The 57,671-nt window shown below is 44.8% G+C and carries 47 protein-coding genes and 3 pseudogenes (2 of these 50 cut by a window edge); 35 read left to right on the plus strand and 15 right to left on the minus strand.

What is annotated here, in order from left to right; translation table 11 throughout:
* A protein-coding gene (gene metG / locus AK965_RS10270) for a methionine--tRNA ligase (RefSeq protein WP_099079522.1) crosses the window boundary here: on the minus strand, positions 1 to 696 show its 5' portion. The gene continues 1,356 nt to the left of window position 1, outside the view; only the first 696 of its 2,052 coding nucleotides appear in the window; the start codon lies at positions 694 to 696; the stop codon falls past the left edge of the window.
* 190 nt (positions 697 to 886) lie between these two features.
* Between metG and apbC the strand changes: the two genes are divergently transcribed.
* The 3 genes from apbC to AK965_RS10285 all read left to right on the plus strand — a co-directional run bounded on the left by apbC (position 887) and on the right by AK965_RS10285 (position 5,057).
* Positions 887 to 1,963 (plus strand): iron-sulfur cluster carrier protein ApbC, encoded by a 1,077-nt coding sequence (gene apbC, locus AK965_RS10275; RefSeq protein ID WP_099079523.1) that lies wholly within the window; start codon positions 887 to 889, stop codon positions 1,961 to 1,963.
* 181 nt (positions 1,964 to 2,144) lie between these two features.
* The gene (gene udk / locus AK965_RS10280; protein WP_099079524.1) at positions 2,145 to 2,786 is read left to right on the plus strand and encodes a uridine kinase; all 642 of its coding nucleotides are present in this window, start codon (positions 2,145 to 2,147) and stop codon (positions 2,784 to 2,786) included.
* A 183-nt stretch (positions 2,787 to 2,969) separates the two neighbouring features.
* Positions 2,970 to 5,057 (plus strand): AsmA family protein, encoded by a 2,088-nt coding sequence (locus AK965_RS10285; protein ID WP_099079525.1) that lies wholly within the window; start codon positions 2,970 to 2,972, stop codon positions 5,055 to 5,057.
* Between the two features lie 99 nt (positions 5,058 to 5,156).
* On the opposite strand, the gene cobO is transcribed toward AK965_RS10285, so the two are convergent.
* Entirely contained in the window at positions 5,157 to 5,762 is a 606-nt protein-coding gene (gene cobO / locus AK965_RS10290; RefSeq protein ID WP_099079526.1) for a cob(I)yrinic acid a,c-diamide adenosyltransferase, read from the minus strand.
* A 115-nt stretch (positions 5,763 to 5,877) separates the two neighbouring features.
* Here cobO and AK965_RS10295 point away from each other — a divergent pair, with 115 nt between their 5' ends.
* Positions 5,878 to 6,330 (plus strand): low molecular weight protein-tyrosine-phosphatase, encoded by a 453-nt coding sequence (locus tag AK965_RS10295; protein ID WP_099079527.1) that lies wholly within the window; start codon positions 5,878 to 5,880, stop codon positions 6,328 to 6,330.
* Positions 6,331 to 6,400: 70 nt separating this feature from the next.
* Here AK965_RS10295 and AK965_RS10300 read toward each other — a convergent pair whose 3' ends face one another.
* Together AK965_RS10300 and rne are read right to left on the minus strand one after the other, a co-directional pair.
* Positions 6,401 to 7,960 (minus strand): SulP family inorganic anion transporter, encoded by a 1,560-nt coding sequence (locus tag AK965_RS10300; protein WP_099079528.1) that lies wholly within the window; start codon positions 7,958 to 7,960, stop codon positions 6,401 to 6,403.
* A gap of 314 nt (positions 7,961 to 8,274) precedes the next feature.
* The gene (gene rne, locus AK965_RS10305) at positions 8,275 to 11,334 is read right to left on the minus strand and encodes a ribonuclease E (RefSeq protein WP_099079529.1); all 3,060 of its coding nucleotides are present in this window, start codon (positions 11,332 to 11,334) and stop codon (positions 8,275 to 8,277) included.
* 634 nt (positions 11,335 to 11,968) lie between these two features.
* Here rne and rluC point away from each other — a divergent pair.
* Complete coding sequence (gene rluC, locus AK965_RS10310) at positions 11,969 to 12,913, plus strand: 23S rRNA pseudouridine(955/2504/2580) synthase RluC (protein WP_099079585.1); 945 nt, start codon at positions 11,969 to 11,971, stop codon at positions 12,911 to 12,913.
* A 152-nt stretch (positions 12,914 to 13,065) separates the two neighbouring features.
* On the opposite strand, the gene AK965_RS10315 is transcribed toward rluC, so the two are convergent.
* Complete coding sequence (locus tag AK965_RS10315; protein ID WP_099079530.1) at positions 13,066 to 13,647, minus strand: nucleoside triphosphate pyrophosphatase; 582 nt, start codon at positions 13,645 to 13,647, stop codon at positions 13,066 to 13,068.
* 149 nt (positions 13,648 to 13,796) lie between these two features.
* On the opposite strand from AK965_RS10315, the gene yceD reads away from it, so the two are divergent.
* From yceD to AK965_RS10395, 15 genes are all read left to right on the plus strand, one after another.
* Positions 13,797 to 14,321 carry a 23S rRNA accumulation protein YceD gene (yceD, locus tag AK965_RS10320; protein ID WP_099079531.1) on the plus strand — a complete coding sequence of 175 codons (525 nt, stop codon included), beginning with the start codon at positions 13,797 to 13,799 and terminating at the stop codon, positions 14,319 to 14,321.
* Positions 14,322 to 14,379: 58 nt separating this feature from the next.
* Positions 14,380 to 14,550 (plus strand): 50S ribosomal protein L32, encoded by a 171-nt coding sequence (gene rpmF / locus AK965_RS10325; RefSeq protein ID WP_004414666.1) that lies wholly within the window; start codon positions 14,380 to 14,382, stop codon positions 14,548 to 14,550.
* 9 nt (positions 14,551 to 14,559) lie between these two features.
* Complete coding sequence (plsX, locus tag AK965_RS10330; RefSeq protein ID WP_099079532.1) at positions 14,560 to 15,585, plus strand: phosphate acyltransferase PlsX; 1,026 nt, start codon at positions 14,560 to 14,562, stop codon at positions 15,583 to 15,585.
* Positions 15,586 to 15,590: 5 nt separating this feature from the next.
* Positions 15,591 to 16,541: a beta-ketoacyl-ACP synthase III gene (locus tag AK965_RS10335; RefSeq protein WP_099079533.1), complete on the plus strand. Its 951-nt coding sequence runs from the start codon at positions 15,591 to 15,593 to the stop codon at positions 16,539 to 16,541.
* Positions 16,542 to 16,617: 76 nt separating this feature from the next.
* Positions 16,618 to 17,541 carry an ACP S-malonyltransferase gene (gene fabD / locus AK965_RS10340; RefSeq protein WP_099079534.1) on the plus strand — a complete coding sequence of 308 codons (924 nt, stop codon included), beginning with the start codon at positions 16,618 to 16,620 and terminating at the stop codon, positions 17,539 to 17,541.
* 34 nt (positions 17,542 to 17,575) lie between these two features.
* On the plus strand, positions 17,576 to 18,310 hold the full coding sequence (gene fabG / locus AK965_RS10345) for a 3-oxoacyl-ACP reductase FabG (RefSeq protein ID WP_172438126.1): 735 nt from the start codon (positions 17,576 to 17,578) through the stop codon (positions 18,308 to 18,310).
* A gap of 244 nt (positions 18,311 to 18,554) precedes the next feature.
* Positions 18,555 to 18,788, plus strand: coding sequence for an acyl carrier protein (acpP, locus tag AK965_RS10350; protein WP_004406112.1), 234 nt, complete (start codon positions 18,555 to 18,557; stop codon positions 18,786 to 18,788).
* Between the two features lie 93 nt (positions 18,789 to 18,881).
* Entirely contained in the window at positions 18,882 to 20,129 is a 1,248-nt protein-coding gene (fabF, locus tag AK965_RS10355) for a beta-ketoacyl-ACP synthase II (RefSeq protein WP_099079536.1), read from the plus strand.
* Positions 20,130 to 20,237: 108 nt separating this feature from the next.
* Complete coding sequence (pabC, locus tag AK965_RS10360) at positions 20,238 to 21,053, plus strand: aminodeoxychorismate lyase (protein ID WP_099079537.1); 816 nt, start codon at positions 20,238 to 20,240, stop codon at positions 21,051 to 21,053.
* Positions 21,050 to 22,066: an endolytic transglycosylase MltG gene (gene mltG, locus AK965_RS10365; protein WP_099079538.1), complete on the plus strand. Its 1,017-nt coding sequence runs from the start codon at positions 21,050 to 21,052 to the stop codon at positions 22,064 to 22,066. The genes pabC and mltG overlap by 4 nt, the downstream gene beginning before the upstream one ends.
* A complete protein-coding gene (gene tmk / locus AK965_RS10370; protein WP_099079539.1) occupies positions 22,063 to 22,695 on the plus strand; it encodes a dTMP kinase in 633 nt (210 codons plus the stop codon). The genes mltG and tmk overlap by 4 nt, the downstream gene beginning before the upstream one ends.
* Positions 22,696 to 22,719: 24 nt before the next feature.
* Positions 22,720 to 23,682 carry a DNA polymerase III subunit delta' gene (locus AK965_RS10375; RefSeq protein ID WP_099079540.1) on the plus strand — a complete coding sequence of 321 codons (963 nt, stop codon included), beginning with the start codon at positions 22,720 to 22,722 and terminating at the stop codon, positions 23,680 to 23,682.
* A complete protein-coding gene (locus tag AK965_RS10380; RefSeq protein ID WP_099079541.1) occupies positions 23,673 to 24,440 on the plus strand; it encodes a TatD family hydrolase in 768 nt (255 codons plus the stop codon). Before AK965_RS10375 ends, AK965_RS10380 begins: the two co-directional genes overlap by 10 nt.
* Before the next feature lie 442 nt (positions 24,441 to 24,882).
* The gene (gene ptsG, locus AK965_RS10390; protein ID WP_099079543.1) at positions 24,883 to 26,313 is read left to right on the plus strand and encodes a PTS glucose transporter subunit IIBC; all 1,431 of its coding nucleotides are present in this window, start codon (positions 24,883 to 24,885) and stop codon (positions 26,311 to 26,313) included.
* Positions 26,314 to 26,550: 237 nt separating this feature from the next.
* Complete coding sequence (locus AK965_RS10395; protein ID WP_099079544.1) at positions 26,551 to 26,952, plus strand: hypothetical protein; 402 nt, start codon at positions 26,551 to 26,553, stop codon at positions 26,950 to 26,952.
* Between the two features lie 105 nt (positions 26,953 to 27,057).
* On the opposite strand, the gene AK965_RS10400 is transcribed toward AK965_RS10395, so the two are convergent.
* On the minus strand, positions 27,058 to 27,648 hold the full coding sequence (locus tag AK965_RS10400; protein ID WP_099079545.1) for an outer membrane beta-barrel protein: 591 nt from the start codon (positions 27,646 to 27,648) through the stop codon (positions 27,058 to 27,060).
* A 126-nt stretch (positions 27,649 to 27,774) separates the two neighbouring features.
* On the opposite strand from AK965_RS10400, the gene AK965_RS10405 reads away from it, so the two are divergent.
* Positions 27,775 to 27,867: a YnhF family membrane protein gene (locus AK965_RS10405; protein ID WP_099079546.1), complete on the plus strand. Its 93-nt coding sequence runs from the start codon at positions 27,775 to 27,777 to the stop codon at positions 27,865 to 27,867.
* Between the two features lie 18 nt (positions 27,868 to 27,885).
* Entirely contained in the window at positions 27,886 to 29,019 is a 1,134-nt protein-coding gene (locus AK965_RS10410) for a patatin family protein (protein WP_099079547.1), read from the plus strand.
* A gap of 148 nt (positions 29,020 to 29,167) precedes the next feature.
* Here AK965_RS10410 and pyk read toward each other — a convergent pair whose 3' ends face one another.
* Positions 29,168 to 30,610: a pyruvate kinase gene (gene pyk, locus AK965_RS10415; protein ID WP_099079548.1), complete on the minus strand. Its 1,443-nt coding sequence runs from the start codon at positions 30,608 to 30,610 to the stop codon at positions 29,168 to 29,170.
* A 318-nt stretch (positions 30,611 to 30,928) separates the two neighbouring features.
* Between pyk and AK965_RS10420 the strand changes: the two genes are divergently transcribed.
* Positions 30,929 to 32,146 (plus strand): ROK family protein, encoded by a 1,218-nt coding sequence (locus AK965_RS10420; protein ID WP_099079549.1) that lies wholly within the window; start codon positions 30,929 to 30,931, stop codon positions 32,144 to 32,146.
* 255 nt (positions 32,147 to 32,401) lie between these two features.
* A complete protein-coding gene (locus tag AK965_RS10425; protein WP_099079550.1) occupies positions 32,402 to 33,343 on the plus strand; it encodes a chemotaxis protein CheV in 942 nt (313 codons plus the stop codon).
* A 249-nt stretch (positions 33,344 to 33,592) separates the two neighbouring features.
* Here the strand turns inward: AK965_RS10425 and AK965_RS20680 are convergent.
* The 3 genes and pseudogenes from AK965_RS20680 to AK965_RS10440 form a co-directional block, all read right to left on the minus strand.
* A pseudogene (locus AK965_RS20680) lies at positions 33,593 to 33,764 on the minus strand (OB-fold nucleic acid binding domain-containing protein); the annotation flags it as partial.
* 141 nt (positions 33,765 to 33,905) lie between these two features.
* Positions 33,906 to 34,073 (minus strand): annotated as a pseudogene (locus AK965_RS10435) (recombinase RecA); the annotation flags it as partial.
* 131 nt (positions 34,074 to 34,204) lie between these two features.
* Positions 34,205 to 34,945: a YciK family oxidoreductase gene (locus tag AK965_RS10440; RefSeq protein ID WP_099079551.1), complete on the minus strand. Its 741-nt coding sequence runs from the start codon at positions 34,943 to 34,945 to the stop codon at positions 34,205 to 34,207.
* Between the two features lie 312 nt (positions 34,946 to 35,257).
* Here AK965_RS10440 and sohB point away from each other — a divergent pair, with 312 nt between their 5' ends.
* From sohB to AK965_RS10480, 8 genes are all read left to right on the plus strand, one after another.
* Positions 35,258 to 36,319, plus strand: coding sequence for a protease SohB (gene sohB, locus AK965_RS10445; protein WP_099079552.1), 1,062 nt, complete (start codon positions 35,258 to 35,260; stop codon positions 36,317 to 36,319).
* Positions 36,320 to 36,530: 211 nt separating this feature from the next.
* Positions 36,531 to 37,211, plus strand: coding sequence for a (d)CMP kinase (cmk, locus tag AK965_RS10450; RefSeq protein ID WP_099079553.1), 681 nt, complete (start codon positions 36,531 to 36,533; stop codon positions 37,209 to 37,211).
* A gap of 110 nt (positions 37,212 to 37,321) precedes the next feature.
* A complete protein-coding gene (gene rpsA, locus AK965_RS10455) occupies positions 37,322 to 38,992 on the plus strand; it encodes a 30S ribosomal protein S1 (protein WP_099079554.1) in 1,671 nt (556 codons plus the stop codon).
* A gap of 213 nt (positions 38,993 to 39,205) precedes the next feature.
* Positions 39,206 to 39,490 (plus strand): integration host factor subunit beta, encoded by a 285-nt coding sequence (gene ihfB / locus AK965_RS10460; RefSeq protein ID WP_099079555.1) that lies wholly within the window; start codon positions 39,206 to 39,208, stop codon positions 39,488 to 39,490.
* Positions 39,491 to 39,630: 140 nt separating this feature from the next.
* A complete protein-coding gene (locus AK965_RS10465; RefSeq protein WP_099079556.1) occupies positions 39,631 to 39,924 on the plus strand; it encodes a LapA family protein in 294 nt (97 codons plus the stop codon).
* Positions 39,925 to 39,942: 18 nt separating this feature from the next.
* Positions 39,943 to 41,118 (plus strand): lipopolysaccharide assembly protein LapB, encoded by a 1,176-nt coding sequence (lapB, locus tag AK965_RS10470; RefSeq protein ID WP_099079557.1) that lies wholly within the window; start codon positions 39,943 to 39,945, stop codon positions 41,116 to 41,118.
* Between the two features lie 73 nt (positions 41,119 to 41,191).
* Entirely contained in the window at positions 41,192 to 41,893 is a 702-nt protein-coding gene (pyrF, locus tag AK965_RS10475; RefSeq protein WP_099079558.1) for an orotidine-5'-phosphate decarboxylase, read from the plus strand.
* 420 nt (positions 41,894 to 42,313) lie between these two features.
* Positions 42,314 to 44,152: an extracellular solute-binding protein gene (locus AK965_RS10480; RefSeq protein ID WP_099079559.1), complete on the plus strand. Its 1,839-nt coding sequence runs from the start codon at positions 42,314 to 42,316 to the stop codon at positions 44,150 to 44,152.
* Between the two features lie 87 nt (positions 44,153 to 44,239).
* On the opposite strand, the gene AK965_RS10485 is transcribed toward AK965_RS10480, so the two are convergent.
* The 4 genes from AK965_RS10485 to AK965_RS10500 all read right to left on the minus strand — a co-directional run bounded on the left by AK965_RS10485 (position 44,240) and on the right by AK965_RS10500 (position 51,358).
* On the minus strand, positions 44,240 to 44,809 hold the full coding sequence (locus AK965_RS10485; RefSeq protein ID WP_099079560.1) for a membrane integrity-associated transporter subunit PqiC: 570 nt from the start codon (positions 44,807 to 44,809) through the stop codon (positions 44,240 to 44,242).
* Positions 44,809 to 46,455, minus strand: coding sequence for an intermembrane transport protein PqiB (pqiB, locus tag AK965_RS10490; protein ID WP_099079561.1), 1,647 nt, complete (start codon positions 46,453 to 46,455; stop codon positions 44,809 to 44,811). Before pqiB ends, AK965_RS10485 begins: the two co-directional genes overlap by 1 nt.
* On the minus strand, positions 46,448 to 47,779 hold the full coding sequence (locus AK965_RS10495; RefSeq protein WP_099079562.1) for a paraquat-inducible protein A: 1,332 nt from the start codon (positions 47,777 to 47,779) through the stop codon (positions 46,448 to 46,450). The genes pqiB and AK965_RS10495 overlap by 8 nt, the downstream gene beginning before the upstream one ends.
* 486 nt (positions 47,780 to 48,265) lie before the next feature.
* Positions 48,266 to 51,358, minus strand: a complete 3,093-nt coding sequence (locus tag AK965_RS10500) for a beta-galactosidase (protein WP_099079563.1) — start codon at positions 51,356 to 51,358, stop codon at positions 48,266 to 48,268.
* A gap of 1,062 nt (positions 51,359 to 52,420) precedes the next feature.
* On the opposite strand from AK965_RS10500, the gene AK965_RS10505 reads away from it, so the two are divergent.
* Positions 52,421 to 54,538, plus strand: a complete 2,118-nt coding sequence (locus tag AK965_RS10505; protein WP_099079564.1) for an alpha-galactosidase — start codon at positions 52,421 to 52,423, stop codon at positions 54,536 to 54,538.
* 373 nt (positions 54,539 to 54,911) lie between these two features.
* Complete coding sequence (gene melB / locus AK965_RS10510) at positions 54,912 to 56,285, plus strand: melibiose:sodium transporter MelB (protein ID WP_099079565.1); 1,374 nt, start codon at positions 54,912 to 54,914, stop codon at positions 56,283 to 56,285.
* Between the two features lie 92 nt (positions 56,286 to 56,377).
* Here melB and AK965_RS20255 read toward each other — a convergent pair.
* Positions 56,378 to 56,455 (minus strand): annotated as a pseudogene (locus AK965_RS20255) (LysR family transcriptional regulator); the annotation flags it as partial.
* A 156-nt stretch (positions 56,456 to 56,611) separates the two neighbouring features.
* Between AK965_RS20255 and AK965_RS10515 the strand changes: the two are divergent.
* Positions 56,612 to 57,671: the 5' portion of a protein-disulfide reductase DsbD gene (locus AK965_RS10515; RefSeq protein WP_099079566.1), read on the plus strand. Its footprint extends 1,049 nt past the window's final position; 1,060 of the gene's 2,109 nt are visible here — the first part of the coding sequence; its start codon is at positions 56,612 to 56,614; the stop codon falls past the right edge of the window.

Here is a 57,671-nt window from a genome sequence, read left to right on the forward strand (position 1 = left end):
GATATCCCATTGCTGCAGACCAGACTCGAACCACTCTTGCATTTTGTTCGCTGTCTCAGATTGAAGAGAACCAGAACGTGTCCACTCTTTTAGCATGCTTTCGAACTGAGGTAGGTCGAAGAAGAAGTGCTCAGAGTCTTTCATGATTGGCGTTGCGCCAGAAACCGCTGATTTCGGGTTGATCAGTTCGGTTGGGCTGTACGTTTCACCACAGTTATCACAGTTGTCACCGTATTGGTCTTCTGACTTACACTTAGGACAAGTACCTTTTACGAAACGGTCTGGTAGGAACATTTCTTTCTCAGGATCGAACAGCTGAGAAATTGTACGGCTAGAGATAAAGCCGTTCTTCTTCAGCTCAAGATAGATGTGAGAAGCTAGCTCACGGTTCTCATCTGAGTGTGTGCTGTGGTAGTTATCAAAGCTAATATCAAAGCCAGCGAAGTCTTTTTGATGCTCTTCACTAACTGCAGCGATCATCTCTTCTGGTGTAATACCCATCTGTTGTGCTTTTAGCATGATTGGTGTGCCGTGAGCATCGTCAGCACAGATGAAGTTTACAGTGTTGCCACGTAGGCGTTGGTAGCGAACCCAGATGTCAGCTTGAATGTGCTCAAGCATGTGACCTAAGTGAATCGAACCATTAGCGTACGGAAGGGCACAAGTTACCAGCAGTTTTCTTGGATCGTTTGCCATACTTAATAATCGCTTTTTGATAGGTATAAAAAATAGAGAGTAATACTACCCCATGAGCCTCCTAACGCCAAGGTATCAAACCATGGATTGCCTTAGTTTTTTTGGGGTTCTGAATCTTGCTTCAGGGTGCTACGATTAGAGGCACTGTACCCAAGCGCATTTAGGTGACTTGAGTATATAAGGAGACCTTATGCATCAGTTCACTTCAAAACAAGATTTTTGTCATTGGCTTAACCAATTCCAGCATCCACAGTTGGTGGAAAACTGGGCAGATATTCACGGCATTGTCGCGATTCCAGCGCAAGGTGGCATTCAAATTACGTTGCCATTTGCGAGTAATGAACTCCAAGCAGTACTCAGTGATTGGATTAAGGAGCAGCAAGCGTCAGGCACGGTTCCTGAGTTTGCGTTCCATATCGAACTTGGTGTGAAAGCACTGGAAACTCAAGTCGAAAACGCAGTTAAGGGAGTGAAAAACATCATCGCAGTTAGCTCAGCGAAAGGTGGAGTAGGAAAATCAACCACGGCGGTCAATCTCGCTCTTGCAATCGCGCAGTCTGGCGCGAAAGTCGGTCTGTTGGATGCAGACATCTATGGGCCGTCTGTACCGATGATGCTTGGACAAGAAGATACGAAGCCAGAAGTTCGTGATGCTAAGTGGATGAAACCCATTTTTGCCCATGGCATCTATACTCATTCTATTGGCTATTTGGTGGATAAATCCGAAGCGGCGATTTGGCGTGGTCCAATGGCATCAAAGGCGTTGGCCCAATTATTAACCGAAACAGAATGGCCAGATTTGGATTATTTGGTTATTGATATGCCACCAGGTACAGGGGATATTCAACTGACCTTGTCACAACAGATTCCGGTGACAGGCACGGTATTAGTGACAACGCCACAAGATCTAGCACTCGCCGATGCTCGTAAAGGGGCGGCGATGTTCCATAAAGTTAATGTGCCAGTGGTGGGCGTCGTTGAGAACATGAGCTATCACATTTGTAGCCAATGTGGTGCCGTAGAGCACATTTTTGGTACGGGTGGTGCAGAGAAAATATCGCAAGAATTTGGGTTAGCGTTACTTGGACAGATCCCACTTCATATCGCCATGCGAGAAGATATCGACGCCGGAATACCAACAGTGGCGAGACGTCCAGATAGTGAGCATGCAGGTTACTACAAACAGATCGCCGATCGTGTTTGTGGCACGATGTATTGGCAAGGCAAAGCCAAATCAGACACAATCAGTTTCACAATGGTGAACTGAGTGCATACTCTGGTTTGGTTAAAAATCATACACGCCAACGTTTGCTTTAGGGTTCATTCTCTACGCAGAAAGAAACTTATAACTAAACCCTAATTCCAGCTAGTATCTAAGGGGTGAACTCCCTATAATCAGGCAGTTTATCTATTTATGTGACTAGAAAATCATCATCGGGTGCAAACTAATGTCTGATAATAATCAATGCGTCATCGTAGGTATTGCTGGCGCTTCTGCTTCTGGAAAAAGTCTGATCGCGAGCACGATTTACAATGAGCTTCGCGAGAAAGTGGGCGATCATCAAATCGGTGTTATCACGGAAGATTGCTACTACAACGACCAAAGCCACCTAAGCATGGAAGATCGAGTAAAGACTAACTACGACCACCCGAGCGCGTTAGACCACGACCTACTTTGTGAACACTTAGAGAAATTGGTACGTGGCGAAGCGGTAGAAGTACCAGAGTACAGCTACACTGAGCATACTCGTACAAGCAATACCACAGCAATGACACCTAAAAAGGTCATCATTCTTGAAGGTATTTTGCTTTTAACGGACCCACGTTTACGTGATCTAATGCACGCGACAGTATTTATGGATACGCCTTTGGATATCTGTCTGCTTCGCCGTGTTAAACGTGATGTTGAAGAGCGTGGTCGAACAATGGAATCAGTTCTTAAGCAATACCAACAGACTGTTCGTCCGATGTTCATGCAATTTATTGAACCTTCTAAGCAATACGCGGATATTATTGTTCCTCGTGGTGGAAAAAACCGTATCGCGATTGACGTTTTGAAAGCTCACATTGCAAGACTTTTGAAAGCTTAAGCCTTTAGATGGCTATATTGCTTTATTTTTGTGAAAAGAAGTGGCACTTTAAGTGCCACTTCTTTTTTTTGTTTTTAAATTAGCCAGTTGCAAAGTAAAGCCGGACAATTTTCATGCTGTTGTGAAATGATCAGTGCGAGCTTAGCTATATAATTTAAAAACTCACGAGCAAGGAAAAAGCACATGAAGAAACTGCTCTTAGTTATAGCCATACCTGTTGTAGTTATTTTAGCTGCGGTGCTAGCGCTAACCGTCTTCGTCAATCCGAATCAATTTAAGCCGTTAATTGTGGAACAAGTACAGAAGCAAACGGGTTTAGAGTTGGTGATTGAAGGGGACATCAGTTGGCAGTTCTTTCCATCGATTGGCTTCGAACTGGGTCGCACTGAACTGAGAAACCCGCAAGGCTTTAGTCAACCAAATCTATTCAAAGTTGACACGGTCGGTGTTGATGTCTCGGTCATGCCTCTGCTTAGCAAGCAACTCGAAATTGGCAACGTCACATTAGATGGTGCTGAGTTCTACCTTGAAACGCTGAAAGATGGTAGCAAGAACATTGATGCGCTGACCAAAGCACAATCTCAACAAGCTGAGCAATTTACTGAGCCAACTTCAGTACAAACGGAAGGTACGCAAAGCTCAGCTTCTGATTGGACGATCAACCTTGCAGGAGTGACTATTTCTAACGGTTATGTTGAAATCCAAGATCAGCAAACCGGCAGCGACACCAAGCTTTCTGATATCTCCTTAAACCTATCACAGTTTGCTTTTGATCACTGGACGACAGCTGACTTCGGTGTGAAAGGTGAAATGAACGATCAAACGTTCACCGCGCAAGGCAAAGCGGACTTTAAATTGGCAAAAGGTCTTGTAAGCTACGCGTTGAAAAACATCAACTTTGATGCAACCTACGCTGACGAAGCAAACAAAATTGAATCTGCGACCATTGGTTTAGACACGTTTGAGTTTGATAAAGTAAACCGCCTAAGCTATGCGTTGAAAGGCGACGCGGGCGGCATGAAGCTAGACATGCAAGGCGGTGGTGAACTGATTGTTGATAAAGCGATCAGCAAGGTTCAATTGAACAAACTGACGTTAAAATCGACTTTTGAAGGTGCTGCACTTCCACAATCACCAATGAAAGTGGATATGGCCTCTGACCTATCGTTCGACTTAACGAAGAGTCACTTGAGTTTTGTGCTGGAAAATCTCACCGCAAATGCGATTGTGTTAGACGGGAAAGCGGATGTGACATTAGGTGATATCCCTAAAATTCGTTTCGCACTGCACAGCCCTAACATCGATGCAGATGAATTTTTGGGCTTGAATAAGCAAGCGCCTTCAAGTGATAAGTCAGCATCAGGTGGCGAAAGTGCGCCAGTTGGTCAAGAGGGTGAGCCAGACTTATCAGCTTTAAAAGTACTGGATGTGAAAGGTGATATCAAGATCGATAAGTTCAAAGCCGCGAATGCGAAGATGGAAGCAGTCAAAGCAGACTTCTCCATCAATCGTGGTGTGTTTGACCTAACGTCATTCAGCTCTAAACTTTATCAGGGCACAATCACCGCAACGGCGAAGTTAGATGCTCGTAAATCGCCAGCAACTTATAGCGCGAAGCAGTCGATTAAAGGTGTCCATGTTCAGCCACTGCTAATTGATGTCGCTAACAGTGATAAGTTGGAAGGGACCGGTAATATCGATGTGAACGTTAGCGGTAAGAGCTTAACGCCAACAGGCATGAAGAAGAACCTAGTGGGTACGGTCGCGATTAACTTTACAGACGGTGCAGTTAATGGCATCAATGTCGCTCAATTGATTCGTGAAAACTATGCGCGATTTAAAGGCCAAAGCTTAGAAGGCACAGATGAAGTCAAGAAAACTGACTTTAGCGCAATGACGGCAACAATGAGATTAAACAAAGGCGTTGTTTATACGGATAATCTTCAAGCTCAATCCCCATTATTGCGTTTGCGTGGTAAAGGCAGTGCAAACTACCTCAATGAAACGGTCGATTTTACTATCAGTACGTCTATTGTTGGTTCACTGGAAGGGCAGGGCGGAAAAAATATCGATGAGCTGAAAGATATTACGATTCCAATCAATGTTTCCGGCAAGTGGGCGGAGCCAAAATTTAAGCTAGTATTTGATGATGTTCTGAAACAGAAAGCACAGAAAGAAATAGACCGAGGCGTTGAAAAGCTAACGGACAAAATTAAAGATGAGAAAACGAAAGAAGCGGTAGACAGTTTGTTGAAGAACTTGTTTAACTAATTTTAGAGTTCGCTTTATTTTTACAAAGCAAAGGGTTGGCACTGAACCAACCCTTTTTTATACCCAAGTAACCTAGGGATGCTTGGTTCAGTGAGAAGATTACCAATCCACCCCTTTCAGCGCTTTTACGCCGGATTCAAAGGCGTGCTTTACATTCTTCACTTCCGAGACGGTGTCTGCCATTTCAATCAATGAACGATGAGCAGCACGACCGGTGATCACGACTGATTGCATTTTCGGGCGGTTATTCAGTGCTTCAACGACTTCCTCTAAGTCGATGTACCCATAGCTCACCATATACGTCAGCTCATCAAACAGAATCACATCAATCGATTCGTCTTTCAGCATGCGCTTACATTCTTGCCACACAAGTTGAGCGGCTTCTGTATCGGCGGTTTTATTTTGCGTTTCCCAAGTAAAACCCGTTGCCATGACTTGGAATTCCACGCCGAGGTTTTCTAGCAGGTTACGCTCTCCATTATCCCACGTGCCCTTGATGAACTGAGCAACAGAACATTTTAAGCCATGACCAAGTGCGCGAGCGATGGTGCCAAAACCGGAGGTCGATTTACCTTTACCGTTGCCAGTAATGATGAGTAATAAACCCTTTTCTTCTTGAGCGGCGGCGATCTTTGCGTCTACTTGTTCTTTTACTTTTTGCTGGCGAGCCTTATGGCGTGCCTCTTTGTTCTCTTCGATAGACATTCTCTTTCCTTAATTCTATCTACAAGCCAGTGTGCTGACTTGGGTAAAGCAAATTATCTCGCTATGATAGTTCAACAGCAGGTAAAGAAAAACCATCGAGAATACAGGGAATAAAATGAAGAAAGTACTCGTTGTTTGTATGGGCAACATTTGTCGCTCACCTACGGGAGAGGCCGTATTAAAATCGAAAGCACAGGCGCTAGGAGTGCCACTACAGGTAGAATCTGCAGGTACCATTGGTTATCACGTAGGAAGCCGTCCGGATGCGCGTGCCATGCAAGCAGGTCAGTTACGTGGTTATTCATTCAAAGGTATGAAAGCACGTAAGGTGGTTGTTGGGGACTTTTCCGCGTTTGATATGGTGTTGGCGGCGGATAAAGCCAATTTAGCGGATTTATTGGATCTCTGTCCGGATGAGTATCGACATAAAGTGTCTTTGTTTCTGAGTCATGGAGATTCTCGCTACGACGAAATCCCTGATCCATACTACGGGGGGGAGAACGGTTTCGAACTGGTATTGGACCTTATTGAAGAGGCATCAGACGCCATTCTAAAAAAGCTGATATAAAACAGCGAGTCGTTTTCACGACACAATTGAAGAACAAAAGGGATGAGCTCAGCTCATCCCTTTTGGTGTGTTAGCCAGCTAGGATGTCGGTGGCAACTTTATAGCTTGGGTCTTCTTTCACATTAATTTCTACCAAGCTACCCGCTTTATCGAGAAGCTTACGGCAGTCAGGGCTTAGGTGACGTAGGTGAAGTGTTTTGTCTAACGTTGCGTAGCGTTCTGCAAGCGTTTCTATCGCTTCAATAGCAGAGTGGTCGGTTACGCGTGAATCAGCGAAGTCAACAATGATATCTTTAGGATCATCTTGCGCATTGAACAACTCAAGGAAGTTCGCTGCCGAGCCGAAGAAAATAGGGCCGTGAATCTTGTACTCTTTTGAGCCTTCTTCGTTTAGGCGGGTATCCGCATAGATGTGCTTAGCATGCTGCCATGCAAACATTAGAGCAGAGGCAATGACACCAACCGCTACGGCTACGGCAAGGTCAGTCAGAACCGTCACTACTGTAACGAGAACGATAACAAAGAAATCTTGCTTTGGTACACGGCGCGCCAATTTAAACGTTGCCCATTCAAATGTTCCGATTACTACCATGAACATCACACCAACAAGCGCTGCAAGCGGGATCATTTCAATAAGTGATGATGCGAACAGGATGAAGATCAGTAGTGCGCTTGCGGCAACAATACCAGACAGACGGCCACGACCACCTGAGTTTACGTTGATCATAGATTGGCCAATCATCGCACAACCACCCATGGCACCGAATACCGAGCAGGTCATGTTTGCCATACCTTGACCGATACATTCACGGTTAGATTGACCACGAGTGTTGGTCATCTCATCAAGTACCGTTAGCGTCAGTAGCGATTCGATCAGACCGATGGCTGCAAGGATTATCGCGTAGGGCAGGATGATTTGAATGGTTTCCAGCGTAAATGGTACTACCGGAATTGAGAAAGTCGGCAGAGAACCAGCCAATGTCGCAGCCTCATCACCAGACATTGTGCGTAGGAAATCTACAACCGTACGTGTTTCAAGATCTAAGCCCACTACAAGTGCTGTTACGGTTACGATGGCAACAAGTGATGAAGGCACTGCGGTGGTTAGCTTTGGTAAGAAGTGGATGATTGCCATTGTTAGCGCAACGAGACCTAGCATAAGCAGCATTTGGTCTTGTGGTAGCCAAGTAAGCATACCGTTGACATCAGGTGCCTTAAATTGACCAAGCTGAGCTAAGAAGATAACAATTGCTAGGCCGTTCACGAAACCAATCATTACCGGATGTGGAACGATTCGAATGAACTTGCCTAGCTTGAATAGACCAGCTGCGATTTGCAGGATACCGGCTAGCATGATGGCAGCGAATAGGTACTGAACCCCATGAGTCGCCACCAGTGAGACCATAACAACGGCCATCGCACCAGTCGCGCCTGAAATCATACCAGGACGGCCACCGAAGATAGAAGTGATTAGGCCTACGATGAACGCAGCATACAGACCAACCATAGGGTCAACACCAGCAACAAATGCAAATGCTACGGCTTCAGGAACCAATGCTAGCGCAACGGTTAAACCTGATAGCACATCGTTTTTTACTGAGTGCTTAGAAAATTGAGGAAATTCGAACATGTGTAATATAGGGCTCTTTTGGCAATGAAATATCTCCCGACATATATTCGTGTTTGCATAAGCGCTAATAGGTGAAGTTATGTTCACGCCTATCAGTTCAAACTGTAGTGAAAAAGAGCTGCATCAGAATGGTGTCGAAAACTTGAGTCGGCGAATGCTACCGAAAAGTGTGATTAAGTTCAAGAATGATAAGGAGAATGAGCCACAAATGTGATCAGTCATTGATATTAATGTGAACAATAATATTCAACATTGCGTTACACAAAAAAGGCTGCCAAATGGCAGCCTTTCAATTACTTATAGTGACGACAAACTTAGTTGAAGTTTGGTTTTGTCATTCCTGCAGATGCACGGTTTATTGCTACTTGGCTGCCTGCGCCTTTCGGTGCGTAGCGCTCGGCTTTAAACGGTGCTGCTGAAATCGTAATTTCACGAAGCTCTTGAGGACCCGGTGCTTTCGTCATCGGTGCGCTAGCGCGTGGCTTAGTGGCAACGTTGATAACTTCAACTTCAGATACTGGTGCTGCTGCCGGTGATTTAACTGTAATTTCTTCTACAGTTTCTTCTACCGCTTCAGCCACTGGCTCTGGAGTAAGTGTAGTTTCTACAACTGTTTCAGTCATTTCCGCTACAGGTGCATCAACGATAAGCTCTACTGGTGCTGTTTCAACAACTGTAGACTCAGTTTTCTCAGCAACTGGTGCTTTAACGAATGGAGCTTCCATTTTAGCCTCTACAGGTTCTTGAACTTTTGATTCAACAACTGGCGCGTCAACGACGGCATGGTGCTCACAACGGATGATAATTTTACCCATCGCCATTTCTGGACAAGCAAAACCACCTTGGATTGCAGATACTGCCGTCGCTGCTGCTTCTTCTTGAACTCGCTCTTCCTTCTTCGGCGCTGGTTTTTGAATGTAGCGTGGCATCACTTTACCCATTGCCATCTCAGGAGAAGCTACGCCACCCTTACGTAGACGGAATGGGTTAGGGCGACGATCGCGACCACGACGACGGCGTTGACCACTTGCACGTAGGTGACGTGGAGAACGACGATTGCGACGCTGTTTAGATTCTGCTTGAAGGTTGTCTTGTTGTGCTTCTGCGATTGCCTCAACTGGCTTTTCAACAGGAGCTTCAACTGGCAACTCAACGAGTTGTTCAGCCGCTTGCTGGTCCTTAACGCGCACAGATTTGTTTAGTTTGCGACGTTGACGGCGCTCTTTCACTTTCTCTGCTTTGGCGTTTGTCTTCGCTTTGATTTCTTCTGGTTTAGCTTCAGAACGCGCTTCTGCGGCGAGCTGCAGACCTTTTTCCGCTACTTTTACGTTTGCTTTTTGCTCTTGTGATTTCTCAGCTTGTTGAGGTTTTGGCTTACGCTTTTGATTACGGTTTTGTGGTTTGCTTAACTGCTGAACATCGCTTTGTTCAGTCGCTTGTTCATCACGAGGCTTGCGACGACGCTTGTTATCGCGGTTATCACGGTTATCGCGGTTATCACGGTTATCGCGAGTCTCACGATTATCGCGTTGGTTACCACGACGACGGTCGTTACGATCACGTCGGTTGCGTTTGTTATCGCGGTTCGGTTTCTTTTCTTCTTGTTTCGGCGCTTCTTTTACTTCTTCAGAACCACCAAATAGGAAGCTACCTAAGGCTTTGAACAGACGGCTAAATAGCCCAGGTTTTTCTTCTTGTACGACTTCTTTCTTCTTCGCTGCTGGAGCCGGCTTAGATGCAGGAGTTGGCGCTGGTGCAGTTTGAGTCGGCGCAGCAAAACCTTTAAGAACAGGCTCTTCAATTCGCTTAGACTTAATTTCAACTTCTGTTGTTTCTTTGCCTTCCGCTTCTTTCATTGCTTCCAGTTTCTTAGGAAGTAAGTAAGAAAGTAGATCAAATTCTTCGCCTTCACGCACGCGGATTACTTCGAAGTGTGGTGTTTCCATATCTGAGTTTGGAACAACCGTGATTTTCACTTCTTGATTGCGTTCGATGTGGTTTACTGAGCGACGCTTTTCGTTCAATAGATAAGAAGCAATTGGAACAGGGACAACCGCCAAAACTTGAGCGGTGTTGTCTTTCAATGCTTCCTCTTCAATTAGACGAAGAACAGACAGTGCTAGAGATTCGTTGTCACGAACAACACCCGTGCCCGTACAACGAGGACAGATGTGGTGGCTTGCTTCTGCAAGAGAAGGGCTCAAGCGTTGACGAGACATCTCTAGTAGACCAAAGCGAGAAATACGGCCGATTTGGACGCGAGCACGATCTAAACGAACAGCTTCACGCAGACGGTTTTCTACTTCGCGTTGGTGGCGTACAGGTGTCATATCAATGAAGTCAATAACAACCAGACCACCTAGGTCACGTAGACGCAATTGACGAGCGATCTCATCAGCGGCTTCTAGATTTGTGTTCAGTGCCGTTTCTTCGATATCGCCACCCTTTGTTGCACGAGCTGAGTTGATATCGATAGAGGTTAGCGCTTCTGTTGGGTCGATAACGATAGAACCGCCAGAAGGTAAGCGCACTTCACGTTGGAATGCTGATTCAATTTGGCTTTCGATTTGGTAGTGGCTAAATAGCGGAACTTCGCCTTCGTATTTCTTAACACGGTTAATGAAATCAGGGCGAACCAAGCTGATGTGCTCTTTAGCACGTTCATAAATGGTGTTGCTATCAATTAGGATTTCACCAATGTCGCGACGTAGGTAATCACGGATTGCACGAACGATAACGTTACTTTCTTGGTGGATTAAGAATGGGGCAAGGTTAGAGTCTGCCGCGTCCTTAATCGCACTCCAGTGGTTAAGTAGTACGTTCAAATCCCATTCAAGCTCTTCAGCACTCTTTCCAACCCCAGCGGTACGAACGATTAGCCCCATGCCTTGTGGCAGTTCTAAAGTGCTTAGCGCTGCTTTTAGCTGAGTGCGCTCGTCACCTTCGATACGGCGTGAAATACCGCCAGCACGTGGGTTGTTAGGCATCAGGACTAGATAGCTACCTGCAAGAGAAATGAAAGTAGTCAGAGCTGCGCCCTTGCTACCACGTTCCTCTTTTTCCACTTGTACGATTACTTCTTGCCCTTCGCTTAGCACTTCTTTAATGCTTGGACGACCTTGGTAAGTGTAACCTTCAGGGAAGTATTCGCGGGCAATTTCTTTGAGAGGGAGGAAACCGTGACGCTCAGCACCGTAATCAACAAATGCGGCTTCTAGGCTTGGTTCGACACGTGTAATACGGCCTTTGTAGATATTCGCCTTCTTAGATTCATGTCCTGGACTCTCGATATCAAGATCGAAAAGTCGCTGGCCATCAACCAGAGCGACACGCAACTCTTCTTTTTGAGTTGCGTTAATTAACATTCTTTTCATTGAAAATTCTCGTTGTCTTCTCTTTTATCTTTCTCGTTTTCTTACCACTTTTTTTCGCTCTTTCACGGTGCCTGATCCCATGGCTTATATATTGCAGCCTCCCGGCTGGAAGGGGATGCTCTTGGGCACGTCAGTTATCACAAATCTCTTAGGGTTTCGGTTAGAAACGAAAAACTTGTGACCCGCTATTCGGGCGGTAGATACTCAACGTGAATATGCGAGGAGTAGAGTGGTAAGTGTTTTGAATTCAAAGAGTCTTACGCCAATGCTGCACCTGATCTTCAATAGTCTACTCACATTGCTTGGGATAGATGATTGGTAATGAACAAAATGTAACCAAACCTTCCTTAGCAGCTGTGAACTATAGCAGCGCGAGTGGATATCAGCAATCGGCTTTCACGCAAACGATAGAAAAATCGGCGCTAATTCAATTTTTCAAATTCATAACTGGCTGTTTAATAAGCACTTGGCTGTTGAAAATAACAAAGATGTAAAACAAACCGCCAACTTGGTGGTGGGTTTTAATAATTTAAACAAAAGCTTGGCGCATTTTGGCTCAATTTATGCCAACAAGTATTTCTTTCGTCGCAAGAATAATGTGAAGTCATACAGATTTGCGTTTACAATAGCGCACATGAGCGAAATAAGAACACAAGTCCAGTTTGTCGATATAGACGAAGATATGGCGGGTCAGCGTATTGATAATTTCTTACGCAACCAATTAAAAGATGTCCCAAAAAGCATGATTTATCGAATCGTGCGTAAGGGCGAAGTGCGCGTAAATAAAAAGCGAGTTAAGGCTGAGTATAAACTGAAAGCGGGTGACCTCGTTCGTATTCCACCAGTAACGGTAGAGAAGAAAGAAGACGACGTAGCGCCAAGCACTAAGTTGAATAAAGTAGCTGAGCTTGAAGATATGATCATTTTTGAAGATGATCATATGTTGATTCTTAATAAACCGTCCGGCACAGCGGTGCATGGTGGTAGTGGTTTGAAGTTTGGCGCTATCGAAGCACTACGTGCGTTACGACCACAAGCTCGTTTCCTTGAACTTGTACATCGTATTGACCGAGATACCTCAGGCATTTTATTGGTCGCAAAAAAACGTTCAGCGCTTCGTCATTTGCAAGCACAGTTCCGTGAAAAAACAGTGAAAAAGTTTTACTTCGCATTGGTGATGGGACAGTGGAAGAGCAGCTGTAAAGTGGTTAATGCACCATTACTGAAAAATGAAGTGAACAGCATCGTGCGCGTTAACCCGAATGGTAAGCCTTCTGAAACACGTTTTAAAATTCTGGAAAAGTTTGAGCAAGCGACGTTGATTCAAGCGAGCCCAATTACTGGCCGTACTCACCAAATTCGAGTGCATACTCAATACACCGGCCATCCTATTGCGTGGGATGACCGCTATGGTGACCGACGCTTTGATGCTTACACCGGACAGGTTGGCCTTGACCGTTTGTTTCTCCATGCGGCAAATATAAAGTTCCAACATCCATCAAACGATGAATGGATAGAAATTAATGCGCCGATGGGACCTAAACTAGAAAAAGTGTTAGTGGGTTTGAGAAAAAGCTAATCCAGCACATGAGTTTAAAGGTATCACCAAGGGAGCATAGCGCTCCCTTTTTAATGTTACCAATTCAACTATCCCTTAGACTGACAAAGAGAGGGGGAAGGAATCTTTACCGTAAAGGCTCATTTTGTCTTTACGATATATGCCATAGAACATTACAAAACGTCAAAACCTTGCGTTTGTAACATATCAATCAAGTCGATAAGTGGCAGCCCTACTAAGGTATTCGGGTCTTTGCCTACTAACTTATTAAACAGACAAATACCCATTCCTTCACTCTTAAAACTGCCCGCGCAGTAAAAGGGTTCTTCTCTATCGACGTAGCGTTCAATCTGCTCACGACTCAACACCCTGAAGTGAACTTCAAAAGTATCGAAGCCAACTTCAGTATGGTTTGTTGCGGTGTTGTGCACGGCGAGTCCAGTATAAAAAGTGATGACTTTGCCGCTTTGGGCAAGTAGTTGAGCAATGGCATTGTTACGGTCAAGTGGTTTACCAACAATTTTGCCATCAATGACACACACTTGGTCACTACCTATGACTAAACTAGGCTGCTCTGTATCGCAGGATGTCGCTTTATCGATGGCGAGCCTCTGTACTAAGTCCAACGGACGCTCATCAGGCTGTGGTGTTTCGTCGCAATCTGGCGACACGCAAATAAACGGTGTTGAAAGTTTTTCCAGCAATTGTTTACGAAAAGGGGAAGTTGAGGCTAAAACAAGTTGGTAATTTTTCATTTTGAATTACAATTCACAAAAGCATTTTAGATAGCATAATCGATCAAAATTGATTCTGGCTAATGCTCTGTATGTTAAGCGTAAAAAAGTACAACTTTTTTTCCTTTTTCTTTGACTAATTTTGATTTGGAAGATAATATTCGCGCCCTATGCAAAAGGTAAAATTACCGCGAACGGTTGATCCGGCTAAAGCGGCACAGAAACGACTAGATTTCGATGGCATCATCCAAGCTAGTCTTTTTAAGCGCTTAGCGGAAATGACTGATGGCGTAAAACGCGACGCAGAAGTCTCATTGTCATTTGAGATAGATGAACAGCGACTTGTTGTTATCTCTGGTAAAGCTAACATCGAAGTCGAATTAGAGTGTCAGCGTTGTAACGAGGTATTCACACATCTGTGTGAAGTTGAATTCCTTTACACTCCTTACTACGGTGAGAAGACGGAAGAGGAAGCACCAGAAATTTATGATTTGGTAGATCTAAATGAGTATGGTGAATTAGACCTTATACAACTGGTTGAAGACGAGTTCATCTTAGCATTACCTCAAATTGCGATGCATGATGAAGCGGATTGTAGCGTTGATTCAAATAACATGGTTTTTGGTGAGATTCCTGAAGAAATTGAGGAAAAGAAACCGAATCCATTCGACGTTTTGAAAAGTTTGAAAAAGTAATCAGTGTGGTAATTGATGCTTTCTCATCTTTGAACCCAATAGTATAGGAGTAGGGTCAATGGCCGTACAAAAGAGCAAGAAGTCACGTTCAATGCGTGGTATGCGTCGTTCACACGATGCACTAACTACAGCAGCACTTTCTGTAGATGCAACTTCAGGTGAAACTCACCTACGTCACAACGTAACTGCTGAAGGTTACTACCGTGGCAAAAAGGTTATCAACAAGTAAGGTTGACCTTTGCAAAATATTACCGTTGCACTTGATGCAATGGGCGGGGATTTCGGTCCACGCGTAACAGTGCCTGCCGCCGTGCAGGCACTGTCTCATTTCCCAGAGCTAAAAGTGATTCTTATAGGTGATCAATCTCTGATCACGTCTCAATTATCTCAACTAGGTACCTCAACCAGTTCTCGTTTGAGCATTGTTCATAGTGAGAAAGTGATTTCAAATTCAGAAAAACCTTCTTTAGCGCTGCGTAATAGTCAAAACAGTTCTATGCGTATGGCGCTCGATCTCGTTTCTGAAAGTGAGGCCGATGCTTGCGTGAGTGGTGGTAACACCGGCGCGCTAATGGCGCTGTCACGCTTTATTCTTAAGCTGCTTCCTGGTATTGAACGTCCTGCATTAGTTTCAGCTTTACCTACCATCAGTGGAAAACGTACTTGGATGTTAGATCTTGGGGCGAATGTGTCGTGTGATGCCGACAGCCTTTTCCAATTTGCTGTAATGGGTAGTGCACTAGCAGAAGAACATTTAGGTCGTCCCCCTCGTGTCGCTGTATTGAATATTGGTGCAGAAGAAATCAAAGGGAACGATTTAGTTAAACGCTGTGCAGAAATGCTTTCTCAAACCGACACGATTAACTTTGTTGGTTATATTGAAGGTAATCAAATTTTGCATGATGTTGCCGATGTTATTGTCTGTGATGGCTTTGTCGGCAATGTATGCTTAAAAGCCAGTGAGGGAACAGCGCATCTCTTTATCGAAAAGCTCAAAACGAGCATGATGGCATCAACGATAAAGGGGTGGATTGCTAGAAAGTTGTTTTCTCGGCTATTTAATGAACTAAAAACACTGAACCCCGACCAGTATAACGGCGCAAGTTTGCTAGGATTGCGCGGCATTGTCATAAAAAGCCATGGAAGTGCGGATGTATCTGCGATTGTCAATGCACTTGGCGAGGCAGTACACGAGGTCAAACGACAAGTACCAAGCCGTATTAGCGATCGTTTGGAAGCGGTTTTACTCGAGAGGCATTATTAGTCTTCATGTATAGCAAAATTTTAGGTACTGGCAGCTACCTGCCATCTCAAGTGCGTACGAACGCTGACTTAGAAAAAATGGTAGATACAAGTGATGAGTGGATCGTCGCTCGCACAGGTATTAAAGAGCGTCGAATTGCAGCAGAAGATGAAACTGTTGCGGACATGGCATTCTACGCAGCTGAAAATGCAATCGATATGGCCGGCATCGATAAAAATGATATCGACCTCATTATCGTTGCGACCACAAGCAGTAGCCATACTTTCCCTTCATCTGCGTGTCAGGTGCAGGCAAAGCTTGGTATTAAAGGTTGTCCTGCTTTTGACTTAGCCGCTGCTTGTTCCGGCTTTGTATACGCATTGTCTGTCGCTGACCAACACATTAAAACGGGTATGTGCAAAAACGTACTTGTGATTGGTGCAGACGCATTGTCAAAAACATGTGACCCGACTGACCGTTCAACCATCATTCTATTTGGTGACGCTGCGGGCGCTGTGGTTGTGGGTGCTAGCGAAGAGCCTGGTATCATCTCTACACACGTGTATTCAGATGGTCAATTTGGCGATCTACTGAGTCTTCCTGTGCCACAACGTGGCAAAGATGCCGACCAGTGGCTGCACATGGCGGGCAACGAAGTTTTTAAAGTGGCCGTAACTCAGCTCTCTAAGCTAGTAAAAGATACGCTTGAAGCGAACGATATGCACAAGTCTGAATTAGACTGGTTAGTGCCGCACCAAGCGAACTATCGTATTATTTCAGCGACAGCGAAGAAACTTTCGATGTCACTAGACCAAGTCGTGATTACATTAGATAAACACGGCAACACGTCTGCTGCAACAGTGCCAACTGCACTGGATGAAGCGGTTCGTGATGGTCGTATTAAACGTGGTCAAACCCTGCTTCTTGAAGCGTTTGGCGGGGGATTCACTTGGGGCTCTGCCCTAGTGAAATTCTAAGTTTCATAAGAATTAAAAATTTAAGATGCGCTAAGGTGCATCTTATTTCTTTTTACTTTGCTTAAAGGAAGACAACATGAGCAAGTTTGCTATCGTATTTCCAGGCCAAGGCTCACAAGCTGTAGGTATGCTTGCTGATCTAGGCGAACAATATGACGTAGTAAAACAAACATTTGCAGAAGCATCTGACGCACTAGGTTACGACCTATGGGCGCTTGTTCAAAATGGACCTGCAGAAGATCTAAACCAAACTTTCCGTACTCAACCTGCTTTGCTAGCGTCATCTGTTGCTATCTGGCGTGTATGGCAAGAGCTTGGTCTTGAGCAACCAGCAAACCTAGCGGGTCACAGCCTAGGTGAATACTCAGCATTGGTATGTGCTGGCGTGATTGACTTTAAAGAAGCAATCAAACTGGTTGAACTACGTGGTCAACTTATGCAAGAAGCAGTACCTGCTGGTACAGGTGCAATGTACGCGATTATCGGTCTAGATGATGAAGCGATTGCAAAAGCGTGTGAACAAGCAGCGCAAGGTGAAGTGGTTTCTCCAGTAAACTTCAACTCGCCTGGTCAAGTTGTTATCGCAGGTAGTAAAGACGCAGTAGAGCGTGCGGGCGCACTATGTAAAGAAGCAGGTGCAAAACGTGCACTTCCTCTTCCTGTTTCAGTGCCTTCACACTGTGCACTAATGAAACCTGCAGCAGTGAAGCTAGCTGTCGCGCTAGAGTCTATCGAATTCAATGCACCACAACTTCCAGTAATCAACAACGTTGATGTGGCGGCGGAAACGGATCCTGCAAAAATAAAAGATGCACTTGTTCGTCAGCTACACAGCCCAGTACGTTGGACTGAAAGCGTACAGCTAATGAGCGAGCAAGGTGTAGAAAACCTACTTGAGTTTGGCCCTGGCAAAGTACTGACAGGTCTAACGAAACGTATCGTGAAGACACTAAGCGCAGCAGCCGTTAATGACGTTGCTTCGCTAGAAGCTGCTAAGTAATTCGTTCACGATAAGAAAAGGAAAACACAACATGATGAATCTAGAAGGTAAGATCGCTCTTGTGACAGGCGCAAGCCGTGGCATTGGTCGTGCGATTGCGGAGCTTCTTGTTGAGCGCGGTGCGACAGTAATCGGTACGGCGACTTCTGAAGGCGGCGCAGCGGCGATCAGCGAATACCTAGGTGAAAATGGCAAAGGTCTAGCACTTAACGTGACGGACGTTGACTCTATCGAAGCAACACTAAAAACCATCAACGATGAATTTGGCGCGATCGATATTCTAGTCAACAACGCCGGTATTACTCGTGACAATCTACTAATGCGTATGAAAGACGATGAGTGGAACGACATCATCAATACGAACCTTACGCCAATCTACCGCATGTCTAAAGCCGTTCTACGTGGCATGATGAAAAAGCGTTCTGGCCGTATCATCAACGTAGGCTCAGTTGTAGGTACTATGGGTAATGCTGGTCAAACGAACTACGCAGCAGCAAAAGCTGGTGTGATCGGTTTTACTAAGTCGATGGCGCGTGAAGTCGCTTCTCGCGGCGTAACGGTTAACACGGTAGCGCCAGGGTTCATCGAAACTGACATGACTAAGGCGCTAAATGACGACCAACGTGCAGCAACGTTGTCGAACGTGCCAGCAGGCCGTCTAGGTGATCCTCGTGAAATTGCTTCTGCAGTTGTGTTCCTAGCTTCACCTGAAGCGGCTTACATTACTGGTGAAACGTTGCATGTAAATGGTGGTATGTATATGGTTTAACGCACAGTTCGTGCAAAATGAGCTATTTTACTTTGTGAAAAATAGCCTATAGTTGCTGTTAACTGTCGTAAACTTGTCATGGTTATGCACAACATTTGTGCATGATATAAGTCAAAAATGTATTGAAATTCGGTTAATTTCGCTAAATTTGTGGTTTGACCAGCAAGGACCCCCTTGCAACTTTCAATAGTTCGAATAAACTACGGAATCATCGCATTAGGCGAAATCTGTAAAGGAAAAAAAAATGAGCAACATCGAAGAACGCGTAAAGAAAATCATTGTTGAACAGCTAGGTGTGGACGAAGCAGAAGTTAAAAATGAAGCTTCTTTTGTTGACGATCTAGGTGCTGATTCTCTAGATACTGTAGAGCTAGTTATGGCTCTAGAAGAGGAATTTGACACTGAGATTCCTGATGAAGAAGCAGAGAAAATCACTACTGTTCAAGCTGCAATCGACTACGTAAACAGCGCTCAGTAATTATCTCTCCCAGGCGGTCTCCTAGACCGCCTGTGTTCTTTCTAACTTCTTCTATCCTCTCATAGAAATATTCAATTCCCGGAGAATTATATCGTGTCCAAGCATCGTGTAGTTGTCACTGGCATGGGTATGTTGTCACCGGTAGGCAACACAGTAGAATCATCTTGGAAAGCCCTGCTAGAAGGTCAAAGTGGTATTGTTAACATCGAACATTTCGATACGACAAACTTCTCAACTCGTTTTGCAGGTCTTATTAAAGATTTCGATTGCACAGAGTACATGTCTAAAAAAGATGCTCGTAAAATGGATCTCTTTATCCAGTACGGCATCGCCGCGGGTATCCAAGCGTTAGATGACTCTGGCTTACAAATTACCGAAGAAAACGCGGCTCGAGTTGGTGTAGCAATCGGCTCAGGCATTGGCGGTCTAGATCTAATCGAAACAGGCCATACAGCGCTTGTTGAAAAAGGCCCTCGCAAAGTAAGCCCATTTTTTGTGCCTTCGACCATCGTTAATATGGTGGCAGGTAATCTATCTATCATGCGTGGTCTTCGTGGTCCAAATATCGCGATCTCTACAGCATGTACGACAGGTCTTCACAACATCGGCCACGCTGCACGTATGATCGCATACGGTGATGCCGAGGCAATGGTTGCAGGTGGCTCAGAGAAGGCATCTACACCACTGGGTATGGCTGGCTTTGGGGCGGCTAAAGCACTTTCAACTCGTAATGATGAACCTCAAAAAGCATCTCGTCCATGGGACAAAGGCCGTGACGGCTTCGTTCTTGGTGACGGTGCAGGTATGATGGTTCTGGAAGAATACGAGCACGCGAAAGCACGTGGCGCTAAGATTTACGCAGAGCTAGTGGGCTTTGGTATGTCTGGTGACGCTTACCATATGACTTCTCCAAGTGAAGATGGTTCAGGTGGCGCACTAGCGATGGAAGCGGCAATGCGTGATGCGAAGATCACGGGTACACAAGTGGGTTACGTTAACGCTCATGGTACTTCTACTCCTGCCGGTGACGTAGCTGAAATCAAGGGTGTGAAACGTGCTCTTGGTGAAGAAGGCTCAAAACAAGTACTTGTCTCTTCAACGAAATCTATGACAGGTCACCTTTTAGGTGCGGCGGGTTCAGTTGAAGCGATCATCACGGTGATGTCTCTGGTTGACCAAATCGTGCCACCAACGATCAATCTAGATGACCCAGAAGAAGGCCTCGATATTGACCTTGTACCGCACACTGCGCGTAAAGTTGATATGGAATACGCGATCTGTAACTCGTTCGGTTTCGGCGGAACAAACGGCTCACTTGTATTCAAAAAGTTTGCAGAGTAAAACTCTTTAACACAGTTTTAGAGTAGTGAAACTTGTATTCTAACGGCTCGATGCTTAGCATTGAGCCGTTTTGTTTTATTTGTCGATCAGAAATCAAAGGGTATCTGAATGTTCTGGGTAAATGGACTTCCACAAACGCATATTTCGCTCGGTGATCGCTCGTTTCAATATGGTGATGGCTGTTTTACCACCATCAAGACTAAGCATAGTCAGTTGGAGCACTGGCAAGCACATATTGAGCGTATGGAGGCGTGTCTAAAAACATTGCACATACCTTTTCCTGATTGGAATACGGTTTTTGATTGGGCGATGCTTGCGGTCTTAAAAGACGAGTCGGCAGGAATCAAAATTCACATCAGTCGTGGCACTGGTGGACGTGGATACAGTCCCGTCGGTATAGATGGTCCGGTTGTAACCATTTCGAACTTCGCATTTCCTTCTCATTATACTTTGTGGCAAGAAAATGGCGTGCAGTTAGGCGTTTGCAAAACCCGCCTAGGCATTCAACCGCTCCTAGCTGGCCATAAGCACAACAACCGAATAGAGCAGGTTCTCGCAAAGGCAGAAATTGAAGGTTCTGAATTTGCCGACGCTGTGACGTTAAATGTGCAAAATCATGTCATTGAAACTACAATGGCAAACCTTTTTTGGGTTAATGGTAAACGGGTATACACACCGCGGTTGAGTTTGTCTGGTGTGGCTGGCGTGATGCGCCGTAAGGTATTGGAATTTCTCCAAACTGAAGGTTACCCAGTGCAAGTAGCCGAATTCACACTGACGGATCTGCTTGATGCAGAAGAGGTGTGGATGTGTAACTCACTACTGGGTGTTGCGCCGATTTCCGGTATTTCAACACCAGATAACAAGATTGAATTTCCAATTGGAAAATTGACACGACGACTTCAAGGGAATCTAAATACGTGATTAAAAAACTGTTTGCGTTTGTTGTACTGATTGCCGCTATTAGTGCAGCAGGTGTTTTTTACGTTGTTTCACAAACTAAGCAATACGTTCACTCGCCTATTCTTATTGAGCAGCCGCAGCTGTTTACAGTAGAAAATGGCACTAGCTTTCACCGAGTAATGCGCGACTTGGTGAAAGATAACATTATCGAAGCTTCTGACTACACTCGCTTGATGCCTCATCTTTATCCAGAGCTTCTTCAGGTGAGAGCGGGCACTTATCAACTAGAGCCAAAGCTTTCTCTCTATCAAACGTTAGAACAGCTCAATACGGGTAAAGAACATCAGTTTGCTATCACGTTTGTGGAAGGCAGCCGCTTTTCTGAGTGGGTCGACCAACTCAGCACCGCGCCTTATGTAAAACATGATTTGACAGGTCTGTCTGAAAAAGAGATGGCTGAAAAATTGGGGATTGATCGTGAAAAGCTTGAAGGCTTATTTCTTGCTGAAACCTACCATTACACCGCTGGCACAAGCGAAAGTCAGATCTTAGATCGTGCACATAGCAAGTTAAATAAAATTCTTGATGCACAATGGGAACAGCGTCAAGAAAAACTGCCACTGAAAGACAAATATGAAGCGCTGATTCTGGCTTCTATTATCGAAAAAGAGACCGCGATTGATTCAGAGCGTGAGCGCGTGGCTTCTGTATTTGTAAACCGTCTAAATAAACGTATGCGCCTGCAAACGGACCCGACCGTTATCTACGGCATGGGTGATGCCTACGATGGTAATATTCGTAAGAAAGATTTGCGTACTCCAACGCCATACAACACATACACTATCAATGGATTGCCGCCAACGCCGATTGCCATGGCGGGGGAGGCATCGATTGAAGCTGCTTTAAACCCAGAAAACAGTAATTATCTATATTTCGTAGCAAGTGGAAAGGGCGGACATGTGTTTTCGAAGTCCCTTGCAGAGCACAATCGTGCTGTACGTGCCTATTTAAGAGAACTAAGAAAGAACAAATGATGAAAGCAAACTTTATTGTCGTTGAGGGCCTCGAAGGCGCGGGTAAAAGCACGGCGATTAAAACCGTTTTAGACACGCTAAATGCTGCGGGCATCGAAGATATCGTCAATACTCGAGAGCCAGGTGGCACACCGCTAGCCGAAAAAATGCGCGCTTTGGTTAAAGAAGGGCACGAAGGCGAAGACCTGAAAGACATGACAGAGCTGCTTTTACTCTACGCAGCACGTGTTCAATTGGTTGAGAACGTGATCAAGCCAGCGCTAGCAAATGGTCAATGGGTAGTTGGCGACCGTCATGATTTGTCTTCTCAAGCTTATCAAGGTGGTGGCCGCCAAATCGACGAGTCGTTGATGAAAAATCTTCGTGACACCACCTTAGGTGAATTTAAGCCGGCTTTCACGTTATACATGGATCTTGACCCTCGTGTTGGCCTCGAGCGAGCACGTGGTCGCGGTGAACTCGATCGTATTGAAAAGATGGACATTAGCTTCTTTGAGCGAACGCGTGAGCGTTACTTGGAGCTCGCAAATGCAGATGATTCCATTGTAGTGATCAACGCTGAGCAGTCGATTGAAGAAGTGGCGCAAGACATTAAAGCCGCTTTGAACGAATGGCTAGCATCATTGTAAGCAAAACGTGGATTGAGGTAGCTCATGTTAAATGACTTTCCATGGTTACAGCCCGTTTGGGATAACCTCAAAGTAAGCTTGGACTCAGACCGTATTCCTGGGGCGTTGCTGCTGCAGAGTCAGAGAGGGCTAGCAGTAGATAAGCTAGTCGGCTTGTTCAGTCGAGTACTGCTTTGTCAAAATTATAGTAGTGAAGCGTGTGGCTTTTGCCATAGTTGCCAGTTGAGCCAGGCTAATAATCATCCTGATTTACATTGGATCAAACCCGAAAAAGAGGGGAAATCGATTACAGTCGATCAAATTCGAGCATGTAACCGCTTAGCACATGAGTCTTCTCAGCTTAATGGCTACCGAGTGTTCATTATTGAACCTGCTGATGCAATGAATGAGTCAGCCTCTAACGCTCTGCTGAAAACCTTGGAAGAGCCTGGACAAAAGTGTTTGTTTTTGTTGGTTACGCATAACCAAGAACGATTGTTGCCAACGATTCAGAGTCGCTGTCAGCAGTGGGTGGTGACCCCACCTTCTACGGACCAAGCAATGAGCTGGATGAACGAGCAGGGCGCTTCACAAGTACCAGCTTATGCACTTAAGCTGAACATGGGCTCTCCGATTAATACGCTAGATGCTGTTAAGAGCGGTGAGCTTGATGAATACCAAGCGTTTGAGCGTTGCATTATTGAGACGTTGTCTTCACCGATCTCCGATGTATATCAGTGTGCATCACTGATGGCTAAGAACCCTAATAAAACGTTAGATTGGGCGTGGTATTTACTCACAGACGCACAAAAAGCCCAGTTTGGCGTCATGGAACCCGATCAGTTACCCGGAGCAACTAAGTTCCAGCCCAATAATTATAATGGACTTTACTTTTCAGCACAGAAACTGCTGGCGTTGAAAGCCCAATTACAGAGCTCACCTGGTTTAAACCTTGAGCTACTATCAATGAACTGGTTAATTGAGTCACGAGAGGCATTATGTTCGTAGATTCGCACTGTCATTTAGACAAATTGAATTACGATGATCTCCATATTAATGTGGAAGACGTTATTAACAAAGCAAAGCAAGCTAACGTAAAAGAGCTATTGTCTGTAGGAGTGACGTTGGACTCTTTCCCTAAAATGCTGGAAATGATCACGCCATATAACAACGTTTATGCGTCTTGTGGTGTACATCCATTAGATGTAGAAAGCGCGTTCTCTATGGAAACATTACGCCAGCATGCCTCTCACGATAAAGTGGTGGCTATTGGTGAAACGGGTTTGGATTACCATTACAAACCCGATACAGCTTCGCTGCAAAAAACGCGTTTTGAGCAGCAAGTCGAACTTGCGGTAGAGCTCAATAAACCCTTGATCATTCATACTCGCCATGCGCGCGCCGACACGTTAGATATCCTACGTAACGGTGGGGCAGATAAATGTGGTGGTGTGATCCATTGCTTTACTGAAGATTTACCTTTTGCAGAAGCTGCGTTGGATTTGGGCTTCTACATCTCAATTTCCGGTATTGTCACTTTCCGCCAGGCGACAGAACTGAAAGAGGTAGTGAAAGCGCTGCCGTTAGAAAAGTTGTTAATTGAGACCGATTCCCCCTACCTTGCGCCTGTTCCACACCGTGGAAAAGAGAATCAGCCAGCCTATGTCGTCGAAGTCGCTGCTTATATTGCGCAACTAAAAGGGTGTTCACTGGGTGAGGTAGGGCAAAAAACCACCGAAAACTTCCGAAATCTTTTTTTGCGATGAAAAATCAATATGTGTATCAAAAAGGGGCTATTGCCTCTTTTTTGTTTATAAATACATCAAAAGCATTGTTTAGTTTAATGTATACTGAATTTGTTGATTTAGTAGCATTCAAAAACTGCAAATGTAATTTTGTTACTAAAAATAACATCGTGCTTTATTTTCTTCACGCCTTAAAATTAATTATCAACATGAAAAGTGTCTTTAAAAACAGATAATTAGAATTGATATAATCCTTCTTGTTGCTGGTTTTTCATGTGATCCAAGACTTGTTTTGAAATTAAATTTCGTAACTATGTGGAAAGTTTGAGGGTCATCAATATATATTTAGCCTCGAAAAATATAATGCAACGTGTGGTTACATTTTCATGGGTGCTAACATTTAGGCTACGGGGGTGATCCGTTAGTGCCCAAATAAAACTTATAATTTATCAGGAGCATAAACATGTTTAAGAACCTTTTTGCCAACCTGCAAAAAGTTGGTAAAGCTCTGATGCTACCAGTATCAGTGTTACCAGTCGCAGGTATCCTATTAGGTGTTGGTGCTGCCCACCTAAGTTTCATTCCAGACATCGTTTCTAACCTAATGGAACAAGCTGGTGGCTCAGTATTTGGCCAAATGGCACTTCTATTTGCTGTTGGTGTAGCACTAGGCTTCACAAACAACGATGGTGTAGCAGGTCTTGCTGCAATCGTTGGTTACGGCATCATGACAGCAACGCTAGGTGTTATGGCTGGCATCATGGGTGTTGAGAAAATCGATACCGGCGTACTAGGTGGTATCCTTGTCGGTGGTGTTGCTGCTTGGGCATTTAACCGTTTCTTCAAAATCCAACTTCCAGAATACCTTGGCTTCTTCGCAGGTAAACGTGCTGTACCAATCATCACGGGTTTCGCTGCGATTCTTCTAGCGGTTATTCTTTCTGTTGTATGGCCACCAATCGGTGGTGCTATCTCAGCATTCTCTGACTGGGCTGCACACCAGAACCCACAACTAGCGTTCGGTATCTACGGCGTTGTTGAACGTACACTTATCCCATTCGGTCTACACCACGTATGGAACGTACCGTTCTTCTTTGAAGCTGGTACTTGTGTGAACGCTGCTGGCGAAACTCAAAACGGCGTACTTACTTGTTACCTAGTTGCAGACGAAGCAACTCGCGCTGCTGGTAATGGCTTCGGTCAGCTAGCAGGTGGTTACATGTTCAAGATGTTTGGTCTACCAGCTGCAGCAATCGCTATTGCGCACTGTGCTAAACCAGAAAACCGCGCGAAAGTAATGGGCATCATGGCGTCAGCGGCTCTGACTTCATTCCTAACGGGTATTACAGAGCCTATCGAATTTTCATTCCTATTCGTTGCTCCTGTACTATACGGTATCCACGCTCTACTAGCGGGTTCTGCATACGTTGTTGCTAACACTCTAGGTTTTGTGCACGGTACTTCATTCTCACACGGTCTGATCGACTTCCTAGTTCTATCTGGTAACTCTCAGAAGATGGGTCTGATGGTTGCTGTTGGTCTAGTTTACGCTGCAATCTACTACGTAGTATTCCGTGCAGTGATTACGGCTCTTGACCTAAAAACTCCTGGTCGTGAAGACGAGTCAGCTGAATCTGTAGAGACTGCTGCTTCAGAAATGGGTGGAGAACTTGTTGCGGCATTCGGTGGTAAAGCAAACATCACTGGTCTAGACGCATGTATCACGCGTCTACGCGTGGCAGTAGCGGATACGGCTGCAGTTGACCAAGACAAACTGAAACAACTTGGCGCTGCTGGTGTTGTTGTTGTAGCAGGTGGTGTTCAGGCTATCTTCGGTACCAAGTCTGACAATCTAAAAACTGAAATGGATGAGTGGATTCGTAGTCACGGCTAATCTCAATCATTGATAAAAAGGAGGCTTCGGCCTCCTTTTTTATACTTACCATTCCTCGATTTCTTTTCTGGTTTCTGTCTCTATGGTGTCACTGCCATAGTGTTGATGTGTGCTGTGATCTTGCTCTCATTCTTACGTGTGTCGCTTTTTTCGTACGCTACTCTTACCTGCTGCTGACACAACAAACCCCCGCCATGTTTGAATTATGTACGCTGTTTTTTAAGAGTGATGACGAGTATGAAAAAGCAATTGATGCTAGTGATAGCAATGCTGCCAAGTGTCGTATTAGCGGCAAGTCAATCAAAAGACTTATCAGTAGGAATGGCGGTAGACCAACAACTCAGTGTTGTTGTGGAAATCGATAAGCAGTACCGAGGCATTATTGGCAACGATGGAATGGCATTTGATTACATCGCCAAACGTGGTTCATTTGACCAGAATATGCCAGTCAGTTGGTATGTCGGCGTTGGTGGCTGGTATGAATGGAATGATGAGTTTGGTCTTCGTGTCCCGTTGGGTTTGAACTGGGATCTATCTAAAGGGTGGGATTTGTACGCACAAATTCAACCGGAGCTAGAATTGTATCAAGGTCCAGACCTTCAGATTGGTGGTGCGATTGGTATGAAATACAATTTTTAAGCAACTGGAATTCTGACTCATGAGCCTCGATTTGAAGCAAGGCGTTAACCGTGATTACAACATGCCGGTAACTTACCGGCACTTATTGTTGTCATTCGCCGTTAATTAAAAACGGAAGCTTAAACCAATATTAGACTGGAGTTGGTTCATCCAATCCGTTTCGAATCTGATGACACAATTTGAACCATCGGTCGGCAGCACGCACGCTCCTGAAGTATCATTATCGACCACCGTGCCAAGCCAACGAACTTGTGCGGTGAGGGCAACGTTCTGTGAAAACTCATATTCAAGTCCAGAAAATGCACTTGCAGAAAAACCGTATTTATCATCGACCCAATCCGCGTCGATGTAAGCTCCTCCTAGGCCTAAACCAATATAGGCTTGCCATCTTGGGGAGACCGGGTAGTAAATACTGCTTTGAAACTGAAGATAGTGAATATTTGAAGCGTTGTTGACATCTTTCAGCTCTGAAGATTGGTTTGAGTAAAACAGCCCAATTTTACCCAACTCTAACGGTGTTTCGATTGCTAAAGCATAATTAATTGTAGGATCAATGTCATAGTCGCGTTCATTTTCATCTTCAGCTGCGCCACCTACAGTAAAACCGATAAATGGAGTGATAGTCACGTTTGCTTGAGCGCCCATAGAACAGCCTAATAATATACTTCCAACTAGCCAGTTAAGTTTATTATTCATTTCTTATCTCCTTATTACGACTAAGTTAATTGTGATGCCTTCGCCAAAATTGTGCGACTAAATCAGACAAATCTTGAACATACCCCACACCAATGTTATTACTTTGTTAAAGTGAAGGAGGTGTTTATGGAACACGATCTAAAATCAGCGTTACTTATTGTCGTCGTAGTATTCGCCGTTTTATTATCATTTGGCATTATTGCAATCACGACAGCTTAATCCTAAGGCCCTACGGCTATGATGCGTAACAGCGGTATCATCACGAATAGCTATGTCGAGCTCAATGTTGACGTTTACGAGCATTTTCGACGAGGCAAAACTGCCCTAGTCACTCAAGGTGGTGGGCAGAGAGGGATTTTTACCGCTGGTGTTTTAGATGCATTTTTGCTTTCGAATTTTGACCCTTTCGATGAGTTTTATGGCACGTCTGCTGGCGCATTAAACCTATGCTCATACTTATGTCGTCAACATGGTTTGGGTAAAGCCTTTATCACAGAACTTACGACCTCCCCCGAATTTTTTAATCTCATCCGCTACATACGAAATAAGCAATATTTGGGCTTAGAATGGGCACTAGAGCGTATTCAAGATTACCCTTATAAATTAGACGTCGATCTTGGTCGAAAGGCATTACGAGGGCGGGGAGCGTTTGCAGCAGTGACCAATGCACAGACACTCGCTGATCATTATTTACCAATTTTGGGGAATGAGTGGCGAGACACGATGGTCGCTACATGTGCCATACCAAAATTGTATCAAGGCCCAGTTGCGATTGAAGATCAAATGTTTGTCGATGGTGGAGTCTCGGCATCTATCCCTGTTCAGGAAGCTTGGCGTCAAAATGCCCGTAATATTATTGTGATCCGGACCGAGCCATTTTCGGCATCAGAAGCCAAATCACAAAGTGAAATTGGGGATACAGAAGTTGAGTGGTATCGAGAGTCGATAAACTCAGTACAAGAGTCTTGGCAGCAGCGTGTGAACCAGTGGAAAGACGATTGGAGTAACTTTTTTCAACAGAAAATTAATATCGCTCATCACTCCAAACTTTCAGGTAGACAGTTGCTCAACGGAGGGCGATGGCTGTTTGGGGCAGATAACTTGTATCGCTTGAGTCATCTCATTGGCGAGAACTTCGACTCGGGTTTAGCTGATATGCTGATGATACATTATCAGACGTTTGAACTTACCCAGGCTTTTTTATCTACTCCGCCCGATGACACTTTTATTCTACAACTCGCTCCGCAACAGGAACTGCGCTCTTCTTCTTTACTTAGTGATCCTGAAGCGCTTGAGCATGATTACCAACTTGGCTTACAAACAGGTTTAAATCTTATTCAGCTCTATGATCAATTGAACATGGATAGTTAATACTAATCGTTGTAAATAATGGTTCATTCTAGCGGGTTGAAAAGACGCGATAACGGCGTCAAAAAATGATTGGAATAATACTACACGAGCAAAGGGGCTCTGATGCGAGCCCCGGCAAGAATCTTGTTTTATTAACTCGATAACGTATTTAAGCGGAAAGAATACGCAAACAATTGGTTGAGCCGACCACATCCATCACATCTCCTTGAGTGATGATCACGAGGTCTCCTTTATCGAGCAACCCATGCTCTTTTAGTGTGTCAATAGCATTTTGCGCTGCCGTCAACCCAGTTTCCCCTTTTGGATCAAAGAAAACCGGAGTGACCCCACGATATAGAGCTGCACGGTTTAGTGTGGATTCATTTCGAGAGAGTGCAAAAATCGGCAAGCCAGAACTGAGGCGTGACATCATCAATGCTGTTCGCCCTGATTCGGTGAGAGCGATCATGGCTTTAATTCCCTCCATGTGATTGGCGGAATACATGGTTGCCATTGCGATGGTTTCTTCAGCGGAGGCAAAGGTTCGGTCCATACGATAAGTCGATAGGCTCGCTTCCGACATCCTTTCTGCTCCCATACACACTTCAGCCATGGATTTCACGGTTTCAATAGGGTATAGGCCTGCTGCAGTTTCACCAGAGAGCATCACCGCATCGGTACCATCGAGCACGGCGTTTGCCACATCCATGACTTCTGCCCGCGTAGGCATGGGGGCAGTGATCATCGATTCCATCATTTGAGTTGCGGTGATAACAAGGCGGTTTAAGCTGCGCGCACGACAAATCAGTTTTTTCTGTACGGCAACAAGTTCCGGATCGCCAATTTCTACGCCTAAGTCACCGCGTGCTACCATCACAACATCTGACGCAAGGATGATGTCATCGATAGACTCATTATTAGCAACGGTTTCTGCGCGTTCGACTTTGGCAACTAACTTAGCTTCTAGGCCAGCATCGCGTGCTAAACGACGAGCGTAATGCATGTCTTCGCCGTTACGCGGAAAAGAAATTGCTAAATAATCGACTTTAATTTCTGCTGCCGTCAGTATGTCAGCTTTGTCTTTTTCAGTAAGCGCATCAGCGGAGAGCCCGCCCCCTTTTTTGTTGATGCCTTTGTTATTGGAAAGTGGCCCCCCAACGGTGACGCGGGTATGAACCTTATTACCTTTAACGCTAGTAACTTGCAGTTGCACGCGGCCATCGTCAAGAAGCAGGATATCGTTAGGTGTAACATCTTTCGGTAGATCTTTGTAATCAAGGCCAACCGATTCTTGGTTACCTTCACCTTTTAGTAAATCGCTGTCTAATGTGAATTTATCCCCGACGCTAAGCGTGATCTTGCCGTCTTTGAAGGTGGACACTCGGATCTTAGGGCCTTGTAAATCACCCAGTATTGCGACTTGGCGGCCAAGTTTTGCAGCAATAGCACGGACTTTTTGTGCGCGCTGGATGTGGTCTTCACTGGTGCCGTGAGAGAAGTTCATACGAACGACGTTGGCACCAGCTTTGATTATCTCCTCAAGGTTATTGCCTTTATCGGTTGACGGACCGAGTGTGGTGACAATTTTTGTTCTTCTTAATATGGAAGTCATAGATTCTCCGAAGAATGCAGGTGTAGGATAAGAGCACTCAAATTCTATTCTTGCTAAGTATATGCACGGCACATGCAGATAGTTTGTATTTGGGGCAAAGTGCTGAAAAAGACGATGACACAGGCTTTGCTAACTAATTTGAAGAATAAAATAAGTTGTTTTTCAGATAATTTAACAGGAGTAGAATTCTTGTTATTTGATTGAATACACAAACGAACATGTTTATACGTGATGCTTGTCACGGGGATTTATCAATTCACTTCACAATTACTTCGCAAAGTAAAAAAATTACTCCGTTATAGAATTTCGGAGCGAAAAATGTACATGGCTCAACCGGGCCATATTGATCATATCAAACAGGTCAATGCTGGTCGTGTATATAAACTAATTGACCTCAAGGGTCCAATTTCTCGAATTGATTTGTCCAAGCAAAGCGAGCTTGCGCCTGCGAGTATCACCAAGATCACTCGAGAATTGATTGAAGCCCATTTGATTCATGAAACAACCGTACAGGAAGCGACCAGTCGTGGTCGCCCTGCGGTGGGTTTACAGGTCAATAATGAAGGTTGGCAATTTCTGTCGATGCGTTTGGGGCGAGGGTACTTGACCATCGCGTTGCATGAATTGGGGGGCGATGTACTTATCGACACCAAAATCGAAATTCATGAACTCGACCAAGATGATGTATTGGAACGTTTACTTTATGAAATTGATGAGTTCTTCCAAACTTACGCGGATCAACTCGATCGTGTTACCAGTATTGCGATCACTCTACCAGGTCTAGTGAATTCAGAGCAGGGTATTGTGCTGCAAATGCCTCACTACAATGTCGAGAACTTAGCTCTCGGCCCTGAGATCTACAAAGCGACTGGCTTGCCAGTTTTTATTGCCAACGATACGCGTGCTTGGGCATTAGCAGAAAAGCTGTTTGGTCACTCTCAAGATAACGACAACTCAGTACTGATTTCTATTCACCATGGCTTGGGTGCCGGCATCATTCTTGATGGTCGAGTATTACAAGGTCGCCACGGTAACATTGGGGAATTGGGCCATATTCAAATCGACCCAAATGGCAAGCGTTGCCATTGTGGCAATATTGGCTGTTTAGAAACGGTTGCCAGTTCGCAGGCTATAAGAGAAGAAGTTGTCACTCGTATTGCGAATGGCGAAGCGTCAGCTCTTGCTGAACAAGAGGAGATGAGCATCGAGAGCATTTGTGAAGCAGCAGCAAATGGTGATCCACTGGCTGTTGATGTGATTGAAAAACTTGGCCGTTATTTAGGTTCTGCGATTGCGATAGTGATTAACCTGTTTAACCCTGAAAAAATACTGATTGGTGGCGTGATAAATCAGGCTAAAGAAGTGTTATATCCAGCGGTTCGTCGTTGCATTGAAGAACAAAGCTTGCCAGTTTACCACCAAGATCTGCAGTTGGTGGAATCCCGTTTTTACAAGCAAGCCACCATGCCGGGAGCCGCGCTTATCAAGCAGGCTCTGTACGATGGTCAGTTATTGATGAAGGTAATTGAGGGTTAACCTCATTTTCGTTTTCATAAAATGTTTATGAGGGTGAGCGAGATAGTTCGCCCTTTTTTAATTGCTCGGAGGTTGACAAGTTGTCATTCTGAGCAACGTTTCATTGCTATATCAATAGCATTAATGTTAGTTTCATAAGTAGTTAGGGCACACTCATCTTTCAGCCCTTAGTGCTCATATTAAAGTATTACTTTGTTATTTCAACACGGTTTTCTATAACGAGTGAAAGATAGTCTTGCAACGTTAGGTAGTAATATGTCCGGAGTGTTAAATACGGTTGATCAGCGCACAAATTTAGTGGGTGAAAATCGACTTGAGCTTTTGTTGTTCACGTTAAATAGTCGCCAGTTGTTTGCGATTAACGTCTTTAAAGTGAAAGAGGTGATAAAGCTCCCATCGTTGACCAAGCTACCTGGTTCTCACCATAACATTCGAGGTGTTGCTTCATTACGTGGTGAGGCTGTGCCTGTGATTGATTTACGTGCTTCGATCGGTTTCCCACCGCTACGTGGTGAGGCGGAAGAAGAGAACTTAATCATCACGGAATATAATCGTTCGGTACAAGGCTTTTTGGTTGGTTCTGTACGAAATATCATCAATACAGCGTGGACAGAGATTCAACCGCCGCCATTGACTTCTGGTCGTTCTAATTATTTAACAGCAATCACGCAAGTGAAAGACAGCGATACTTCTCAAATTGTAGAAATCATTGATGTAGAAAAGGTGCTAGCAGAAATCGTTCACTACGATGTGATTATCTCTGATGGCATTGTAGACCAAGAACTTGCCCATGCGTTGGTTGGCCGTAATGTTCTGATCGTCGATGATTCTTCTACTGCACGTAATCAGGTGCGAGATACTTTGTCTCAGCTTGGATTGAACATCATCGAATGTCGTGATGGTTTAGAAGCTCTGACTTTGCTTAATCGTTGGTGTGATGAAGGCAAAGACATTGAGAAAGAACTGTTGATGATGATAACAGACGCGGAAATGCCAGAAATGGACGGTTATAGGCTGACGCATGAAGTTCGTTCTGATCCCCGTATGTCGCAGTTGTTTATTACGCTAAATACGTCATTAAGCGGTAGCTTTAATGACGCCATGGTGCAAAAGGTTGGGTGTGACCGTTTTATCTCGAAATTCCAACCTGATCTTTTGGTCCAAGTAGCACAAGAGCGGATGCGTCAAATCGTATAAACGAATATTTCTTATCTTGTGACTAAGTTACCCATAAGTACTGGTGTTGTATGTATTGCAATTCGCTCTGCTTTTTTACCTATTTCCAACAATGAAATAGGTAGGTATATCACGTCACTTTTCACTTATGAGTCTATCTTGACTTATCAATATAGGGTATTTCCGTTTAATGATATGGCTAAAATCTAAACTTATCATGACTTTGCTTTTGTTACTGTATAGGAAATACTCAGCAAGGTTGTGTGTGCAATCAATAAGCTTACCAGCAATCACGTGTGTGACTTCTCCCTCATGCATCTAAGATGCCCTTGACCATCAGTACTTTTGAAGTGAGATAAGCTTGCTTTTGAGCGCGTGCTGTTGCTCTCCATACAACCACATTGATGCTGCCAGTATCGTCTTATAGTGTGAAAAATGTCACGCTCATGGTGCGCTCTAGTACGCGTTTTACTTCCTCTGATGGGGAGTTGACTGGCTCATCACCATTCCGTTTTTTAAGAAAAGGGTGCACTTGCAAGTCTCGGCACAACGGCGCAGCATTCCCTAAGTTTATATTTTGCTAAATGCTTTGCTGCTCGGCAACCACGCCATTAGGAGGGAAGTCGCCACCAAGCAGTGAGTCCAGTTCAGGAAAGCCGGCGCTGCTTAGGAACTGATTGTTGTCCGCTTTGGGTAAATTTGCTTGCCAAACAAGAGGTTGGTTTTTTAAGTGTTGGATGATGTCTCGCATAAATAAATGCCTGTATGTGCAGTATGTTTATGTAATAGAAAGGCGGAAGATTTTTGTGGCGAATAAAACGGAAAAAAGGCAGCGTTTGCTGCCTTTTTAATCGATTTAGTGAGGTTGCGTGAGTCTGTTACTTACTTTGGTTGAGCATCGATACATTGGCCGTTCACGTCCGTGACCGCTGGATCCATCAAGTGAAGGTAAAGCGGCATGATATCCAATGGCGTTTTTAGTGTGTTCGCATCTTCACCTGGGTACGCTTTTTCACGCATACGAGTACGAGTTGCACCAGGGTTAATGGCATTAACGCGCATTGGTGTATCGCTAAGTTCGTCTGCCAATACTTGCATCATGCCTTCTACCGCAAATTTAGAAATCGCATATGGTCCCCAGAAAGCGCGGCCAGAGTGACCCACCGTTGAAGAGGTAAAGATGATACGACCCGCCTCTGATTTACGCATGATAGGCAGTAGTGTCTGGGTCATCAGAACTTCGGCTTTTACGTTGATCTGCATGATGTCGTCGAAATCTTCTTCATTGATTTGCTCAAACGGACACAGCGTGCTGAGTACGCCAGCGTTGTGCAGTAGGCCATCTAAACGACCAAACTGACCTTCAATGGTTTCGGCCATATCGATGTAGTGTTGCTTGGTTGCACCTTTTAGATCGAGAGGGATAATAGCTGGTTGTGGGTAGCCTGCTGATTCAATCTGATCATAGATAGACTCAAGGTTGTTAACGTTTCTGCCAAGTAGAATGACCGTTGCACCGTGTTCGGCGTATGAAAGAGCGGCTTGGCGGCCAATGCCATTGCCTGCGCCAGTAACAAGAATGACTTTACCTTTTAAGGCATCTGCTGAAACGGAGTAGTTCACAGTGTTTAATCCTTATTATTGTATATAGTTCCGATATATAGGTGCTGTACCCAAGTTATTCACGTTGAGATTAGCATCTTGAGGTGACTTGGGTATTAATGCGCCCGTTTCTCGATGGAAAATCTTGGTAATCGTGACAAGATGGTTACAATACACCAATTCATGTGTTATACCAATTCCAGAACGGTTGTCCGGAATGTTATGCGAACCCTATCAATCAGAACAAGAGGTTACACATTTCCCTACCTTTTTATTGATTTTTCTACGTAACATATCGATGCCTATTACTGGTATGAGATAAAGGAGCTCTCATTGGAATTTTTATTAGATTACGGTCTGTTTTTGGCTAAGATTGTCACTGTAGTTGCAGCGGTCATTGTGCTGTTAGTTATTGCTAAATCAGCGGGTGGTAAATCCGGTGCAGCGAAAGGTGAGTTGGAGGTAACGAATCTTTCAGAACGTCACAAAGACGCGATAGAACAGCTAGAGCATCATCTACATGATGAAGCATTCATCAAGGCACGTGACAAAGCGGTAAAAAAAGAAGAAAAAGAAAAGAACAAAGCTCGCGAGAAAGAAATCAAACAAGCGAACAAAGAAGGAGCGCTAGATAGTAAACGCGAACCGCACCTGTTTGTTCTTGATTTCAACGGCAGCATCGATGCAAAAGAAGTGGCATCACTGCGTGAAGAGATCACGGCAGTATTAGCGGTGGCTCGCGAAGGCGATGAAGTATTGCTTCGCCTAGAGTCAGGCGGTGGCATGGTTCATGGCTACGGTTTGGCATCTTCTCAACTTGACCGCATTAAAGCTGCGGGTCTACCACTGACCATTTCTGTCGACAAAGTGGCGGCAAGCGGCGGCTACATGATGGCGTGTGTGGCAGATAAGATTGTGTCTGCGCCATTTGCGATTGTGGGTTCTATCGGCGTTATCGCACAGATCCCTAACTTCAACAAACTGCTGAAAAAGCATGATATTGAGTACGAGCAGTTAACGGCAGGCGAGTACAAACGCACATTGACGATGTTTGGTGAGAACACCGACAAAGCGCGTGATAAATTTAAGCAAGAGTTGGAAGAGACCCATGTCTTGTTCAAAGACTTTATTCGTGAGCGCCGTCCTGAGCTAGAACTTGATAAAGTCGCGACCGGTGAGCACTGGTTTGGTACGCAGGCGAAAGAATTAGGTCTCGTGGACGAAATCAGCACATCTGACGATCTCGTGGTTGCGGCATGCAAAGAGAAGACCGTTCTGTCTATTCACTACGTACAGAAGAAGAAACTAGCAGACAAGTTGGCGGGTGTTGCCGGTAAAGTGGCTGACAGTGTGGTACTGAAGTTGGCTGAGCGCGGACAAAAGCCGATAGTTTAATCGTTTGGAGTGCATTTAAGTTTTAAAACGGCGAGGGTGAAAATTTTCGCCTTTTTATTGGAACTTTCCTCAATAGCGTGAACCCAACGGCGCATGGGGTGTAATGCTTTACACGACATTTTTCCTCGCTCCAGAGGACTAATGCCCGTATAATATGCGCCTCGAAAATCGAGCAAAATGCTGAAAAAAGAAATTATAGGTGGAGAAGAACATGTCCTCTCAAACTCCGGTTGTTACCGTAGATGGACCTAGTGGTGCAGGTAAAGGCACTTTATGTATGTTGCTAGCGAAGAAGTTGGGTTTTCACCTTCTTGATTCTGGCGCAATTTATCGTGTACTTGCACTCGCAGCGATTCACCACGGTGTAGACACTGAGTCAGAAGACGCGCTTGTCCCGCTTGCTACTCACCTAGACGTTCAGTTTGTTGCTGAAGGTGATCTAGTAAAAGTGATTTTAGAAGGCGAAGATGTCTCTGGCGAGCTTCGTAAAGAAGAAACTGGTATGGCGGCGTCTAAAGTGGCAGCACTACCACGCGTTCGTGAGGCGTTGTTACGTCGTCAGCGTGCATTTGAAGCTGCTCCAGGGCTTGTTGCTGATGGTCGTGATATGGGGACCGTTGTATTTACGAAGGCACAAGCGAAAATTTTCCTTGATGCGAGCGCAGAAGAGCGTGCTAATCGTCGCCTTAAACAGTTGCAAGATAAAGGGTTAGATGTTAAATTTGATGACCTTTTAAGCGAGATCCAAGAGCGTGACGATCGAGATCGTAACCGCCCAGTGGCGCCACTACGCCCTGCAGAGGATGCGCTTGTGCTAGATTCTACGTCGATGACTATCGACGAAGTGGTAGAAAAAGCACTACAATATATCGAATCGAAGCTAGCTGAGTAATTACGCTCGGCTAGACTAAGAGCGTTGGTCGCAAGGATGATGACTGGCGAATTTAATAACCCCATGCGGTAGGATACCCGTGGACGTTTAATTTATTGAAGATTAAATAAATGACTGAATCTTTTGCTCAACTCTTTGAAGAGTTTCTAAACGAAACAGAATTCCAACAAGGCAGCATCGTTAAAGGTACTGTAGTAGCTATCGAGAACGGTTACGTTCTTGTTGACGCTGGTCTTAAGTCTGAATCTGCTATCCCTGCTGAACAGTTCAAGAACGCTGCTGGCGAACTTGAAGTTGAAGTTGGTGCTGAAGTAGACGTAGCTCTAGACGCTGTTGAAGATGGTTTCGGTGAAACTCAACTTTCTCGTGAGAAAGCTAAGCGTCACGAAGCTTGGATCGTTCTTGAGAAAGCTTACGAAGAAGCTGAAACTGTTGTTGGTATCATCAACGGTAAAGTTAAAGGCGGTTTCACTGTTGAACTAAACGGTATCCGTGCTTTCCTTCCTGGCTCTCTAGTAGACGTACGTCCAATCCGTGACACTGCTCACCTAGAAAACAAAGAGCTAGAGTTCAAAGTTATCAAACTTGACCAAAAGCGTAACAACGTAGTGGTTTCACGTCGTGCAGTTATCGAATCTGAGAACAGCGTTGAGCGTGACGAGCTTCTAGAAACTCTACAAGAAGGTTCTGAAGTTAAAGGTATCGTTAAGAACCTTACTGACTACGGTGCGTTCGTTGACCTAGGTGGCGTTGACGGTCTTCTACATATCACAGATATGGCTTGGAAGCGCGTTAAGCACCCATCTGAAATCGTTAACGTTGGTGACGAGATCCAAGTTAAAGTTCTTAAGTTTGACCGTGAGCGTACTCGCGTATCACTAGGTCTTAAGCAACTAGGCGAAGATCCATGGGTAGCAATTGCTAAGCGTTACCCAGAAGGTCACAAACTAACTGGTCGCGTAACTAACCTAACTGACTACGGCTGCTTCGTTGAAATCGAAGAAGGCGTTGAAGGTCTAGTTCACGTTTCAGAAATGGATTGGACTAACAAGAACATCCACCCATCTAAAGTTGTTAATGTTGGCGACGAAGTTGAGGTTATGGTTCTTGAAATCGACGAAGAACGTCGTCGTATCTCTCTAGGCCTGAAACAGTGTAAAGCTAACCCATGGCAGTCATTCGCTGAAGCACAAGCTAAAGGCGACAAAGTTACTGGTAAGATCAAGTCTATCACTGACTTCGGTATCTTCATCGGTCTAGAAGGCGGCATCGACGGTCTAGTTCACCTATCTGACATTTCTTGGAATGTTACTGGTGAAGAAGCGGTACGTGAGTACAAGAAAGGCGACGAGATCTCTGCAGTTGTTCTAGCAGTAGACGCTGAGCGTGAGCGTATCTCTCTAGGCGTTAAGCAAATGGAAAACGACCCATTCAATGCTTACGTTGCTGATACTAAGAAAGGTGTTCTAGTTAACGCTACTGTAACTGCTGTTGACGCTAAAGGCGCTACAGTTGAAATCGCAGAAGGCGTTGAAGGCTACATCCGTGTTTCTGAAGTATCTCGCGATCGCGTAGAAGATGCTTCTCTAATCCTAAGCGCTGGTGATGTTGTTGAAGCGAAGTTCACAGGTGTTGACCGTAAGAACCGCGTAATCAACCTATCTATCAAAGCTAAAGATGAAGCGGACGAGCAAGAAGCAATGGCATCTATCAACAAGCAAGACGAAGCTGCTTTTGGTAATGCAATGGCTGACGCTTTCAAAGCTGCTAAAGGCGAATAATTTACTCGCTTAAGCTAAAAAGGAGCCGCAAGGCTCCTTTTTTATGCTTGCGATAACAGAAGTGGTAATACTAATGTCGATAATCTATTTTAAAAAAAGACATTTTTTGATTGCGCACTTTGCATGATTTTTGACTAGAATTGGTAGCAAGTGTTTGTTGGAATTAGTATTACTTACTATAATGAGTGATAAAGATACTCAAAGAGGGCAACTATGACTAAGTCTGAACTGATTGAAAGACTCTGCGCTGAACAAACACATTTATCAGCGAAAGAGGTAGAGGATGCTGTAAAAGATATTTTGGAGCACATGGCCTCTACACTAGAGAGTGGTGATCGCATTGAGATCCGCGGCTTTGGTAGTTTTTCTCTTCATTACCGTGAACCTCGCGTAGGTCGTAATCCAAAAACGGGTGACAAAGTGGAGCTAGAAGGTAAGTTCGTACCTCACTTTAAACCAGGAAAAGAGCTTCGTGAGCGAGTGAATATGGGTGGCTAAAGCTCTCTTATTAGATTAAAAAAGCGGCATACTCTCGTGTATGCCGCTTTTTTATAACTAGATTATTGGTAATATACATGGTCTGAAGAAACATTTTCCTGCATAATCTTACCTACTTACTCCTCAAAGGGTGATGTAATATGAAAATTATAAAAATCATTGCTGTTTTAGCGCTCTTTTTAATTGCACTGGCTTTAGGTTCTCAAAACCAAGAGATCGTGACCTTCAACTACCTGTTAGCACAAGGTGAGTTCCACTTATCAACCCTTTTGGGCGTGGTGTTTGTGGTTGGCTTTGCTTTGGCATGGGTTATCTTCGCTAGCATCCAGTTCAAGACTCAGCTTCAAGTTCGCCGTCTGAAAAAGAAACTTAAAAAGTATGAGCCCGCTGAAGCAGAAAAACCTGCGAAACCAGCAATAGAAAAACAGGCATAAGGATAAGGCTTAACTTTAATGCTTGAACTACTCTTCTTGTTATTGCCGATAGCGGCCGCCTATGGTTGGTACATGGGGCATCGAAGCGCTCAGCAAGACAAGCAGAAGCAATCTCATCAGATATCCCGTCAATACATGACGGGTCTAAATCTGCTCCTATCTGATCAATCAGATAAGGCGGTTGACCATTTTATTGAATTGCTCCAAGTCGATAACGAAACGATAGACACTCACCTAGCGTTAGGTAACCTTTTCCGTTCTCGTGGCGAGGTTGATCGCGCAATTCGAATTCACCAAAATCTTATTTCTCGTTCTGGTTTGACTCTAGATCAGAAAAATCTAGCACTTCAGCAGCTTGCGAAAGACTACATGGCTTCCGGTTTTTTAGATCGAGCAGAAAAAATCTTTGAGCAATTAGTTGAAGAACCCGACCATCGCGAAAGTGCACTTCAACAGCTTGTCACTATCTACCAACAAACGCGTGAGTGGGATAAAGCGATTCACTACGCCAATCAACTGGCCAAAATGGGCAAGAAGCGTACTCGAATCCGTGCCAACATTGCGCATTTCTGGTGTGAACTGGCGATGCTTGACCAAGCGGATGGCAACACCAGTAAAGCGATTCAACACTTCAAGAGAGCACTATCTGAAGACCCAAAATGTGTGCGTGCTAACATCTCTTTAGGAAGGATTTACCTAGAGTCAGAGGACTACAAGCAGACGATTAAGTACCTCTCCGGTGTCTTAGATCAGGATAAAGATTTCATTAGTGATGTATTACCTACTATCGCAGAGTGTTATCACCACTTAGGGCAAGAAGATGAGCTGGTGGAATTCTTGCGTGCATGTATCGACAAAAAAGCCGGTGTGTCTTCCGAGTTAATGTTAGCGCAAATGGTCGCTCATCATGAGAGTGTCGCGGCTGCGCAAGAACTACTGACTAAACAGTTACTGAAAAACCCAACCATGAAAGGTTTTTACCGCTTGATTGATTATCACATTGCTGAAGCAGAAGATGGTCGAGCGAAGGACAGTTTGTCGACGCTACAAGCGATGGTTGGTGAACAATTAAAAGTAAAACCGCATTACCGATGCCGGAAGTGTGGCTTCTCGACTCATTCCCTTTACTGGCATTGCCCATCTTGTAAAGGGTGGGGGACGATCAAGCCAATCCGCGGATTGGACGGCGAATAGTATTAATGCAGCAGGCAGAATTTTTTGTCTGCTGCATTTTTTTAGAACAAAAAGAAAATAGTTAGGAGATGAAATGATCGACCAAAAAGTTATTGTCGCACTGGATTATGATAACCAAGCTGATGCGCTTGCCTTCGTAGATAGAATTGATCCTGCGTCATGTCGCCTAAAAGTAGGCAAGGAAATGTTTACGCTATTTGGTCCTGATTTCGTACGTGAGCTTCATAAACGGGGTTTCTCTGTATTCCTAGACCTTAAGTTTCACGATATCCCGAATACGTGTTCAAAAGCAGTTCGCGCTGCGGCTGAACTGGGTGTATGGATGGTGAACGTGCACGCGAGTGGTGGTGAGCGCATGATGACAGCATCACGTGAAATTCTTGAACCTTACGGCAAAGACCGCCCACTGCTGATTGGTGTGACAGTGCTTACTAGCATGGAGCAGAGTGATCTCGCAGGTGTCGGCTTAAATATTGCGCCTCAAGAGCAAGTCATTCGTCTTGCGACGCTGACTAAAAACTCTGGCCTTGATGGTGTGGTATGTTCAGCGCAAGAGTCTTCTCTACTTAAAAACGAACTAGGCAAAGAGTTCAAATTGGTGACGCCTGGTATCCGTCCAGCAGGCTCAGAGCAAGGTGACCAACGCCGTATCATGACGCCGGTTGATGCAATCCAAGCGGGGTCAGACTACTTGGTTATTGGTCGTCCTATTACGCAGGCTACGGATCCAGCCGCTGTGCTTAAGTCAATCAACGACAGCCTTGCGAACATGTAAAATTCATCAGAGTTAGCTACGAAAGGTGGAGTGGGAACGCTTCACCTTTTTTGTTTTACAGCTGAAAAAAGGACTGAAAATCCTGCGATTGATATTGTATGAGGACACGATGTGGCTGTTGCCACTACGGGGATCACATTTTACTCACATAAATTGTTGTGATACTCGGAAAGTGCAACCATGTGTTATTGATGGGTTGCGTTACAAATGTGTAACGAATACTATGGTGTGGATGCATTCACTGCGTTGTAAGGTCAGGATGACCTAGTGAAACTCTCTGATATTAATACAGAAGCGAATAGGGACTTGCTTTGTATTAGCGCTTATCATTTCCTTTACTGTGCCTTTGCGCAGTCTCTCTGAGATTCACTTGTTGTTGTTCTATTCGCCTTACTACGTAAACACAACAAGGAAGATACAATGATAAAGACTCTGCCATTTGCAGCACTGGCGACATTGGCTGCGACGAGCTTTCAGCTAAATGCGGCTGAGCTGCCTGCAGATATAGAATGGATTTCGAATAATAACGAACCACTATTTGCTTCAGAAGATGCGGTACGAGGTGGGACTTATCGAACGTATATACAGAGCTTTCCCCAAACATTACGTAGCGTCGGGCCTGATGCAAACTCAGGGCTGCGTCAGTATTTAATGGATGGAACGCCAAAGCTTGCTCAACGCCACCCAAATACAGGTAAATGGATCCCTCAGCTTGCAAAAGAATGGGCGTTCGGGGATGACTATAAAACCGTTTACTTTAAGTTAGATGATACCGCTAAATGGTCGGATGGTGAAAAAATCACCGCTGATGATTACGTGTTTATGATGAAGTACTACACCTCTGACGACATTATCGATCCGTGGTACAACGACTTCTTTGAAAACAGCATAGTGAGCGTTGAGAAAATCGACGACTACACTATCAAAGTAAGCTTAGCCGTTGCGCAAAGTAATGACTCGTTGATGGTGATGATCAATATGCCAAGTAATGGTTTTCAACCTCGTCCAGAGCACTTTTTTGAAGGGGAAAAAGACGAAAACAAAGATGGCATGCCTGACAATTTTGTCCGTAAATTTAACTTCAAAGCGGAACCTACGGCAGCGCCTTACTACATAGATAACGTGAAAAAAGGCAAGAGTGTTACCTTTAAGCATGTCGGTGACGATTGGTGGGGATATAACAACCGTTACTATAAAAATCGTTATAATGTAGACAAAGTACGTATTACTGTTATTCGTGACTTAGACATCGCGATGAAGCACTTTGAAAAAGGTAACCTCGATTACTTTGATATGGTATTACCAAACTTTTGGCATGATAAGACCAATAGTGATGTTTACAAAAATGGCTATGTGCAAAAGTATTGGGGGTTTAATCAGTCTCCACAAGGAGCGGGTGGTTTGTGGATGAATACCGCTCAGCCAATGCTGGATAACCTAGAAGTACGTAAGGGCGTGATGCTCGCAACAGACTATGACGGTATGATTGAAAACATCATGCGCGGTGACTACTCACGTAAGCCACATGGTTTAGGCTTTGGTCATGGTGGTTATGATGACCCAAGTAATACGCCGCCTAAGTTTGATGCCGCAACAGCGATTAAGCACTTTGAAAACGCTGGTTTTGATAAAGTAGGTTCGGATGGCATTCGAGTTAACGATAAGGGCGAACGATTAAGCTTTGCAATTACTTACGGTTACAACTCTCATACCCCACGTATTGCCTACCTAAAAGAGCAGGCGAAACTTGCGGGGCTTGAGTTTACGCTTAACCTTGTTGATGGTTCTTCTGCGTTTAAATTCATTCTGGAGAAAAAGCACCAGTTAGCATTCCTCAATATGGGGTCAGGTGAAATCCCTGCTTATTGGGAGTACTTCCATTCTGCTAATGCGAATAAGCCGCAGACAAACGCACATACTAACTACAGCAGCCCTGAGCTGGATAAGCTGATTGAAGCGTACGACAACGAGTTTGAGCTGCAAAAGCGCTACGACTTATCACGTAAGATTCAAAAATACGTAGGCGATGCGAATGTTATTGTCCCAGGTTATATGGTTCCATACACACGTGATGCACACTGGCGTTGGGTGAAAGTGCCAAAAGAGGGTATGACCAAAAATACGGTAAGCATGTTCCATCCAATGGACATCGGTAACTTCTGGATAGATAAAACGGTGAAGAAAGAGACGCAAAAAGCGATGAAGAGTGGCAAAGCCTTCCCTGAAGTGACCGTGGTTGATGAGCGCTACAAGCTTTAGTCACTAAACGCTAAACGTTAAATAATCCAAAGCCCTGACTCATGAGCATGAGTCAGGGCTTTTTCGTTTCTGTCAGGCAATGTGTCGCTATATATTCTTAGCCATTTGGTCAGTTAGCTGATGTATACCCGTTGACAAAGCATCGACTAAGGCATCGTAGCCCTCATCTTGCAAAGGCACTGAGATACTTACAGGGGCTCTCGTTGTTACTTTGCCATCGGCATTGATCACTCGCCATTCACCTTCAAGTTCAGCATTGCCTTGGTAGCTTCCGTTGAATTTGTTGAGTGTCAGTTGTAGCTTGCTCTCGTTGCTTTGAGCGAGCAGGTTATCCACTTCAACGGGCCAATATTGGCTTTGTTTAGCACGCAGTTCATCGATCACGCGTTGAGTAATTTGCTCTGAAATACTGTGCGCCCATAAATTGTTTTTTGCTTGAATGATTTGCATTTCTGAAGTGCGATACACGATGCCACTGTCTGCCAGATAGCTCGCAAGTTCGACGGGATACACAACGAGTTGAGGTCGCTGTGCGATCACGCTATTACTTATCATTACTACATTGGCTTCCGGTAATACATACAAGGCTCCGGTTTCTTCCGGTGCACTGCTACAACCGGCTAGCAGGGCGGAAATCAATAAAAGTCCACGTTTCATTATTTTTGCCCTCTAACTGGGATCGGATCTTTGACGTCATCCTCGCCAAATACCAAAGAGTTTGGCTTTTCATTAAGCTGCTTCAACACTGGTTTGAATTCAGACATGACTTGCTCAAGTTCTTTCAGCGTAGATTCCATTTCACTGTACATGGTTGAGTTGGGGCCGTAGCCATCTAGCGTTTTTTGCAGTTGTTGGAGGCTTTGGCGAATATCTTTCGGAATCTGTTGAGTGTCATTCAAGGTCAGCAATTGGTTTACATTGGCTACCGTTTGCTGGATTGAAGCCAAGGTTTTATCGGTTGTATTCAATGTTGTACTGAGTGAGGAAAGTGCATCTTCTAAAGGTAAGTTGTTTATTTTTTTAAGAAAATCATTGATCTGAATCTGAACCTGAGCAAAGCTGCCGCGTTTAGTCGGAAATACATCAATACCTGAGTATTCACTTGCAGTGTAACTAGATTCATCAGAGTAATAGTCAGCTTCAATGTATAATGCACCAGTCAGCAAGCTGCCAGTTTTTAGCGTGCCGCGCAAGCCCTTGGAAAACTCAGACATTATTTCGCGTTTAAAGTCTTGTAATAAACTTGGATTGAAGTTTTCGTAGATACGTCCTGGCTCAATTCTTACAAGAACGGGAATATTTTTTACGGAAAACTCGTTGTTACTATGTGATAAATCCATCGGGACTTTCATCACCGTACCAATTCTTAAACCACGATATTCTACGGGGGCCTCTGTTTTCAAACCGCGAACGGATTCATCAAACAGCATAACGAAGTCAACGTAATTGCTGTACATGTCTGCACGTACCTGCTTAATATCGTCGTAAAGACGAAAATGCACTAATTCTTTGGTTAAGGGTTTACTGATACTATTTTCAGGAATAATGCTAAAAGTAACCCCCCCTGTTAATATGCTTTCTAAGGAGCCAAATTTTAAGTCGAAACCATTAGCATTAAGCTGTAAATCGACACCGGAATTTAACCAAAACTTTGTCTTAGTTCGAACCAGGTTGTCGTATGGCTGGAGAATAAATAACTGATAATGCGCAAGTTTATCTTTCACGTCGAAGCTGGTTTTTTCTACGCGTCCTACGGTAAAGCCTTTATAAATGACCGGGTCGCCCACGCCGAGTTTTCCCGCCTCGGGATGAGTCAATACCACTCTTAGGCCTTTCGCATCAGGCGGAGCAACAGGAGGCGTATCTAAAATAGTAAATTTTCGTTTCTCTTTGCCGGATTTTCCAGGTTGCAGTTGTATGTAAGCGCCTGAGAGTAGTGTTTCTAATCCGGAAACGCCTTCACGGCCAACCCTTGGTTTAACGACCCAAAATAATGTATCGTCACGTAACATTCGAACTGCGTCACGATCCATCTGCGCCGTGGCAATAATGTGGTCATAATCTTTGCTCAACGTTACTTTGGTAATGGTGCCAACTTTAACGTTCAGCGCTTTAATGTCCGTTTTGCCAACCTCAATCCCTTCAGCGGTTGGAAGCTCTAAGGTAATTTCAGGGCCAGTACTGGTTATATATTGGAATAACATCCACGCCCCCATTGCGAGTGCTAGGATAGGAATAATCCATATCGCAGAAACTTGCTTCTTAGGCTTTATTTGAGCGGTTGCCTGATTATCATCACTCATATTTAGCTTTCTCAGTTAAGTTATTCGTTCGTGGTTTCTGCGTATTATGTTGAGGTAGTTGCCAAAGCAAACGTGAATCAAAAGTCATGGCAGAAAGCATGGTTAAAATGACTACTGCAGCAAATGATAACGCCGCAGGGCCTGGGTAAATCGCCATTAAGTTATGCAGTTGAACTAGCGCAACTAAGATAGCGACAACAAAAATATCGATCATTGACCAACGGCCAATAAACTCGGTCATGCGATAAACTTTAAGGCGCGATATGCTTTCCTCTGGCGGTAAATACTGCGCTTTTTGGGCATTGTAATAGAGCCAAGCTAGCGCCAGCATTTTCGCCATTGGAATAAAAATACTCGCAAAGAAAATCACCATTGCGATGGGATAAGAACCCAGATGCCACAGTAATATTACTCCTTCCATGATGGTTGAACCTACTGACTTGCCCAAGCTGACGGTGTACATCATGGGATACAAATTGGCAGGAATATAGAAAATCACCGAGGCAAACAGCAGCGCCCATGCTTTTTGAAGATTATCACTTGGGTTGTATCTGTGAATCGGGCTTTGGCAACGAATGCACTTTTGGTGCTTTTTATCTTCAATAGGGTTTATTTGGTGGCAAGTATGGCACCCGATGTGGTTGTGGCTGTGGTGAGTGTCCCCTTCTTTGACATTGGCTAATTCAATGACAGGAATGAAGTGCCCCCATAACCAACTCCGGTCTACCATTGAGATGCATTTCACTACGAGTATCGCGTACAAACAGAACGCCCAGAAGGAGTTCCCCATGCCGACTTCGGCCAAGGCAGCGATTTTTACCAAGCTCACTAATACACCAATCAAGAATACATCCACCATCAGCCAAGGCTCGATACGGAAGATAATTCTGCATAGCACTTTCGCCGTACGTTGGCGCTTTCGAGATAATGTGCGTTGGTGTGTTTTCAGTGCTTCTAGATGAAGAAACAGAATAAGGCTGATATAGATGCCGGGCAGGACTAAAACCGTGGCGAGCAAAAGTGCACCGAGTAAAGCATAGTGAAATTCTGCGAGCATTTCTGCTGCATGCATTAAGGTAATCTGTTGCGATAATCCCTGCACGCTAAAAGACATGAATTGGAAAGAAACGCTTAAAACCAGCATAATCAGGCAGGCGATAGATACCGCGATAATGCTCTGATAAGGTTTGGCATTGATCTTGGTTAGCGAGTGCTCGCAGCGAGGGCACTGTGCCTTTTGGCCTTGCTCAATGTCCGGGATACGAACGACTAAGCCGCACTCTTCGCAGGCAATTAATTGACGTGAATTGGGTTGAATGCTCATTCAGTAACTATTTCGGACTTTTATATCTAAGAATACTCCTTTTTTTAAATATGCGCTTGTTTTACATAGCGAGTCTTACAAGCATCTTACTTCTGATGCTTAGAGAGTCGCGTTACATACCAAGGTATCGTGAGGCAGCTTGGGAATATCTTGGCATTTTTTGCTGCTATTAGGCCGTGATACTACCAACAGAAGAACGTCTGACGAGAATCGGCATGAAAAGCTTATGCTCAGGGTGTTTAGGTGCTTGATGATTGGCTAGCAAATTGACCATGGCTTGTTCGCCGCCAGTTTCGTCTGGTTCGCCGTATTCAATATATTCTTCATTTAACAATGCAAGGCGAATGAACTCAAATACCCAAGTTTGAATAGTGGCGATGTATCAAGCTTTTAAAGCAAATAGAACCTAGCTTGAACAAAAAATCCCCAAGCCGAAACTTGGGGATTAAGCACACTGACGTGTTTTGTGTTTATCTCATCAATCGATTATTGAGCTGGTTTGAACGTCACTTTGTAAGCGTATTGATTGTCCGTTAACTGGAATTCCTTGTGTACGCTTGGGCTCCATGAGTCATCACCGCCAACACCCATGTGTTTATGATCTAGGCGTACGTAAATCTTCTCTTCTGCGACCAAATCATTGGTGTGCTTCGCTGCTGCTAAGTGCTGCTGAGCGTACTGGCTCACACTGAACTGGAAGTCGCCTGAGATTTCTAACTCATTCACCTTCAACCATTGCGTTCCGCAACGCAATCCGCTGTCGGTTGGGAAAATGTACGGTGTGTGCATTTGCTCAAGCGTTTGTGTGTGCAGGCCAAAACGTGCCGCTGCCAAACGGTCTGGGTAGTTTTCAAATGGGCCTAAACCTTGCCAAGTGATAGGTGCGTTTTGATCATTCAATGGCAGTTCGAATTCCAAACCAATGCGTGGCATTGGTGGCAGGTCATCAGCCAGTTTCACGTCGACAGCCAACGCCATTTCACCGTTATTGCTTAGCGTGTGCGTCCAAGTCGTGATCGCTCGTACTTCACCATTAAAATGGTAAGCGAAGGTCGAGGTCACCTTTACTGCATGCGCCAGGGTTTCACTGTAGCAAGCGACACATTGACGTTCCCACTGGCCGATACCCGCCATGTCCCAACGACACATCCAAGCGTTTGGATCGACGTTGTCGATTTCGCTGACGCCGATGTCGTTGTCTAATGGTGCACGGAAGAAGTTGTCTTGTGGTGTCGCAAGCATTTGCGCTTTGCCATCGACATGCCACTCGGTCATCAAGCCAGTTTGGCTATCCCAACGCCATTGATGTTTTTCATCCAAGCTAGAAACCAAAATCACGTTGTCTTGTTGCGTTAGCATTGGTGCTGGTTGCGCTTCCAACGCTGGCATAGCAAGGCCTGCTGTATTGCGTAGCGCCATTTGCTCAGAAGCGACTACGTGTTCTGCGTCTGCCCAAGGCGTTGCCGCAATCAGAGTAATGTCGGTATTTAAGTGATATTGCGCCTGCGCTTTTGGCGTGAAGTTAAGGGCGAACTCAATACTTGCTTGGCTATCGGCTTCCACGTTAAGTGCGAACGACCCTGTTTGGATGACTTTGCCATCTTCCAATAGTGACCAGTTCAATTGCTCATTATCAGTAACGCGGAACAAGTTTTCGTTCGTCACCAACAGAGTACAAGCGTCTTTGGTTTGCTCTTGCAGTGATACGGTGATCATGCGTTGGCAGTATTTTGCTTCTTCCAACGTTGGATGAACCGTGCGATCTGGGAAGATCAAACCGTTGATGCAGAACTGACGGTCATTGATTTCATCGCCAAAGTCGCCGCCGTAAGCCCAGAAGTGTTGGCCGTTTTCATCCCATTGGCTCAAGCCTTGGTCCACCCAATCCCAAATAAAGCCACCTTGTAGGCGAGGGTAATCACGGAACGCTTCCCAGTAGTCATTAAAACTACCCAGACTGTTGCCCATCGCGTGTGCGTATTCACACAAAATCAAAGGACGAGTTTCGTTTGGTAGTGACACCCATTTCTTGATTGCCCATTTAGGCACGGCTTCGTCTTCGATGTCGGTATTCACACGTGCGTACATTGGCGCAATGATGTCGGTCGCTGTGGTGTTTGAACCGCCGCCTTCATACTGCACTGGGCGAGAAGGATCGTAGTTTTTAGACCAAGCGTACATGGCATTGTGATTACTGCCGTGACCAGACTCGTTACCTAAAGACCAGATGATGATCGAAGGGTGGTTTTTATCGCGCATCACCATTTGGGTGTAGCGGCTCATGTAAGCGTGCGCCCATTGTGGATCGCTCGATAGGCGGTTCATTGGCTGCATACCGTGAGTTTCGATGTTCGCTTCATCACACACGTACAAACCGTATTGGTCACATAGCTCGTACCAACGAGGGTGGTTCGGGTAGTGCGCGGTACGTACCGCGTTGAAGTTGTATTGCTTCATCAAGCAGATGTCACGGATCATGTCCTCTTCCGTCATCACATGACCTAGCTCTGGGTGGTGTTCGTGACGGTTCACGCCGCGGATCAGCAAAGGCTTACCGTTTAGCTTCAATTGACCATCGGTGATTTCCACTTTACGGAAACCCACAGGGTATGCTTCGCTTTCTAGGTGCGTGCCGTTTTCATCCAACAGTGAAACGACTAAGCGGTAAAGGTTCGGTGTTTCCGCCGTCCATTTGTTTGGCTCACGTACGTGTAGCGTTTGGAATACCACGTCATCCCAAGTACCACGTTCGTCAATGCGGCGGTTGTGTGGACGGTCGATGCGTGGCTCTGTCACAGCTTGTTCGCCATCAAATAGCTGAACTTGAACTTGGAAGTTATCTGGCGCAGAAATAGAGGTCACAATCGACAGTGAACCATCGCGGTAGCATGCGTCTAAATCGGGTGTGATGAATACATCTTCAATGCAGTGTTGTGGTTTAGACAACAAAGTCACATCGCGGAAGATACCACTTAGCCACCACATATCTTGGTCTTCTAGGTAACTGCCATCACACCAACGGATCACCATGACGGCTAAGCTGTTCTCTCCTGCAACAAGGTAAGGCGTTAGGTCGAATTCAGAAGGCAGACGGCTGTCTTGGCTGTAGCCAACCCAAGTACCGTTACACCAGAGGTGGAAAGCCGAGTTCACGCCATCAAAGATGATGCGCTGCGTGTTCGACAAGTCTGCTTCAGAAAGTGACACCGTAGTGCGGTAGCAACCGGTTGGGTTATCGCTAGGGACAAACGGGGGATTCACCTCAAACGGGTACTTCACGTTGGCGTAGATCGGTTTGTCGTAACCTTGCATCTGCCAGTTTGAAGGGACAGTAATCTCGTCCCAGTCTTTGTCATTGAATTGTGACTCGATGAATTCGCCGTCAACTTGCTCTGGCGCATCAAACAGTTTGAATTTCCATTGTCCGTTCAGCGATTGACGTTGGGCTTGAATACCGTCGCGGGCATGGTCAATATAGCGGAAACTGGAAAGAGGGCTGTGAGCCTTAAGACAGTGAATGTTCACTGATTGCGGGTTTTCCCAGTCGCGTCTTTGGATAATTTCTGAAAATGCCTTCATGGTTTTCCTACTTAACTTTTTGTTTCTAATTTTGTTTCGTTACCGTAATAGGTGCAGAAGCGAGCGAGTTTGCATTTCTGTCGTGAAGCGTTCAGGTGTTGTTCTCTGAATTTTTGGCAGCAAAATAAAGGATAATTAAAGGGTTAAAACTCTGCAGTGAGCGGTAGATATTGACGACCGGTGATCACGAATTTCGCACCAAGAGGTGAAAGGGTTTTTATAAACGTCTTTTGTTTCATGAAGTGTCTCCATTTTATTTTTATTTATGGATTTATGCTTTATATGAGCCCTAACTCGCTATGCAGTGTAAATAAACTTTGGAAACGTTTACATGACAAGGTTGGCATTTTTGTCGTAATGAGGGGGGTATTACTATTTTGTGTGATTTAGGTCGCATAAATGGAGGTTTTGAAGGTGGTTTGAGGTTGCTTTTTGTTCTTGCTAGTTGAAATCGTTATCTTTAAATGTAGGAGATTTAAAAAAGAAAACAAAGATTAATCTGTATTATGTTTCTGATTTATAATGTTTTTATTGTGAGTAAGGACAGAGAAGGAAAGAGAGCCCAATTGAAATCAACTGGGCATGTGAGACAAGGAAGTATATACAACAAATGGTTCGCGGGCGCACTGCACACGAGCATTTGCCGCATCGTCAAACTGGGATTTTGAGTTAGGACCCAAGGGAGACACTTCATAAAGAATCTCTAAGCCACAAGAATACGGCGGTCGGTTAACCACTTCAAGAGGAGAGGCTTTCAACTGAGTGATTTGTAGCCTTATTTATTCTTTTGTTGCGGTGAGGTAGTGAGTTGAATAATGGAAAATTCTTAATAAATCAGTTTTTTAATTTTTTACGTGCAGGTGTTAAAGGAGTCAGTAACCAAAGAAAATTAGATTTTATCAACTGATTGGTGCGTAATATAAGCGGGAGTAAGGGTTGGCGATGAGGCATACAATTTAAAAAATAATTTGTAAACGTTCCCATGATTTTGGCGTTGCTCACAGATTCTTTTGTTTTTTCCATTATGATGCTGCGTAATTTCCAGTTCCAAGGTAAGACAAGATGATGGATAAAGCACTGATTGAGCTAGCAGGTCAGCAGACGCAATTGATTGTAGAGTTAGGTGAGTACGCCGAGATCCTACATTGGGGACAAAAAGTCAGTGGTGATCTTGAACGTTACCGTCTAGCTCTGCATCGCCCTGTGCCATACGGACGTCTAGATGCTGACGTATCAATGACTTTGCACCCTGAACTAGGTCGCGGTGTGTTTAGTAGTCCTGGCGTAGAGGGGCACCGAAACGGGCAAGATTGGGCTCCTGTGTTTGTTATCACGGATGTCCAACAGACGAAAGATAGTTTAGTGATCGCAAGCGAAGACATCATTGCAGGTTTACATTTAACGACAGAGCTCAAGCTAGATGCACACGATGTTGTGAAAACTCGCCATACATTGACTAACGTTAAATCGGGCGTTTACCAAGTCAACCGTCTTGCCAACACCTTACCTTTACCCGCTCGTGCAAATGAGTTGATGACTTACTACGGCCGTTGGGTGCACGAATTCCAGACGGTTCGTCAGCCGCTATTGCAAGGCGGTTACCAACAAGAAAACCGCCGCGGACGTACTTCACATGAACATTATCCTGCGCTTGTTGCTGGCACGACTCACTTTGATGAAATGAATGGCGATGTGTGGGGCTTCCATTTCGCATGGAGTGGCAACCACAGATTGCGTGTAGACGTGAAAGCCGATGGTCGCCGTTACATGCAAGCGGAAGTTATATATTTGCCAGGGGAAGTTGCGCTGAACGAGGGGGAAAGTGTAACCACTCCATGGTTGTATGCGAGTCACAGTCATACTGGCCTCAATGGCATGAGCCATCATTTCCATTCGCATGTTCGCGAAACTATTTTACCAAGCGATTTTAAAGACAAGGCTCGCCCGATCCACCTCAATACGTGGGAAGGCATCTACTTCGACCACGATCCAGAATACATCATGTCGATGGCAACCCAGTCGGCGGAGATGGGTGTTGAACGTTTTATCATTGATGATGGTTGGTTCAAAGGGCGCAACGGTGATAAAGCTGGGCTAGGGGATTGGTTCCTATGTGAAACTAAGTATCCACATGGTTTACAGCCGATTGTTGAACACGTGAATAAGCTCGGCATGGAATTCGGTCTGTGGTTCGAGCCAGAGATGATCAACAAAGATTCGGATTTATATCGTGCTCATCCAGAATGGTTGTTGGCAGTTGACGGCTACGAGCAGCCAACAGGTCGAAATCAATATGTGATTAACCTACAAAATGATGATGCGTTTAACTTCCTGTTTGAGCGATTGGATCACTTCTTATCGACTTACAATATCGCCTACATTAAGTGGGATATGAATCGTGAAGTCGTTCAGCCTGCGCATCTTGGTCAGGCGTCTGCGCACAATCAAACCCAACGTTACTATGACTTAGTGGATAAAGTTCGTGATAAACACCCAAATGTCGAGATCGAATCTTGTGCGGCAGGCGGTGGTCGTATTGACTTTGAAGTGCTGAAACGGACTCATCGATTCTGGGCTTCAGATAACAACGACGCACTTGAGCGTCAAACCATTCAACGCGGTATGAGCTACTTCTTCCCGCCAGAAGTGATGGGTAGCCATATTGGTGCGAGTCATTGTCATAGTACACGCCGTCGTCACAGTATCGAGTTCCGAGGGCTTACGGCACTGTTCGGTCATATGGGGATTGAGCTTGACCCAGTGAAAGAAGAACAAGTGGAAAAAGAAGGCTTTGAACGCTACATCAAGCTGCACAAAATGCTGCGTCCATTGCTACACAGCGGCAGAACTTGGCGAATCCCAACCGACGATAAAGCACATCAAATTCATGCGGTGGTTTCTCATGACCAATCGGAAGCGGTGGTGATGATTGCTCAGCTCGCGATGCCAACCAACTCATTGAGTGGTCACTTACGAGTACCGGGGTTAGAGCCAAAGGCGACATACCGAGTGTCTGTGTTAGATAAACCATCGAATTACGGTGACATTGTTAACTACCAACCGCCTTGGACTGAATCAGGCTGTGAACTCTCAGGAGCTTGGTGTGAAGAGATCGGATTAACCATGCCAATTCTTGATGCAGAAAGCGCAATGTTGGTGAAGTTTGAGCGTATCAGTTAACAATTTTCCCTAAACCTCGCGATATTCGAGACCTATCGCTTATCAACCGTAAACGTATGCCGTACAACCTATAAGGTTGTACGGCTTTTTGCGTTGGTTTTAATTGGATATTTGAAATCGTTCTCATGCTTAATGAACGTAAAGTGTTGATAAAAATGCCCAAATAACACGATATCCTCCCATTAATAGGTCTAAATATTGTTCGATGTCTCATTTTGAAAACTTGCCTGTAAACGTTCCCATAAAGCGGTTTTTGATCACAGTAAGGCATTCAGTGTGTGAGTAGCATTAGTATCGAAATATAAATAAAAGACGTCGACGTTATGAATTCTAGTTAGGGGAATGAATAGCAGTACGACACTAAGGAACGATTATGTCTGATAAAATTACGCTACAAACCAAGCTGTCCTACGGTCTTGGCGCACTCGGTAAAGACTTTGCATGTGCACCTATCTACATCTTCTTAATGTTCTACTTCACTGACGTAGCCGGCTTGTCTGCTGCTTTCGTTGGCACCATCTTCTTAGCTGCTCGTGTTATCGATGCCATCACTGACCCAATGATGGGAGTGATCGTTGACAACACGCGCTCAAAATTCGGTAAATTCCGTCCTTGGATTGTGATTGGTACGCTCTTAAACGCAGTAGTGCTGGTTGGCCTTTTCAGTACACACATGTTTGAAGGCACTACGCTTTACATCTACGCAGCGGCGGCATACATCCTATGGGGTCTAACGTACACCATTATGGATATCCCATACTGGTCAATGATTCCTGCGCTATCAAGCTCTCGCCAAGAACGTGAAAAACTTGTGGTATGGCCACGTCTGTTCGCAAGCCTTGCATGGTTCATTACTGGTACTTACGGTCTGCACATTGTGGGCGAGCTAGGTAACGGCAACCAAGGCGACGGTTTCTTCAATGTTGCGATGCTGATTGCGGTTCTGTTTGTGATGAGCGCATTCTTGATTGCTCGTAACGTAAAAGAGAAAGCAGCACCGGCGAATGCGAAACCAGCAGAGAAATTCAACTTCAAAGACGTACTGACTATCATCGGTAAAAATGACCAGCTTAAAGCGCTGATCGGTACCGTTCTGTCTTTCCAAATTGCGAATCTATTAGTTGGTGGCTTTGCGATTTACTACTTCTCTTACGCACTCGGCAACGCAGAACTATTCCCAGTTTATATGGCAGTAGCTGGCGCAGCGGAAGTGGCGGGTGTGTTCTTGTTCCCACGTATTGCTTCATTGCTGCCGCGTAAGCTTCTATGGCCTATCGCTTGTGGTTTCCCAATTTTATCTTGCGTACTTCTGCTATTGATGGGCTTTATCGCTCCTGCAAACGCGCTAATGATTGGTATGGCGGGTGCGGCAATTAAGTTTGGCGTAGGTATCGCGAACGCACTTCAAACAGTAATGCTAGCTGACGTTGTAGACTACGGTGAGCACAAAACAGGCCGCCGCAGTGAGAGTGTTATCTTCTCAGTACAAACGATGCTAGTGAAATTTGCAGGTGCAGCGGGCGGCTTCATCGTGGGTGTGGGTCTATCTGTTGTGGGCTACGTACCAAACGTTGAGCAATCAGCAAGCACCATCATGGGTCTAGAATTTATGATGATTGGTCTACCAGCAATCATGATGACTATCAGTGGCGTGATTTACCAACGTTACTACCATCTTCATGAAGGCTTCAATAAAGAGGAAGCTGAACAAGAAACTCAAGCAGAGAGAGTTCCAGTGCAAGCTTAGGTATGACGCTTTTTACTTAAGTAGTCCCTACCAATTTAGTCACTAAGATAAACGCCTCCAGAGATGGAGGCGTTTTTTATAAGGATAATATTATGAGAACGTGACACCGAAAGAGCTTCAGCGGCTTTAGTGAAATTACCCAGTTGCGCGATCAAAACGAACGAGCGAATGTCAGCAAGGTTATTTTATTGAGCATGTTGAATGACTTGAAGAAAGAGTAACCTTAAGATTATCACTCTTATTTAGTGTTCCTTAAAACAAGAACTCTTGAGCTTTAGTGACGCTCACGTATGATTTCCCATGTTTCCACTGTTATAGAGTTCACAATGCGTCTATCAATTATACGCCATACTGCGTTTCACTGTTTCCTGACGTTAGCACTCACTTTGTTTTCGTTATTCGTGCACGCGAAAACGACGGATACCGGATGGCTTACGAATCCGCAACACCCGCCAGTACAAACGCGTCTGGTGCTTACCGGGCAGCAAGATCGTCTAGCAAAAACCGTAACGGGATATCTTGATGTCAAACTCAGTGGCGATTGGAAAACCTATTGGCGTTCGCCGGGTGAGGGTGGCATCGCACCTTCCATTGATTGGGAAAAATCACAAAACCTAACTAAAGTCGATTGGCAGTGGCCTTATCCGAAAAAGTACGAGCTACTTGGTGTCGAGACGTTAGGTTACAAAGGTGATACCGTTTTCCCGATGACGTTCCATGTTGAAGACATGAGCAAACCAGTGGTGATTGATGCGACCCTGACGTTGTCTTCGTGTACAACGATCTGTGTATTGACGGATTACCACATTCAGCTGTCTTTCTTGCCTTCCGACTTACAAGTTGATGAAGGTGTGATGTTCACCTACGCGCAAGCGGTCAGCAGTGTGCCTCAAGCGTCGCCATTTGTTGAAGTGACAGAAGCAAACTGGGATGCAAACCAATCTAAGCTGCAAATTAAACTGACCAACTCACAAGGTTGGCAAAAACCAGAAGTGTTGGTTGATGGCGTCGATGAAGCAACCAGCGATTACAGCTTCAAATTAGAAGGGCAGCATCAAAAGGGCAATACGCTTACCGTAAACTACCTAGTGAATACTTGGTTGGGTGATGTAGAGCTGGATAACCAATCGATTTACGTCTCAATCAAAGACAATAACTTGCTGGCACAAGAAACCGCGCAAGCAAAAACAGGAGTGATTACTGAAGCTTTGCCAAGTACCTCACTGGTGAACATATTCTTGTTCGCGCTATTAGGCGGTTTGATTTTGAATATCATGCCTTGCGTTTTGCCAGTTCTGGGCATGAAGCTAAGCAGCATTGTGGCGGCGCAGGGGGTGGAACGTCGTCAAATTCGCACGCAATTCATTGCTTCTTCGTTAGGTATTC

The organism is Vibrio sp. PID17_43, from assembly GCF_002608565.1.
In the GTDB taxonomy this organism is placed as follows: Bacteria; Pseudomonadota; Gammaproteobacteria; order Enterobacterales; family Vibrionaceae; genus Vibrio.

Coding starts and splice junctions, on each gene's coding strand:
- apbC (WP_099079523.1), top strand. CDS start 887: ATGCATCAGTTCACTTCAAAACAAGATTTTTGTCATTGGCTTAACCAA.
- udk (WP_099079524.1), top strand. CDS start 2,145: ATGTCTGATAATAATCAATGCGTCATCGTAGGTATTGCTGGCGCTTCT.
- AK965_RS10285 (WP_099079525.1), top strand. CDS start 2,970: ATGAAGAAACTGCTCTTAGTTATAGCCATACCTGTTGTAGTTATTTTA.
- cobO (WP_099079526.1), bottom strand. CDS start 5,762: ATGTCTATCGAAGAGAACAAAGAGGCACGCCATAAGGCTCGCCAGCAA.
- AK965_RS10295 (WP_099079527.1), top strand. CDS start 5,878: ATGAAGAAAGTACTCGTTGTTTGTATGGGCAACATTTGTCGCTCACCT.
- AK965_RS10300 (WP_099079528.1), bottom strand. CDS start 7,960: ATGTTCGAATTTCCTCAATTTTCTAAGCACTCAGTAAAAAACGATGTG.
- rne (WP_099079529.1), bottom strand. CDS start 11,334: ATGAAAAGAATGTTAATTAACGCAACTCAAAAAGAAGAGTTGCGTGTC.
- rluC (WP_099079585.1), top strand. CDS start 11,969: ATGAGCGAAATAAGAACACAAGTCCAGTTTGTCGATATAGACGAAGAT.
- AK965_RS10315 (WP_099079530.1), bottom strand. CDS start 13,647: ATGAAAAATTACCAACTTGTTTTAGCCTCAACTTCCCCTTTTCGTAAA.
- yceD (WP_099079531.1), top strand. CDS start 13,797: ATGCAAAAGGTAAAATTACCGCGAACGGTTGATCCGGCTAAAGCGGCA.
- rpmF (WP_004414666.1), top strand. CDS start 14,380: ATGGCCGTACAAAAGAGCAAGAAGTCACGTTCAATGCGTGGTATGCGT.
- AK965_RS10335 (WP_099079533.1), top strand. CDS start 15,591: ATGTATAGCAAAATTTTAGGTACTGGCAGCTACCTGCCATCTCAAGTG.
- fabD (WP_099079534.1), top strand. CDS start 16,618: ATGAGCAAGTTTGCTATCGTATTTCCAGGCCAAGGCTCACAAGCTGTA.
- fabG (WP_172438126.1), top strand. CDS start 17,576: ATGAATCTAGAAGGTAAGATCGCTCTTGTGACAGGCGCAAGCCGTGGC.
- acpP (WP_004406112.1), top strand. CDS start 18,555: ATGAGCAACATCGAAGAACGCGTAAAGAAAATCATTGTTGAACAGCTA.
- pabC (WP_099079537.1), top strand. CDS start 20,238: ATGTTCTGGGTAAATGGACTTCCACAAACGCATATTTCGCTCGGTGAT.
- tmk (WP_099079539.1), top strand. CDS start 22,063: ATGATGAAAGCAAACTTTATTGTCGTTGAGGGCCTCGAAGGCGCGGGT.
- AK965_RS10375 (WP_099079540.1), top strand. CDS start 22,720: ATGTTAAATGACTTTCCATGGTTACAGCCCGTTTGGGATAACCTCAAA.
- AK965_RS10380 (WP_099079541.1), top strand. CDS start 23,673: ATGTTCGTAGATTCGCACTGTCATTTAGACAAATTGAATTACGATGAT.
- ptsG (WP_099079543.1), top strand. CDS start 24,883: ATGTTTAAGAACCTTTTTGCCAACCTGCAAAAAGTTGGTAAAGCTCTG.
- AK965_RS10395 (WP_099079544.1), top strand. CDS start 26,551: ATGAAAAAGCAATTGATGCTAGTGATAGCAATGCTGCCAAGTGTCGTA.
- AK965_RS10400 (WP_099079545.1), bottom strand. CDS start 27,648: ATGAATAATAAACTTAACTGGCTAGTTGGAAGTATATTATTAGGCTGT.
- AK965_RS10405 (WP_099079546.1), top strand. CDS start 27,775: ATGGAACACGATCTAAAATCAGCGTTACTTATTGTCGTCGTAGTATTC.
- AK965_RS10410 (WP_099079547.1), top strand. CDS start 27,886: ATGATGCGTAACAGCGGTATCATCACGAATAGCTATGTCGAGCTCAAT.
- pyk (WP_099079548.1), bottom strand. CDS start 30,610: ATGACTTCCATATTAAGAAGAACAAAAATTGTCACCACACTCGGTCCG.
- AK965_RS10420 (WP_099079549.1), top strand. CDS start 30,929: ATGTACATGGCTCAACCGGGCCATATTGATCATATCAAACAGGTCAAT.
- AK965_RS10425 (WP_099079550.1), top strand. CDS start 32,402: ATGTCCGGAGTGTTAAATACGGTTGATCAGCGCACAAATTTAGTGGGT.
- cmk (WP_099079553.1), top strand. CDS start 36,531: ATGTCCTCTCAAACTCCGGTTGTTACCGTAGATGGACCTAGTGGTGCA.
- rpsA (WP_099079554.1), top strand. CDS start 37,322: ATGACTGAATCTTTTGCTCAACTCTTTGAAGAGTTTCTAAACGAAACA.
- ihfB (WP_099079555.1), top strand. CDS start 39,206: ATGACTAAGTCTGAACTGATTGAAAGACTCTGCGCTGAACAAACACAT.
- AK965_RS10465 (WP_099079556.1), top strand. CDS start 39,631: ATGAAAATTATAAAAATCATTGCTGTTTTAGCGCTCTTTTTAATTGCA.
- lapB (WP_099079557.1), top strand. CDS start 39,943: ATGCTTGAACTACTCTTCTTGTTATTGCCGATAGCGGCCGCCTATGGT.
- pyrF (WP_099079558.1), top strand. CDS start 41,192: ATGATCGACCAAAAAGTTATTGTCGCACTGGATTATGATAACCAAGCT.
- AK965_RS10480 (WP_099079559.1), top strand. CDS start 42,314: ATGATAAAGACTCTGCCATTTGCAGCACTGGCGACATTGGCTGCGACG.
- AK965_RS10485 (WP_099079560.1), bottom strand. CDS start 44,809: ATGAAACGTGGACTTTTATTGATTTCCGCCCTGCTAGCCGGTTGTAGC.
- pqiB (WP_099079561.1), bottom strand. CDS start 46,455: ATGAGTGATGATAATCAGGCAACCGCTCAAATAAAGCCTAAGAAGCAA.
- AK965_RS10495 (WP_099079562.1), bottom strand. CDS start 47,779: ATGAGCATTCAACCCAATTCACGTCAATTAATTGCCTGCGAAGAGTGC.
- AK965_RS10500 (WP_099079563.1), bottom strand. CDS start 51,358: ATGAAGGCATTTTCAGAAATTATCCAAAGACGCGACTGGGAAAACCCG.
- AK965_RS10505 (WP_099079564.1), top strand. CDS start 52,421: ATGATGGATAAAGCACTGATTGAGCTAGCAGGTCAGCAGACGCAATTG.
- melB (WP_099079565.1), top strand. CDS start 54,912: ATGTCTGATAAAATTACGCTACAAACCAAGCTGTCCTACGGTCTTGGC.